49 protein-coding genes and 2 pseudogenes (2 of these 51 running past the window's edge) are annotated in these 57,671 nt (G+C 64.7%); 26 read left to right on the forward strand and 25 right to left on the reverse strand.

The features are described from left to right. Positions 1-574, forward strand: partial view of an acetyl-CoA C-acyltransferase gene (locus tag AU381_RS18690; RefSeq protein WP_064243454.1) — the 3' end only. It extends 608 nt beyond the left edge of the window; only the last 574 of its 1,182 coding nucleotides appear in the window; its start codon lies off the left edge, out of view; the stop codon is at positions 572-574. 180 nt (positions 575-754) lie between these two features. Here AU381_RS18690 and lpdA read toward each other — a convergent pair whose 3' ends face one another. The 5 genes and pseudogenes from lpdA to AU381_RS18715 form a co-directional block, all read right to left on the reverse strand. Beyond that, positions 755-2,149 (reverse strand): dihydrolipoyl dehydrogenase, encoded by a 1,395-nt coding sequence (lpdA, locus tag AU381_RS18695; RefSeq protein ID WP_064243247.1) that lies wholly within the window; start codon positions 2,147-2,149, stop codon positions 755-757. A 7-nt stretch (positions 2,150-2,156) separates the two neighbouring features. After that, entirely contained in the window at positions 2,157-3,437 is a 1,281-nt protein-coding gene (locus AU381_RS18700) for a dihydrolipoamide acetyltransferase family protein (RefSeq protein ID WP_064243248.1), read from the reverse strand. Positions 3,438-3,440: 3 nt separating this feature from the next. Continuing rightward, the gene (locus tag AU381_RS18705; protein WP_064243249.1) at positions 3,441-4,454 is read right to left on the reverse strand and encodes an alpha-ketoacid dehydrogenase subunit beta; all 1,014 of its coding nucleotides are present in this window, start codon (positions 4,452-4,454) and stop codon (positions 3,441-3,443) included. 1 nt (position 4,455) lies between these two features. Continuing rightward, a complete protein-coding gene (locus tag AU381_RS18710; RefSeq protein ID WP_064243250.1) occupies positions 4,456-5,688 on the reverse strand; it encodes a 3-methyl-2-oxobutanoate dehydrogenase (2-methylpropanoyl-transferring) subunit alpha in 1,233 nt (410 codons plus the stop codon). A 350-nt stretch (positions 5,689-6,038) separates the two neighbouring features. Continuing rightward, positions 6,039-7,369, reverse strand: a pseudogene (locus tag AU381_RS18715) (NAD(P)/FAD-dependent oxidoreductase). A 251-nt stretch (positions 7,370-7,620) separates the two neighbouring features. Here AU381_RS18715 and AU381_RS18720 point away from each other — a divergent pair. Beyond that, the gene (locus AU381_RS18720; RefSeq protein WP_064243251.1) at positions 7,621-8,358 is read left to right on the forward strand and encodes an SDR family oxidoreductase; all 738 of its coding nucleotides are present in this window, start codon (positions 7,621-7,623) and stop codon (positions 8,356-8,358) included. A gap of 45 nt (positions 8,359-8,403) precedes the next feature. Continuing rightward, positions 8,404-8,799 carry a winged helix-turn-helix domain-containing protein gene (locus AU381_RS18725; RefSeq protein WP_064243455.1) on the forward strand — a complete coding sequence of 132 codons (396 nt, stop codon included), beginning with the start codon at positions 8,404-8,406 and terminating at the stop codon, positions 8,797-8,799. Between the two features lie 162 nt (positions 8,800-8,961). Here the strand turns inward: AU381_RS18725 and modC are convergent, their stop codons facing one another. The 3 genes from modC to modA all read right to left on the reverse strand — a co-directional run bounded on the left by modC (position 8,962) and on the right by modA (position 11,610). After that, entirely contained in the window at positions 8,962-10,029 is a 1,068-nt protein-coding gene (gene modC, locus AU381_RS18730) for a molybdenum ABC transporter ATP-binding protein (protein ID WP_064243252.1), read from the reverse strand. Continuing rightward, entirely contained in the window at positions 10,026-10,718 is a 693-nt protein-coding gene (gene modB, locus AU381_RS18735; RefSeq protein WP_162273440.1) for a molybdate ABC transporter permease subunit, read from the reverse strand. The genes modC and modB overlap by 4 nt, the downstream gene beginning before the upstream one ends. Positions 10,719-10,809: 91 nt before the next feature. Then, entirely contained in the window at positions 10,810-11,610 is an 801-nt protein-coding gene (gene modA / locus AU381_RS18740) for a molybdate ABC transporter substrate-binding protein (protein ID WP_064243456.1), read from the reverse strand. Between the two features lie 203 nt (positions 11,611-11,813). Here modA and ung point away from each other — a divergent pair, with 203 nt between their 5' ends. The 6 genes from ung (at position 11,814) to AU381_RS18770 (ending at position 17,134) form a co-directional block, all read left to right on the forward strand. Further along, positions 11,814-12,539, forward strand: coding sequence for a uracil-DNA glycosylase (gene ung / locus AU381_RS18745; protein WP_064243254.1), 726 nt, complete (start codon positions 11,814-11,816; stop codon positions 12,537-12,539). 189 nt (positions 12,540-12,728) lie between these two features. After that, entirely contained in the window at positions 12,729-13,499 is a 771-nt protein-coding gene (cobF, locus tag AU381_RS18750; protein ID WP_064243255.1) for a precorrin-6A synthase (deacetylating), read from the forward strand. A gap of 128 nt (positions 13,500-13,627) precedes the next feature. Further along, on the forward strand, positions 13,628-14,992 hold the full coding sequence (cobG, locus tag AU381_RS18755) for a precorrin-3B synthase (protein ID WP_064243256.1): 1,365 nt from the start codon (positions 13,628-13,630) through the stop codon (positions 14,990-14,992). A gap of 2 nt (positions 14,993-14,994) precedes the next feature. Continuing rightward, positions 14,995-15,627 (forward strand): precorrin-8X methylmutase, encoded by a 633-nt coding sequence (locus tag AU381_RS18760; protein WP_064243257.1) that lies wholly within the window; start codon positions 14,995-14,997, stop codon positions 15,625-15,627. Beyond that, positions 15,624-16,373 (forward strand): precorrin-2 C(20)-methyltransferase, encoded by a 750-nt coding sequence (locus AU381_RS18765; protein WP_064243258.1) that lies wholly within the window; start codon positions 15,624-15,626, stop codon positions 16,371-16,373. Before AU381_RS18760 ends, AU381_RS18765 begins: the two co-directional genes overlap by 4 nt. Next, positions 16,370-17,134: a precorrin-3B C(17)-methyltransferase gene (locus tag AU381_RS18770; RefSeq protein ID WP_064243259.1), complete on the forward strand. Its 765-nt coding sequence runs from the start codon at positions 16,370-16,372 to the stop codon at positions 17,132-17,134. Before AU381_RS18765 ends, AU381_RS18770 begins: the two co-directional genes overlap by 4 nt. On the opposite strand, the gene AU381_RS18775 is transcribed toward AU381_RS18770, so the two are convergent. After that, positions 17,098-17,898 (reverse strand): cobalt-precorrin-6A reductase, encoded by an 801-nt coding sequence (locus AU381_RS18775; protein ID WP_064243457.1) that lies wholly within the window; start codon positions 17,896-17,898, stop codon positions 17,098-17,100. The genes AU381_RS18770 and AU381_RS18775 overlap by 37 nt on opposite strands. Between AU381_RS18775 and AU381_RS18780 the strand changes: the two genes are divergently transcribed. Both AU381_RS18780 and cobM read left to right on the forward strand, forming a co-directional pair. Next, positions 17,852-19,108, forward strand: a complete 1,257-nt coding sequence (locus AU381_RS18780) for a bifunctional cobalt-precorrin-7 (C(5))-methyltransferase/cobalt-precorrin-6B (C(15))-methyltransferase (RefSeq protein ID WP_064243260.1) — start codon at positions 17,852-17,854, stop codon at positions 19,106-19,108. The genes AU381_RS18775 and AU381_RS18780 overlap by 47 nt on opposite strands. A 19-nt stretch (positions 19,109-19,127) precedes the next feature. Continuing rightward, entirely contained in the window at positions 19,128-19,886 is a 759-nt protein-coding gene (gene cobM, locus AU381_RS18785) for a precorrin-4 C(11)-methyltransferase (RefSeq protein ID WP_064243261.1), read from the forward strand. Between the two features lie 7 nt (positions 19,887-19,893). On the opposite strand, the gene mnhG is transcribed toward cobM, so the two are convergent. The 11 genes from mnhG to AU381_RS18840 all read right to left on the reverse strand — a co-directional run bounded on the left by mnhG (position 19,894) and on the right by AU381_RS18840 (position 34,089). Continuing rightward, a complete protein-coding gene (mnhG, locus tag AU381_RS18790) occupies positions 19,894-20,265 on the reverse strand; it encodes a monovalent cation/H(+) antiporter subunit G (protein ID WP_064243262.1) in 372 nt (123 codons plus the stop codon). Next, positions 20,262-20,543: a K+/H+ antiporter subunit F gene (locus tag AU381_RS18795; protein WP_064243263.1), complete on the reverse strand. Its 282-nt coding sequence runs from the start codon at positions 20,541-20,543 to the stop codon at positions 20,262-20,264. The genes mnhG and AU381_RS18795 overlap by 4 nt, the downstream gene beginning before the upstream one ends. Beyond that, complete coding sequence (locus AU381_RS18800) at positions 20,540-21,025, reverse strand: Na+/H+ antiporter subunit E (RefSeq protein WP_064243264.1); 486 nt, start codon at positions 21,023-21,025, stop codon at positions 20,540-20,542. Before AU381_RS18800 ends, AU381_RS18795 begins: the two co-directional genes overlap by 4 nt. Positions 21,026-21,027: 2 nt before the next feature. Further along, the gene (locus AU381_RS18805) at positions 21,028-22,674 is read right to left on the reverse strand and encodes a monovalent cation/H+ antiporter subunit D (protein WP_064243265.1); all 1,647 of its coding nucleotides are present in this window, start codon (positions 22,672-22,674) and stop codon (positions 21,028-21,030) included. Then, the gene (locus AU381_RS18810; protein ID WP_064243266.1) at positions 22,640-22,990 is read right to left on the reverse strand and encodes a Na+/H+ antiporter subunit C; all 351 of its coding nucleotides are present in this window, start codon (positions 22,988-22,990) and stop codon (positions 22,640-22,642) included. Before AU381_RS18810 ends, AU381_RS18805 begins: the two co-directional genes overlap by 35 nt. Further along, positions 22,990-25,902 carry a monovalent cation/H+ antiporter subunit A gene (locus AU381_RS18815; protein ID WP_064243267.1) on the reverse strand — a complete coding sequence of 971 codons (2,913 nt, stop codon included), beginning with the start codon at positions 25,900-25,902 and terminating at the stop codon, positions 22,990-22,992. The genes AU381_RS18810 and AU381_RS18815 overlap by 1 nt, the downstream gene beginning before the upstream one ends. Before the next feature lie 249 nt (positions 25,903-26,151). Next, complete coding sequence (locus AU381_RS18820) at positions 26,152-28,818, reverse strand: bifunctional diguanylate cyclase/phosphodiesterase (protein ID WP_064243458.1); 2,667 nt, start codon at positions 28,816-28,818, stop codon at positions 26,152-26,154. 114 nt (positions 28,819-28,932) lie between these two features. Then, on the reverse strand, positions 28,933-30,546 hold the full coding sequence (locus tag AU381_RS18825; protein WP_064243268.1) for a cisplatin damage response ATP-dependent DNA ligase: 1,614 nt from the start codon (positions 30,544-30,546) through the stop codon (positions 28,933-28,935). Positions 30,547-30,549: 3 nt separating this feature from the next. Beyond that, on the reverse strand, positions 30,550-31,560 hold the full coding sequence (locus AU381_RS18830) for a ligase-associated DNA damage response exonuclease (protein WP_064243459.1): 1,011 nt from the start codon (positions 31,558-31,560) through the stop codon (positions 30,550-30,552). 187 nt (positions 31,561-31,747) lie between these two features. Further along, the gene (locus AU381_RS18835) at positions 31,748-32,752 is read right to left on the reverse strand and encodes a nucleoside hydrolase (RefSeq protein ID WP_064243269.1); all 1,005 of its coding nucleotides are present in this window, start codon (positions 32,750-32,752) and stop codon (positions 31,748-31,750) included. Positions 32,753-32,853: 101 nt separating this feature from the next. After that, entirely contained in the window at positions 32,854-34,089 is a 1,236-nt protein-coding gene (locus AU381_RS18840; protein WP_064243270.1) for an NAD(P)/FAD-dependent oxidoreductase, read from the reverse strand. A 165-nt stretch (positions 34,090-34,254) separates the two neighbouring features. Here AU381_RS18840 and AU381_RS18845 point away from each other — a divergent pair, with 165 nt between their 5' ends. Continuing rightward, a complete protein-coding gene (locus AU381_RS18845) occupies positions 34,255-34,902 on the forward strand; it encodes a hypothetical protein (protein ID WP_064243271.1) in 648 nt (215 codons plus the stop codon). Positions 34,903-35,222: 320 nt separating this feature from the next. Here AU381_RS18845 and lysS read toward each other — a convergent pair whose 3' ends face one another. The 4 genes from lysS to AU381_RS18865 all read right to left on the reverse strand — a co-directional run bounded on the left by lysS (position 35,223) and on the right by AU381_RS18865 (position 40,190). Beyond that, positions 35,223-36,719: a lysine--tRNA ligase gene (lysS, locus tag AU381_RS18850; RefSeq protein ID WP_064243272.1), complete on the reverse strand. Its 1,497-nt coding sequence runs from the start codon at positions 36,717-36,719 to the stop codon at positions 35,223-35,225. An 11-nt stretch (positions 36,720-36,730) separates the two neighbouring features. Continuing rightward, positions 36,731-38,188 carry a glutamate--tRNA ligase gene (gltX, locus tag AU381_RS18855; RefSeq protein WP_064243273.1) on the reverse strand — a complete coding sequence of 486 codons (1,458 nt, stop codon included), beginning with the start codon at positions 38,186-38,188 and terminating at the stop codon, positions 36,731-36,733. Positions 38,189-38,414: 226 nt separating this feature from the next. Further along, positions 38,415-39,170, reverse strand: coding sequence for a TerC family protein (locus tag AU381_RS18860; protein WP_064243274.1), 756 nt, complete (start codon positions 39,168-39,170; stop codon positions 38,415-38,417). Positions 39,171-39,350: 180 nt separating this feature from the next. Further along, the gene (locus AU381_RS18865) at positions 39,351-40,190 is read right to left on the reverse strand and encodes an AraC family transcriptional regulator (protein ID WP_064243275.1); all 840 of its coding nucleotides are present in this window, start codon (positions 40,188-40,190) and stop codon (positions 39,351-39,353) included. Between the two features lie 179 nt (positions 40,191-40,369). Between AU381_RS18865 and AU381_RS18870 the strand changes: the two genes are divergently transcribed. Next, positions 40,370-40,747, forward strand: a complete 378-nt coding sequence (locus tag AU381_RS18870) for a VOC family protein (protein ID WP_064243276.1) — start codon at positions 40,370-40,372, stop codon at positions 40,745-40,747. Between the two features lie 20 nt (positions 40,748-40,767). Here AU381_RS18870 and AU381_RS18875 read toward each other — a convergent pair whose 3' ends face one another. Then, positions 40,768-41,457, reverse strand: a complete 690-nt coding sequence (locus AU381_RS18875; protein ID WP_064243277.1) for a TetR/AcrR family transcriptional regulator — start codon at positions 41,455-41,457, stop codon at positions 40,768-40,770. A gap of 248 nt (positions 41,458-41,705) precedes the next feature. On the opposite strand from AU381_RS18875, the gene AU381_RS18880 reads away from it, so the two are divergent. From AU381_RS18880 to AU381_RS18940, 13 genes and pseudogenes are all read left to right on the forward strand, one after another. Further along, a complete protein-coding gene (locus tag AU381_RS18880) occupies positions 41,706-42,920 on the forward strand; it encodes an HlyD family secretion protein (RefSeq protein ID WP_064243278.1) in 1,215 nt (404 codons plus the stop codon). A gap of 21 nt (positions 42,921-42,941) precedes the next feature. Then, positions 42,942-44,530 (forward strand): annotated as a pseudogene (locus tag AU381_RS18885) (DHA2 family efflux MFS transporter permease subunit). Positions 44,531-44,847: 317 nt separating this feature from the next. Further along, positions 44,848-45,930: a metallophosphoesterase gene (locus AU381_RS18890; RefSeq protein WP_064243279.1), complete on the forward strand. Its 1,083-nt coding sequence runs from the start codon at positions 44,848-44,850 to the stop codon at positions 45,928-45,930. Between the two features lie 96 nt (positions 45,931-46,026). Continuing rightward, positions 46,027-47,064 carry a LacI family DNA-binding transcriptional regulator gene (locus tag AU381_RS18895; RefSeq protein WP_064243280.1) on the forward strand — a complete coding sequence of 346 codons (1,038 nt, stop codon included), beginning with the start codon at positions 46,027-46,029 and terminating at the stop codon, positions 47,062-47,064. 9 nt (positions 47,065-47,073) lie between these two features. Next, entirely contained in the window at positions 47,074-48,528 is a 1,455-nt protein-coding gene (gene xylB / locus AU381_RS18900; protein WP_064243281.1) for a xylulokinase, read from the forward strand. A 120-nt stretch (positions 48,529-48,648) separates the two neighbouring features. Continuing rightward, complete coding sequence (gene xylA / locus AU381_RS18905) at positions 48,649-49,959, forward strand: xylose isomerase (RefSeq protein WP_064243460.1); 1,311 nt, start codon at positions 48,649-48,651, stop codon at positions 49,957-49,959. A 287-nt stretch (positions 49,960-50,246) separates the two neighbouring features. Further along, complete coding sequence (locus tag AU381_RS18910) at positions 50,247-51,299, forward strand: sugar phosphate isomerase/epimerase family protein (RefSeq protein ID WP_064243282.1); 1,053 nt, start codon at positions 50,247-50,249, stop codon at positions 51,297-51,299. 191 nt (positions 51,300-51,490) lie between these two features. Continuing rightward, positions 51,491-52,675: a Gfo/Idh/MocA family protein gene (locus AU381_RS18915; protein ID WP_064243283.1), complete on the forward strand. Its 1,185-nt coding sequence runs from the start codon at positions 51,491-51,493 to the stop codon at positions 52,673-52,675. Between the two features lie 139 nt (positions 52,676-52,814). Beyond that, the gene (locus AU381_RS18920) at positions 52,815-54,218 is read left to right on the forward strand and encodes a GH1 family beta-glucosidase (protein WP_064243284.1); all 1,404 of its coding nucleotides are present in this window, start codon (positions 52,815-52,817) and stop codon (positions 54,216-54,218) included. Between the two features lie 313 nt (positions 54,219-54,531). Then, positions 54,532-55,611 carry a methionine ABC transporter ATP-binding protein gene (locus AU381_RS18925; protein WP_064243285.1) on the forward strand — a complete coding sequence of 360 codons (1,080 nt, stop codon included), beginning with the start codon at positions 54,532-54,534 and terminating at the stop codon, positions 55,609-55,611. Then, a complete protein-coding gene (locus AU381_RS18930; protein ID WP_064243286.1) occupies positions 55,601-56,266 on the forward strand; it encodes a methionine ABC transporter permease in 666 nt (221 codons plus the stop codon). The genes AU381_RS18925 and AU381_RS18930 overlap by 11 nt, the downstream gene beginning before the upstream one ends. Positions 56,267-56,312: 46 nt before the next feature. After that, positions 56,313-57,092, forward strand: coding sequence for a MetQ/NlpA family ABC transporter substrate-binding protein (locus AU381_RS18935; RefSeq protein ID WP_064243287.1), 780 nt, complete (start codon positions 56,313-56,315; stop codon positions 57,090-57,092). Positions 57,093-57,410: 318 nt separating this feature from the next. Next, positions 57,411-57,671, forward strand: partial view of a GFA family protein gene (locus AU381_RS18940; RefSeq protein ID WP_064243288.1) — the 5' portion only. It continues 138 nt past the right edge of the window; only the first 261 of its 399 coding nucleotides appear in the window; the start codon lies at positions 57,411-57,413; the stop codon falls past the right edge of the window.

Genomic DNA, 57,671 nt, shown 5'->3' on the forward strand with positions numbered 1-57,671 from the left:
CGTGGATGGCGGCAAACGCGGAACCGCCAATCTCGACCGGGACGAGCAGCCCTTGAAGGCCGATCCGGCGAAGATTCCGAAGCTGAAGCCGGCCTTCCGCGACGGCGGCAGCGTCACGGCGGCGAATTCCTCCTCGATCTCAGACGGCGCCGCGGCGCTGATCCTGATGCGCGCGAGCGAGGCGGAGAAGCGCGGACTGACGCCGCTGGCGATCGTTGCCGGCCATGCCGGCCATGCGCAGGAACCCGCCTGGTTCACGACGGCGCCGATCGGCGCGATCGACAAGCTCTTCGAAAAACTCGGCTGGGAAAAGGGAAGCGTCGGCCTCTACGAGATCAACGAGGCCTTCGCCGTCGTCGCCATGGCGGCGATCCGCGATCTCGGCCTTTCCGACGACATCGTCAACATCCACGGCGGCGCCTGTGCCCTCGGTCACCCGATCGGCGCCTCCGGCGCCCGCATCGTCGTCACTCTTCTCCATGCGATGCGGGCGAACGGCGTCAAACGCGGCATCGCCTCGCTCTGCATCGGCGGCGGCGAGGCGACGGCAGTGGGGTTGGAGTTGATGCAGTAGGTCCGAAAGAACCCCTCCCCAACCCCTCCCCACAAGGGGGAGGGGCTTCCCAGCCGCATCGTCTCCGCGTCGCTGGACCGTTGCAGAAACCTCGAGTTTCTTGAAAAGGGCGGTAAGGGCAGCGGCACTGTAGCCCCTCCCCCTTGTGGGGAGGGGTTGGGGAGGGGTCTTTTATGATCCTCAGATATGCAGCGCGTGCCCCAGCCCCTTCAACGCCGCCTCCTGGAACGCCTCCGATTGGGTCGGGTGCGCGTGGATCGTGCCGGCGATATCCTCCAGGCGGGCGCCCATCTCGATCGCCAGGGCGAAGGTGGCCGAAAGCTCCGAAACGTGGTGGCCGATCGCCTGGACGCCGAGCACGAGGTGGTTGTCGGCGCGCGCGACGATGCGTATGAAACCATCCTCGGCAAGCGTCGTCATGGCGCGGCCGTTCGCCTGGAAGGGGAACTGGCCGATCCTGATCTCGATGCCGGCCGCTCGCGCCTCCTCCGGCGAGTGGCCGGCGCTGACGATCTCCGGATCGGTGAAGCAGGCGGCCGGAATGCAGCGCTTGTCCCAGCTGCGCTTCTGGCCGGCGATGATTTCGGCGACCATTTCGCCTTGCGCCATCGCGCGATGGGCGAGCATCGGTTCGCCGGTGACGTCGCCGATCGCATAGACGCCGCGCATCGAGGTGCGGCACTGATCGTCGATGCGGATGAACCGGCCCGAGCGATCGAGATCGATCTCCTCCAGCCCCCAGCCCTCGACCACGGGCCGGCGGCCGACGGTGACGAGGACCTTTTCCGCCGGCACTTCGAAGGGGCGGCCGTTTTCTTCGGCAAGCAGGCCGCTTCGATCGGCCGTCAGGCGTTTGGCTGCAGTGCGGGTGAAGACTTCGATGCCCAGGTCGCCAAGCCGCTTCATCACCGGCCTCGACAGCTCGGCGTCATATTGCGGCAGGATGCGGTCCATCGCCTCGAGCACCGTCACCTTCGAGCCCAATTTTGCGAAGGCGGTGCCGAGTTCGAGGCCGATATAGCCGCCGCCGATGACGGCGAGCGTCTGCGGAACCTCTTTCAATGACAGCGCCTCGGTGGAGGAGATGACACTGTCGGCGAAAGGCAGGTCGGGGAGCTCGACCGGGGCCGAGCCGGTGGCGATGACGATCGCTTCGGCGCGAATGCGCTGGACGCCGGTTTCCGTTTCCACGTCCACCGTCTTGCCATCGACAAAGCGCGCCTCGCCGAGGACGGCCTTGACGCCGGCCTTCTTGAGGAGACCCGTCACGCCGCTGTTCAGACGGCCGACGATCCCGTCCTTCCAGGCGACCGTGCGCTTCAGATCGATCGCGGGGGCGTCGAGCGAAAGGCCGAGCGGGCTCCTGCCGGAGGCCGCCGCGCGAAGCTTGTGAAATTCCTCGGCCGCATGGATCAGCGCCTTGGACGGGATGCAGCCGACATTAAGACAGGTGCCGCCCGCCTTCTCCTTCTCGACAATTACGGTGTTGACGCCGAGCTGTCCGGCCCGGATGGCGCAGACATAGCCGCCGGGGCCGGCGCCGAGCACCAGGAGCTTGCAGGAGATTTCCTTCATCGTTGCCTCACCCCTCGACGAAAATCAGCGCCGGCGTTTCGAGCAGCGTCTTCAGGCGCTGCACGAAGGTGGCGGCATCCCAGCCGTCGACGACGCGGTGATCGAAGCTCGACGACAGATTCATGATCTTGCGCGGCACGAACTGCGTCCCGTCCCAGACCGGCCGGATGGCGATCTTGTTGACGCCGACGATCGCCACCTCCGGGTGATTGATGACCGGCGTCGAGGCGATGCCGCCGAGCGCGCCGAGCGAAGAGATGGTGATCGTCGAGCCGATCAGCTCGTCGCGCGTCGCGGTGCCGGTGCGGGCCGCCTCGGCCAATCGGTTCAATTCCGCAGCGCAATCCCAGATCCGCCGTGCTTCCGCATGGCGAACGACCGGCACGGTCAGGCCGGCGGGCGTCTGGGTGGCGATGCCGATATGGACGGCGGCGTGGCGGTGGATGATGCCGGCATGATCGTCGAAGATGGCGTTGACGCCCGGCTGTTCGGCGACGGTCCTGACGAGCGCCCGCATCAGGAAGGGGAGGACCGTCAGCTTCGGCTGGTCGGGCTTGCGGTCGCGGTTCATCGTCGCCCGCAAATCCTCGAGCGCCGTCACGTCCACCTCCTCCACATAGGTGATATGGGGGATGCGCGAGGTCGAGAGCGACATTTTCTCGGCGATCCGCCGTCTCAATCCGGCGATCTTCACCTCCTCCACCGCTGTCTTGCGGACGAGGCCGATCTGGGCCGGCAGCGGTTCGGCGCCGCGGCTGGTGAAGAGATCGAGATCCTCATGGGTGATGCGCCCGGCAGGTCCCGTGCCGGTCACTTGCCTGAGGTCGACGCCGCTCTCTTTGGCGCGCAGCCGCACCGCCGGCGAAGCCAGCGGCTTCATCGCGATCTCCGGTGCCTCGCGGGGCGCCGGTGCCGGCCGGGGCTCGGCCTTCTCAGGTTTGGGCGGCGCCTTGGCTGTCGGCGGGGCGGAGACGGCGACGGGCTCCTCCAGCACGGCTTCGGCGAGCGCCTCCGGGACACTGTCCGGGGCCGGCTCGCCATCTGCGCCGGCGGTTTCGATCCTGACCAGCGGCGCCTTCACCGCGACCGTGTCGCCGATTTCGGCGCCGAGCCAGAGCACCTTGCCGGACACCGGCGAGGGAATTTCGACTGTCGCCTTGTCGGTCATCACGGCGGCGAGCACCATGTCTTCGCGGACAGGATCGCCTGGCTTGACGTGCCATTCGACGAGCTCGGCCTCGGCGACCCCTTCGCCGACATCCGGCATCTTGAGGATGAATTCGCCCATCCCTTACGCCTCCATCGCTTCGGTAAGCGCGCGGCCGACGCGCGCCGGACCCGGGAAATAGTCCCATTCCTGGGCATGCGGATAGGGCGTATCCCAGCCGGTCACCCGAATGACCGGGGCTTCCAGCTGGTAGAAGCAGTGCTCCTGAACGAGAGCGACGAGCTCGCCCCCGAAGCCCGAGGTCAGCGTCGCCTCATGCACGACGACGCAGCGGCCGGTCTTTCCGACCGACTGCACGATCGTTTCGAGGTCGAGCGGCAGGAGGCTGCGCAGATCGATGATTTCCGCGTCGATGCCGGTTTCCTCGGCGGCCGCGAGCGCCACATGCACCATGGTTCCATAGGCGATCACGGTCACCGCCGAACCCTTGCGGCGTATCTCCGCCTTGCCGATCGGGATCGCATAGTGCCCCTCCGGCACGTCGCCGAGCTCGTGCTTCGACCACGGGGTCACCGGGCGCTCGTGATGGCCGTCGAAAGGGCCGTTGTAGAGCCGCTTCGGCTCCAGGAACATCACCGGGTCCGGATCCTCGATCGCCGAGATCAGCAGCCCCTTGGCGTCATAGGGGTTCGACGGCACGATGACCTTCAGGCCGCAGACATGGGTGAACAGCGCTTCCGGGCTCTGGCTGTGGGTCTGGCCGCCGAAGATGCCGCCGCCGGTCGGCATGCGCACCACGATCGGACAGGTGAAGTCGCCGTTCGAGCGGTAGCGGATGCGGGCCGCCTCCTGGGTGAGCTGGTCATAGGCCGGATACATGTAGTCGGCGAACTGGATTTCGACGCAGGGCTTCAGTCCATAGGCTGCCATGCCGATGGCGGTGCCGACGATGCCGGATTCGCTGATCGGCGCGTCGAAACAGCGGGTCTTGCCGTATTTCGCCTGCAGTCCCTGGGTGCAGCGGAAGACGCCGCCGAAATAGCCGACATCCTCGCCGAAGACGACGACATCCTCGTCGCGCCCCATCGAGACGTCCATGGCGCTGCGCACCGCTTCGATCATTGTCATTCTGGCCATCTCAGTACCCTGCCTTCTGCCGCTGGCGGCGGATATGCGGCGGCATCTCGGCATAGACGCCCTCGAAAATGTCGCGCACCGACGGCCTGCCGCCGGCATGCAGCGTCCCGTGGCTCTCGGCTTCCTTCTGCGCCTGGATGACCTGGTCCATGATCTCCGCCTCGGCCTGGGCGTGGCGCTCCTCCGACCAGGCGCCGCGCACGATCAGGTGCTTCTTCAGCCTGAGCACCGGATCGCCGAGCGGCCAGGCCTCCGATTCCGTCTTCGGCCGGTAGGCGCTCGGATCGTCGGAGGTCGAATGGGCGCCGACGCGATAGGTCACGTATTCGATCAGCGTCGGACCGAGATTGCGCCGCGCCCGCTCGGCCGCCCAGCGGGCGACCGCGTAGACGGCGAGATAGTCGTTGCCGTCGACGCGCAGCGCCGGAATGCCGAAGCCGAGGCCGCGGGCCGCGAAGGTGCCGGAGCCGCCGCGGGCGATGCCCTGGAAGGTGGAGATCGCCCACTGGTTGTTGACGATGTTGAGGATGACCGGCGCCTTATAGGTGGAGGCGAAGACCAGCGCCGAATGGAAATCCGATTCGGCCGTCGAACCGTCGCCGATCCAGCCGGCGGCGATCCTTGTGTCGTTCTTGATGGCCGAGGCCATCGCCCAGCCGACCGCCTGGACATATTGCGTGGCGAGATTGCCGGAAATGGTGAAGAAGCCGTGCTCCTTGGAGGTGTACATGACCGGCAACTGCCGCCCGTGGCAGGGATCCAGCTCGTTCGAGAAGATCTGGTTCATCATGTCGACCATCGGATAGTCGTCGGCGATCAGCAGCCCCGCCTGGCGATAGGTCGGAAAATTCATGTCGCCCTTGCGAAGCGCTCTTCTGAAGGCGCAGCTCACTGCCTCCTCGCCAAGATGCTGCATGTAGAAGGATGTCTTGCCCTGACGCTGGGCCATCAGCATGCGGGCGTCGAAGGCCCTGAGCAGCATCATGTGCCGAAGACCGGTCAGCAATTCCTCGTCCGAGAGGAGCCCGGCCCAGGCACCGACAGCCTCGCCCTCGCGGTTCAGCACCCGGATGATCGAGTAGGCAAGATCGCGGATCGCTTCCGGTTCCACGTCGACCTCCGGCCGCGGCACGGAACCAGCCTTCGGAATCTTGACATTGGAGAAATCGGGCTGATCGCCCGGCCGGACGGCCGGTTCGGGGACATGCAGACTGAGGCGGCTGAATTCATCCATGCGGGTTCCGGCCTCCCTTCCGGATTGCGCATCGCACACTTGTCAACCGCTGAGCGAATGGTCTCGCGGTCGTGCGACGTCGATGACCATCGGAAATTGCCCGGGGCGCCTCTACGCCTCGGGCCGTGCAGGTCCTCGACAACCCTCATTCTCCCAAAGGGTTACAGCCACAGACTGCCACGAGTTCGGGGTTTGATGAAGGATTTTCGGCGGTCGGACGGGCGTCCGGACGAAGAAAGACAGATTCGTGCCGGTGCCTGCGCCGGACAGATCGCGGAGCCGTGACGGTGCCCCGGCGGCGCGTAATTTTCTTGCGCAATCGGCCTGAGGCAGTGGACTGAAAACCGCGCTTAGACGGGCGGTGCTATCTCGATCGGCGTGCCGTCCGAGAATCGCGACAGGCGAAATTCGGTGGGATCGACGAGCGGCCTGTCACCCGTGACAAGGTCGGCCACGAGATGTCCGGCACCAGGCCCGATACCGAAGCCGTGGCCGGAGAAGCCGGTAGCGATCAGGAGGCCAGGCACAGCTTCCGCATGGGAAATGACCGGCACCGCATCGGGCGTGACATCGATCAGCCCGGCCCAGATCTGCACCGGTCCGACCTGCCGCAGCGCCGGCAGCGCGCGTCTTGCTGCTTCAAGGGCGGCCAGAACGGAGCGGGGGTCCGGTTTCGGATCGAGGATACGCTGCCGCTCGAAGGCACCCGGGCGGTCGAGCGGAACGGGCGTGATCTCGAACAGTTCGCGCCAGCTCTGGGCACTGAGGCCCACCTGGACCGAGTCCGGGTCGGCCTTCCGCACCGGCCGGAAGTCGCGAAAAAAAGCCAGCTGTCGGGGACGAGCGGATGCAGGTTCACACCGGCGGTGGCGATCGTATAGCCGCCGTCGAGGCGCTCCCGATAGGCATAGCTTCCCGTTGCGCCGGCGCCGTCCGGCCCACCGTCGACCGGCGCGGTCCTGAGCACCGTGTTGCGCACCTTCAGTTGCGGGAGGCGGATGCCGAGCCCCTTGCAGAAGAGGCGCGACCAGGCGCCGCCGGCGAGCACCACCGTCGCCGTTTCGATGCGGCCGTTCTCGGTGACGACGGCGCTCAACCGCCCACCGCTTTTTTCGATGCCGCGCACGGCGCAACCGGTGACGATCGTCGCACCGGCGCGGCGCGCGCCGGCCGCGATCGCCGGAACCGCCTTCTGCGGCTCGGCCCGGCCGTCGCTCGGTGTATAAAGCGCCCCCTTGTAGCGGATTGCGGCGCCGGCCATCACCGCCTGGGTCTCCTCCGCACCGATCTGCCGACTATCGACACCATGCGGTTTGGCAAGCGCCAGCCAGGCATCGCGGTTGGCGATATCCTGCTCGGTCTCGGAGACATAGAGGATGCCGCTGCGGCGAAATCCGGTCTCGCCGCCGACGCGGGCATCGAGCGTGTCCCAGATATTCAGCGAGGCCATCGCCAGCGGGATCTCGCGGCGATCGCGGCCCATGACCCGCACCCAGCCCCAGTTGCGGCTCGATTGCTCGCCGGCAAGCACGCCTTTTTCGCAGAGCACGACACGGACGCCGCGCTCGGCCAGAAAAAGCGCCGTGCTGACGCCGATGATACCGCCCCCGACGATGACGACATCCGCTTTGCGCGGCAGCGATGGGTCGGTGGTGACGAGATCGAGGGCGGGGCCGGGCATCGCGTTTCTCGCAGAAGGGCGGGGGCAGTCATTTATCGCTGCATTTTTCGGCCGCCGGGATCAAGCCAGCACGAGACCGCTCCGGCCCGTCATGCACAGCTCTATCGTCGTGCAGGTGATCTGTCTTTTTCCGATAAAAATACGATCTACCTGCTTGACAGGCCGGCAGGCTTCGATGTCTGTTGAGAACGAGTGCGGGGCCGCAGAGCAGGCGAACGCCAACAAATCATACCGGATCGATGAGGCAGAAAATGAGCGGACTTCTTGCAGGCAAGCGTGCTGTGATCACGGCCGCAGCACAGGGTATCGGCCGCGCGGCGGCCGAGGCGTTCAGCCGGGAAGGGGCGTCTGTCGTCGCGACCGACATCAACGAGGAGAAGCTCGCCGAACTGGCAGCCGTTGGCATGGAGGTGGCAAAGCTCGACGTCTTGAGCGAAGCGGCAATCGCCGAGTTTGGGGCGCGCACCGGTGCGGTCGACGTCCTTTTCAACTGCGCCGGGTTCGTCCATGCCGGTACGATCCTGGAAGCGAGCGAGAAGGACTATGATTTCGCCTTCGACCTCAACGTCAAATCGATGTTCCGGATGATCCGCGCCTTCCTGCCGGGCATGCTCGAAAGGGGCGGCGGCTCGATCATCAACATGTCGTCGGTCGCAGGCGTGCCGATGGGCGTGCCGAACCGCTTCGCCTACTCCGCCAGCAAGGCGGCTGTCATCGGCCTCACCAAGTCGGTGGCGATCGATTACATCGGCAAAGGCATTCGCTGCAATGCGATTGCTCCGGGCACCGTGCAATCGCCATCGCTCGAGGAGCGAATGCGGGCGCAGGGCAATTACGAGGAGGCGCGCGCCGCCTTCATCGCCCGCCAGCCGATGGGCCGGCTCGGCACGCCGGAGGAAATCGCCGCGCTCGCCGTCTACCTCGCCAGCGACGTCTCGGCCTATACAACCGGCCATGTGCATGTCGTCGATGGCGGCATGAGCCTCTGAGCGAAGGTCTTTCCGACATCCGCTTGCGCCTCTATGTTCAGGTGCATGCCCAAAGCCGACACCAAGCTTCGTCCCGTCCTGCGCATCGACTTCCCGCCCGAGGATCGCCTCGGGCGCGGCAAGATCCTGCTGCTTGAGCTGATCCGCGAAACCGGGTCGATCTCGGCGGCCGGTCGCGCCATGGACATGTCCTACCGGCGCGCCTGGCTGCTGGTCGATGCGCTCAATCGCATGTTCAGTGAGCCTGCGGTCGAGTCGCAGCGCGGCGGCAGGCAGGGCGGCGGCGCCGCGCTCACCGCTTTCGGGGAGGCGCTGATCGAGCGCTTTCGGACGATGGAGGAAAAGGCCCGCGCCGCGATCTCCGACGACCTCGGCTGGCTCGAGGCGGCCCGTGCAGATGTCACCCCTCGCCAACCCCTCCCCACAAGGGGGAGGGGCTAAGAGCGTGCGGCGATGGCCCGCGCTATTTCCGACCCTTGTGCCTGATGAAAAGGATCAAGATGGCGCGAGCCGGGAGCGGCGGGTTAAGTCCCTCCCCCTTGTGGGGAGGGGTTGGGGAGGGGCAAGTCCCTCAAGGGTGATGCCGTGCGATTTCATCCCGATCTAATAATCCAGCGCCACGGTCTTGATGATCGCGTGAACGGGCTTGCCCGGCTCGAGTCCGAGCACCTCGCAGGAGAGGCCGGTGATGCGGGCGACGATGATGTTGCCGCCGCAATCGATGCGCACGTCGACGCTGCCTTCCTGGGCCTTCGAAAGATCGACGATCGTTCCCGGAAGAATGTTGAGGGCGCTGATCCCTTCCGGCTTCGCGGTGGCGAGCATTACGTCGCGCCCGGCAATGTAGAGGCGGAGCCGCTGGCCCGGCGCCGTCACCAGATGCGGTATGCGGATCAGGCATTCGCCGGCACGCACCACCGTCAGGTTGTGGTCGGCATCGTGGCCGTCGACCACGCCCTCGACCAACGATCCTGCCTCCCGCCGCTCGAGCGCGGCCGCCGGCCGGCTGAGAATGGCGGCGGCCGCGCCGGACGCCTTGACCCGGCCGTTATCGATCACCACCACGCGCTCCGCCAGCCGAGCCACCTCCGCGACGGAATGGCTGACATAGACGATCGGGATCTTCGTCTCGTCGCGAAGCCGCTCCAGATAGGGAAGGATCTCCGCCTTTCTCGCCTCATCGAGCGCGGCGAGCGGTTCGTCCATAAGGAGCAGCCGCGGTGCGGCAAGCAGCGCCCGGCCGACGGCGACGCGCTGGCGCTCGCCGCCCGAGAGTGTCGAGGGGCGCCGCTCGAGCAGATCGCCGATGCCGAGCATATCGACGACCTTGGCGAATTCGGAGGCGGATTTTCCCGCTGCGGCGAACCAGCGCCCATAGGCGAGGTTCTTGCGGACGCTCAAATGGGGAAAGAGCCGGGCCTCCTGGAAGACGTAGCCGAAGCGGCGGCGGTGGACGGGGGTGAAGAGCCGCTTTTCGCTGTCGGCGATCACGTCTCCGTCGAGCACGACGCGGCCGGCATCGGGCCTCAGAAGCCCGGCGACGATGTTGATCAACGAGGTCTTGCCAGAGCCGGATCGGCCGAAAAGCGCCGTCACGCCGCCCTCCGAGCGGAACGCGGCGTCGATCTCGAAGGAGCCGATCCGGTGACGCGTTTCGACCTCGAGGCTCATGCGGCGACCGTCCGTCGCGCGGCGGCTGCGGCGAGAAACTCAGACAGCATCAGCGCCGCCATCGAGATAACGATCGAAATGAGAGCGAGGCGCATGGCGCCCGCGTCGCCGCCGGGAACCTGGGTGAAGCTGTAGATCGCCGCCGAAAGCGTCTGCGTTTCGCCCGGGATGTTGGAGACGAAGGTGATCGTCGCGCCGAACTCGCCCATCGCCTTGGCGAAGGAAAGGATCATGCCGGCGACGATTCCGGGCAGAATCAGCGGTAGGGTCACGGTCAGGAACACCCAGGCAGGACTTGCTCCGAGCGTCGCGGCGGCATCCTCGAGCTTGCGGTCGACCGCTTCGATCGACAGCCGGATGCTGCGGACCATCAGCGGAAAGCCCATCACGGCGCAGGCGAGTGCCGCGCCCGTCCAGCGAAAGGAAAAGACAAGCCCGAAGTTCTCGGCGAGAAAAGCGCCGATTGGCCCGCGCCGCCCAAACAGGATGAGCAGCACGAAGCCGGTAACCACCGGTGGCAGGATAAGCGGCATGTGGACGAGGCCGTTCAGGATCGACCTGCCCCAGAAGCGACCGCGTGCCAATGCCATGGCGGCGAGAAGTGCAACCGGCAGGCTCGAAAGCATCGCGACAGTCGCCACCCGCAGGCTCAACCGAACGGCCGTCCACTCCGCGTCGCTGAGCGCCATCCAGTCCAAGTTCTTGCTCCCGCATTTACAGCGTCGCTCGGACTAAGCGAACGACGCGAACACGTTGTGCCCGCTCGACGGCCGGCGGCGCCTATTCGAGGGCGATGAAGCCTTGTGCCTCGAAAAGCGCCGCGGCCTTGGGCGACTTGACGAATTCGAGATAGGCGGTCGCGTCCGGGTTCTTGCTGTCTGTGATGATCGCGATCGGGTAGATGATCGGCGGATGGCTGTCCTCGGGGAAGGTCCCGACCACCTTCACGCCCGGATCGGCGGCCGCGTCGGTCCGGTAGACGATGCCATAAGGTGCTTCGCCGCGCGAAACGAGAAGCAGGGCGGCGCGTACGCTTTCGGCGCCTGCGACCTTCTCGGCGACCGTCGCCCATATGCCGAGTTTCTCGAGTGCCGCCTTGCCGTATTTGCCGGCGGGAACGGAGTCGACAGCACCCATCGCCAGGCGCCCGTCGCCGATGAGGCTGGCGAGGTCCAGGCCCGGCTTGACCTCGACAGGACCGGCATCCGCCTTGGCGGAAACGAGGACGATGCGGTTGCCGAGCAGGTTGGAGCGGGTGCCGGCCTTGATCAGCTTCTTGTCGGCAAGGTGGTCCATCCAGGCGAGATCGGCCGAGATGAAAATATCGGCCGGGGCGCCTTGTTCGATCTGCTTTGCAAGCGCCGAGCTGGCGGCGTAGGAGGCGGTCGTCTCCTTGCCGGTTTCCTCTTTCCAGTTGGCGTTGATCGCGTCGAGCGCGTTTTTCAGGCTTGCCGCAGCGAATACCGTTACCTTTTCCGCGGCTTTAGCCGGCGCGAAAGCCATGCCAGCCAAAGCCACGCCGAGCGCCAGCGTCAGGCCCGAAAGCCCTAAACGCTTCAGCCACTCCCTCCGTCCTTTCATCACGCCTGCCTCCATCTCTCTCGTGATATCTTTCAGAATATAACGGTTCCTTGTCTTGGTTAGCGCTATATCCAAAGAAATACAATGCTCTGCAAGAGGGGTAATCAAAGCGGTGAATGAAAGCGGCAGACCCGGCGCGGGTGCTTGCGACGATCGCGCAAGGGTCTAAATTTCCGGAGCGGAACGAAGCGAGGTAAATATCCATGGATGCGACGATCAGGCTGGAGGAAAGCTGGAAGACCGTTCTGACGCCGGAGTTCCGTCATGCCTACATGGCCGATCTCAAGCGCTTTCTCCGGGACGAGAAGCATCAGGGCAGGCAGATCTTTCCGAAAGGCAGCGAGTATTTCCGGGCGCTCGATCTGACGCCGCTCGACAAGGTCCGGGTCGTGATCCTCGGCCAGGATCCCTATCACGGCGACGGCCAGGCGCACGGGCTTTGCTTCAGCGTGCAGCCGGGCGTGCGCACGCCGCCGTCGCTTGTCAACATCTACAAGGAACTTCGCGACGACCTCGGCATTCCGCCGGCCCGGCACGGCTTCCTCGAAAGCTGGGCTCGCCAGGGGGTGCTGCTCCTGAACAGCGTGCTGACGGTCGAACGGGGCCGGGCGGCCTCGCATCAGGGCAAGGGCTGGGAACGCTTTACTGATGCGGTTATCCGCGTCGTCAACGAACAGCCGCAGCCGGTCGTCTTCATGCTCTGGGGCTCCTATGCGCAGAAGAAGGCGGCCTTCGTCGACCGTTCCCGGCATCTGGTTCTGACCGCGCCGCATCCGTCGCCGCTCTCGGCGCATTCCGGCTTCCTCGGCTGCAAGCATTTCTCGAAAGCCAATGCCTTCCTGCAGTCGACCGGGCTCGATCCGATCGATTGGCGGCTGCCGGACGATCCGCCTCTCGCCGTCGACCGGCAGGCCGCGGCGCCCTGCTGACGCCGTCGTCGCGCCTCCTGTCGTCATTGGACCTTGCGCCGCCGGTCCCGATTCGCCAAAGACTGGCGTCTAATGCGCGTCGCACTCAAACATGCGACGCGCTTTAGGGATTTGTTTTGTGCATGTCGGTGCCCCAAAACCGCTGCACACTTTTGGGCGACATGCACTGCGCGTAGCGGGAGAGACGGCATGCGACATATCCTCGTCATCGGTATCGGAGCGGGCAACCCCGAACACATCACGGTTCAGGCGATCAATGCGCTGAACCGGGCCGACGTGCTGTTCATCCCGACCAAGGGAGCAAAGAAGACAGAGCTTGCCGAGGTGCGCCGGGATATCTGTAGCCGCTACGTGAGGAGCAGCGACAGCCGGACCGTCGAATTTGCCGTGCCGGTCCGCCGCACCGAGGGGCGCAGCTACGTTGAAAGCGTCGATGACTGGCATGCCGGCATTTCCGAGACTTACGAGGCGATGCTCGAGGACGAGCTTGCGGAGGGAAAGACCGGCGCCTTCCTGGTCTGGGGCGATCCGATGCTCTACGACAGCACGATCCGCATCGTCGAAAGGGTTCGCGCACGGGGCCGCGTAGCGTTCGACTTCGAGGTGATCCCCGGCATCACCAGCCTCCAGGCTCTCTGCGCCAGCCATCGCATCCCGCTCAACCTCGTCGGCAAGCCCGTGGAGATCACCACCGGCCGCCGGCTTGCCGAGAACTTTCCGCACAACAGCGAGACCTCGGTCGTGATGCTCGACGGTGAGCAGGCCTTCCAGAAGATCGACGATCCGGAGGCGGAAATCTATTGGGGCGCCTATCTCGGCACGCCGGACGAGATCGTCATCTCCGGGCGCCTCGCCGACGTAAGGGAAGAAATCCTGAGGGCGAGGGCCGAGGCGCGCGAGCGGATGGGCTGGATCATGGACATCTATCTTCTGCGCAAGGGCGCGGATTTCGACGAGTAAGCGCACAAATCCGCAGGCGACGACTTGGCCAGGCTTTGATCTCTCTCAAGGAAGGCGGCTGTGATATAGGCTCTATCACGGATACCAAGTGTGAGGCCGCAAATGCTGCCCAAGGAAAATGGAAGTCGATGACGAGCTGCGCTGCGCCTAAGCCTCAGAAGGAGACCGGCACATCGATGCGCCGCGGCACCTGTCCGTCGCTCGCAGCGCCGATGCAGACGGGAGACGGTCTGCTCGTGCGGCTGCGTCCGGCGGCCGATGGTTTGACGCCCGCCGAGCTGAGAGCGCTGGCCGAAGCGGCCGCCGCCGTCGGCAATGGCATCATCGAGGTGACCGCCCGGGGGAACCTTCAGATCCGCGGCCTGACTGCATCCAGCGTTCCGGCCCTTGCAGCCGCGATCGGAGAGGCGGGAATTGCCGTTGCCGAGGGGGTCGCTATCGAAACACCGCCGCTTGCCGGAGTTGATCCCAGCGAAATCGCCGACCCTCGGCCCTTGGCCACGGCCTTGCGCGCCGCGATTGCCGATCGGCGTCCGGCGCTGACGCTCGCGCCGAAACTGTCGATCGTTATTGATGGGCGTGGCCGCTTTCACCTGCGGGATGTTGCGGCCGACCTGCGTGTTGAAGCGTTGAACAGCGAGGATGGTCTACGCTGGCTGTTGTCGCTCGGCGGCACGGCGCGTCCGGAACGGCCCGTTGTGCTGCTGGAGACGGAACGGGTTGTCCCCGCGGTGATGGAACTTCTCGCGGAACTCGATGCCCTAGGCGCGGCCGCGCGCGGCCGCGACCTCGATGCGGATCGCATCCGGCAGCGCTTGTCGGCCGATCGCGATGCGCTGCCGACGGCCGGCGGGGGCTCGCCCTTCTTGCCGGCGGGCATTCACGATTTCGGCGATGGGCGCATCGTGCTCGGTATCGCTCTTGCTTTTGCACAGACCGACAGTGCCGATCTCATTGCCTTTCTGCACCGCGCCGAGGAACTTGGCGCGACGGAAATTCGCTTGGCGCCGCGCCATGGCATCCTTGTCCTCGGCCTGTCGAGCGCGGCGGCCGCTATCGCGCAGCGGCTCGCACTTTCCCAAGGCTTCCTGGTCGCCCCCGACGATCCGCGCAATCATATCGCGACCTGCGCCGGCCTTGCCTGCGCATCGGCGCTGATGGACACCAAGGCGGCGGCCAGATCATTGGTCGAAGTCGGCGCCGACCTCCTCGACGGCTCGCTCGCAGTCCATCTCTCGGGCTGCGCCAAGGGATGCGCCAGGCCCAGCGCTTCTCCCCTGACGCTTGTCGGTGCGCCATCAGGATATGCGCTTGTCGTAAATGGCACTGCTTCCGTCGCGCCGAGCGCCTACAGGGAGGAACACGGAATAAGAAACGCGCTGGCCGGCCTCAACGCGCTGGTGCGGGAGAACAAAGACGCTGGCGAATCGGCGCGCGCCTGTCTTACACGGCTCGGGACCGCGCGCATCGTCGCCGCGTTTGAACAGGGATAGACATGCCTGACTACGATTATATCCGCGATGGCAACGCCATCTACGAGCGTTCCTTCGCGATCATCCGGACGGAAGCCGACCTTTCGGGCTTCTCGGAGGAAGAGGCCGATCTTGCGGTGCGCATGGTGCATGCCTGCGGTTCCGTGGAGGCGGCGCGTCAGTTCGTGTTCTCCCCCGATTTCGTCTCTGCCGCACGCAATGCTCTGAAAAGCGGTGCCCCGATCTTCTGCGATGCGGAAATGGTCGCCCATGGCGTCACCCGGGCGCGGTTGCCGGCCGGCAACGAGGTGATCTGCACGCTTCGCGATCCGCGCACGGCGGAGATCGCGGCCGAGATCGGCAATACGCGCTCGGCGGCGGCATTGAAGCTTTGGGGCAAGCGAATGGCCGGCTCGGTCGTTGCGATCGGCAATGCGCCGACGGCGCTCTTCTTTCTTCTCGAAATGCTGCGCGACGGCGCGCCGAAGCCGGCGGCGATCCTTGGCATGGCCGTCGGCTTCGTCGGCGCGGCGGAATCGAAGGATGCGCTCGCCGAGAATTCCTATGGGGTGCCCTTTGCCATCGTCCGGGGCCGGCTTGGCGGCAGCGCCATGACGGCGGCGGCGTTGAACTCGCTCGCGAGGCCTGGCCTGTGAGCGGGCGGGGCAGGCTGATCGGCGTCGGGACCGGCCCCGGCGACCCGGAGCTTTTGACCGTGAAGGCGGTCAGGGCGCTCGGCGAGGCGGATGTCGTCGCCTATTTCGCCAAGGCGGGGCGCAACGGCAACGGCCGCGCCGTCGTCGAAGGTATTCTCAGGCAGGATCTGGTGGAACTGCCGCTCTACTATCCGGTGACCACCGAGATCGACAAGGACGACGAAGCCTATAAACGGCAGATCACCGACTTCTACGATGCCTCCGCAGAAGCCGTGGCCTTGCATCTCAAGGCGGGGCGCACGGTTGCCGTATTGAGCGAGGGTGACCCGCTCTTCTACGGCTCTTACATGCACCTGCATGTGCGGCTCGCGGGCCGGTTTCCGGTCGAGGTCATTCCCGGTATTACGGCGATGTCCGGCTGCTGGTCGGCTGCCGGCCTGCCGCTGGTGCAAGGGGACGACGTGCTTTCGGTGCTTCCCGGCACGATGGGCGAGGGCGAGCTACAGCGCCGCCTCGCCGATACCGAAGCCGCCGTTATCATGAAAGTCGGCCGCAACCTGCCGAAGATCCGCCGTGCGCTCGCGGCAGCAGGCAGGCTGGATGCTGCCGTCTATGTCGAACGCGGCACGATGAAGAACGCGGCGATGGTACCGCTTGGCGAGAAGCCGGACGACGACGCCCCCTATTTCTCGCTCGTCCTTGTTCCCGGCTGGAAGGACAGGCCCGGCCCGAAGGACAGAGCATGACCGGAAAACTCTTCATCGTCGGCACCGGCCCCGGCAATCCAGCGCAGATGACGCCGGAGGCACAGGATGCGATCGCGGTTGCGAGCGAATTCTTCGGTTATGGTCCCTATCTCGACCGCCTGCACCTGAGGGCCGATCAACGGCGCATCGCCTCCGACAACCGCGAGGAACTGGACCGGGCGAGAGCCGCGCTGATGCGCGCGAGCGCCGGCGTCGATGTCTGCGTGGTCTCCGGCGGCGACCCGGGCATCTTTGCGATGGCAGCAGCCGTCTGCGAGGCGATCGACAAGGGTCCGGAGGAATGGCGCCTAGTCGATCTTGTGATCACGCCCGGCGTCACGGCCATGCTCGCGGTGGCGGCGCGCATCGGCGCGCCGCTCGGCCACGATTTTTGCGCCATGTCGCTCTCGGATAACCTGAAGCCGTGGGACGTGATCACCAGGCGGCTACGGCTGGCTGCGCAAGCGGGGCTGGTCATCGCCCTTTACAACCCGATCAGCAAGGCGCGGCCGTGGCAGCTCGGGAAGGCCTTTGAGGTCCTGCGCGACGTCCTGCCGGGCGGCGTGCCGGTGATCTTCGGCCGGGCGGCCGGGCGACCGGACGAGCGCATCGCGGTCATGCCGCTCGGCGAAGCCGATCCGGACCGCGCCGATATGGCGACCTGCGTGATCATCGGTTCGCCGGAGACGCGCATCGTTGCCCGCGACGGCAAGCCGGATCTCGTCTACACGCCGCGGTCCTTTACCGGGGAAAGCCATTGATGGATGCGTTCGAGCGCCTCATCGCAGTTGCTGACCGACGGCACGTCGACGGGCTTGTGGCGCTCGACCATCACCACATCGAGGCCGAGCTTCCGGGCCGCGGCGATCTTGCCGTAGGTAGCAGTGCCGCCGCTGTTCTTGGCAACGATGACATCGATATGATGTTCTCCGAGGAGCGTCGCCTCGTCTGCCTCGGCGAACGGGCCGTGCGCCAGGATCGCGGTGGCATCGGGAAGGTTCAGCGGCGGCGTCACGGGGTCGACGCTGCGGACGATGTAGCTGTGCTGCGGCGCCTTCTCGAAGTGGAAGGCCTCCTGTCGGCCGATGGCCAGGAAGACGCGGCGCGGCGCCGCGCCAAGGGCGGAGACCGCCTCGGCCACGCTTGCGACGCGCGTCCAGCGGTCGCCCGGCCGGGCGTCCCAGGCGGGCCGTCGCAGGGCGAAGAGCGGCGTTCCCGTTGCAGCCGCGGCGGCTGCCGCGTTGTGGGAAATACGCGCGGCGAAGGGATGCGTCGCATCGACGAGCAGGGAAACCTTCTCGAGTTCCAGGAAAACGGCCAGCCCTTCGGCACCCCCGAAGCCGCCGGCGCGGGTCGGCAATGGCTGCGGCCGCGGATCGGCGGTGCGGCCGGCCAGCGAGATCGCCGCATCGTAGCGCCCATCGGCCGCGAGGCTTCCGGCAAGCTGCCGCGCCTCCGTCGTGCCGCCGAGGATCAGGATGCGAGGTCTGCCCGTGGCTGACTTGTCGAACGGCGTCTCGGCCATTGTCGCTCCCTGGTTGACCATTGTCGGTATCGGGGAAGATGGTGTAGCCGGTCTTGGCGACGAGGCCAAGCGCCTCATTGCGGCAGCGCCTGTCATCTTTGGCGGCGTCCGCCACATCGAACTCGCGGCGTCCTTGATTAATGGCGAGAGCGAGGTCTGGCAGAGCCCCTTCGAAAAATCGGTCGAGGCAATCGTTTCAAGGCGAGGGAGTCCCGTCGTGGTGCTCGCCTCCGGCGATCCGTTCCTCTACGGTGTCGGCGCCACGCTGGCGCGCCGTATCGACGCCGGCGAGATGCGGACGATCCCTGCGCCTTCGGCCTTCAGCCTGGCGGCCTCGCGGCTCGGATGGCCGCTGCAGGAGTTGGCGACCGTCTCGCTGCACGGCCGCCCGCTCGATCTCATTCGGCCGCTGCTGCAGCCGGGCGCCCGCGTTCTGGCACTGACCTCCGATGAGACCGGTCCCAAGGCGCTTGCCGAGCTGCTGTGTGAAAGCGGTTTCGGTCAGTCGCGGCTTACCGTTCTCGAAGCGCTTGGCGGCGAGGGCGAGCGCGTCTCGCGGCACGTGGCAGCGAGCTTCGCACTGGAGGAGGTCCATTCCCTGAACGTCTGCGCCATCGAAGTCGTTGCCGATGCAGCCGCGCGCGTCCTGCCACTTGCCGGCGGCCTCGACGATGCGCTCTTCGAGCATGACGGCCAGATCACCAAGCGCGAGGTCAGGGCGCTGACGCTCTCGGCGCTGGCACCGCGCAAGGGCGAGCTTCTCTGGGACGTCGGCTCCGGCTCCGGCTCGATCGCCATCGAATGGCTGCTCGCCGATCCGGCGATGCGGGCGATCGCCATCGAAGCATCGCCCGAGCGGGCGGCGCGGATCGGTCGCAATGCCGGCCGCTTCGGCGTGCCCGGCCTGACGGTTGTGGACGGGCAGGCGCCGGACGCGCTCTCGGGACTCGGTCGCCCGGATGCGATCTTCATCGGCGGCGGCGGCAGCGATGCCGGTGTCATGGAGGCGGCGATCGCAGCACTTCCCTGCGGCGGCCGGTTGGTCGCGAACGCCGTGACGACGGAGATGGAAGCAGTGCTGCTTGCCCACCATGCCCGACTCGGCGGTTCGCTGATCCGGATCGACATCGCCCGGGCGTCCCCGGTCGGCACGATGACGGGCTGGCGGCCGGCCATGCCGGTGACGCAATGGTCCTGGGTCAAGGCCTGAATTCTCAAGAGGATAGACTATGACGGTTCATTTCATCGGCGCAGGACCAGGCGCAGCAGACCTCATCACGGTCAGGGGCAGGGACCTGATCGGCCGTTGCCCGGTCTGCCTCTATGCCGGGTCGATCGTCTCGCCGGAGCTCCTCCAATATTGCCCGGCCGGCGCCCGCATCATCGACACGGCGCCGATGTCGCTCGACGAGATCGAGGCGGAATATCTCCGGGCGGCTGAAGCCGGGGAGGATGTCGCGCGGCTGCATTCCGGCGACCTTTCCGTCTGGAGTGCGGTTGCCGAGCAGATCCGACGTCTGGAGAAGCACGGTATCGGCTACACGATGACGCCGGGCGTGCCGGCCTTCGCTGCCGCGGCGGCAACGCTCGGCCGCGAATTGACCATTCCGGCGGTGGCGCAAAGCCTGGTGCTGACGCGGGTCTCCGGTCGCGCCTCACCGATGCCGTACAGCGAGACGCTTGCGGCATTCGGCGCCACCGGCTCGACGCTGGCGATCCATCTTGCGATTCATGCGCTCGACCGCGTGGTCGAGGAACTGACGCCGCTCTACGGTGCCGATTGCCCGGTGGCGATCGTCGTCAAGGCCTCCTGGCCGGACGAACGCGTCGTGCGCGGAACGCTCGGCGACATCGCCGCCAGGGTTGCGGTCGATCCGATCGAGCGCACGGCGCTGATCTTCGTCGGACCGGGGCTGGAAGCATCGGACTTCCGGGAGAGCTCTCTCTACGACCCGGCCTATCAGCGCCGCTTCCGCGGCCGCGAATAGAGCGAATTCATTCCGACCCCGGTTCCGCCGCCGGCTTCGGCTTGCGCGGAACGTCGCTCCGCTCCTTGACGCGGTCGCGATAAAGAGCCGCCTGGCCGAGCAGCATCAGCGTCACCGGCGTCGTCACGGTGACGAAGAAGATGATCAGCAGTTCGTGGAAGATCCAGCGGCTCTGCAGCACCGCGAAGCAGAGCATCGAGGCCAGGCAGATGAGGATCGTGCCGCCGCTCGTCGCGATCGTCGGGGCGTGCAGGCGGTCGTAGAAGCTCGGAAGACGCAGCAGGCCCAGAGAGCCGATGAGCGTCATCGCCGCTCCGAGAAGCAGCAAGCCGCAAACCAAGATCGCCGCCCACGGCGGCAGGTCGGTCAGATGGTTCATTCGATCACCTCGCCGCGCATGAGGAATTTCGCGAAGGCGATGGAGGAGGCGAAGCCGATCAGGGCGATGATCAGCGCCGTCTCGAAATAGATCGTGTTGGCGGTGCGAATGCCGAAGGCGAGCAGCATCAGCATCGCGTTGATGTAGAGCGTATCGAGCCCGAGGATGCGGTCCTGGGCGCGCGGCCCCTTGATGATCCGATAGAGTGCGAAGGCCATCGCCAAGGCGAGCATGACCTGCGCAAGCAGGATCGACCAGACGATTGCAAGCGCGGTCATTCAAGTATCTCCTTCAGTCCCGCTTCGTAGCGCTTGACCGTTCGCCGCCAGAGATCCTCGTTGTCGATATCGAGCACATGCAGAAGCAAGCTCTTCTGGCGCCGGTCGTATTCGAGCCAGGCGGTGCCGGGGGTCGCGGTCAGGATGCAGGCGAGCAGGGCCAGCGCGTTCTCATTCTCAAGATCGACATCGACGGTCATGAAACCGGTGTTTGCCGGCTTGCCTCGGGGCCGCAGGATGATCCGCGCGACCGCGACATTGGAGCGAATGATGTCGGCGGCGACGGCAAGTGCGAAGCCTGCCATAAGCCCCAGACGGCGGAGGCGCGATTGGCTCGGCTGCAGCTTCACCATTACCCAGCCGAGCAGCGTGCTCAGAAAGAGACTGAGGACGATCGAGCCGGGCGCCACCGACTGGTTGAGCAACAACCACATGAGGAAGAGGGCGATCGAGAACAGCGGATAAGGATACCACGCGCGCATCGCTACTCGCCCCCCGCCCTGGGTGCGGAAAGAACCCGCTCGCTGAGGACGAGGGGCGCGAGCAGATCGTCGGCGGTCGCCTGCATGTATCGCATCGCCGGCCGGGCCTGGAAGCTCAGGAAGATGCAGGCGGCGAGCAGGACGGCAACGGGCGTGATCTCGATGACGACGACGCGTGGTATAGTCCCCTCGATCGAAGCCCAGAAGGTCCGGATGCCGACCCGATTCATGGCGATCATGGCGGCGAGACCCGAAAGGATGACGAGCGCCACATAGATCCAGTCGGCGGCGGAAATGGCGCTGGCAGGGTTTGCCTCCGGCAGGTCGAAGAGCCCGCGCAGCAGCGCGAATTTGGCGATGAAGCCCGAAAGCGGCGGCAGGCCGGAAAGCAGGATGGCGCACAGGCAGAAACAGAGCCCGAGAATGGCCATCGTGCCTGGAATGGCGACGCCCACTTCCTCCTCTTCTTCATCATCGTCGAAGTCGCCATAGGCTTCCATGGTCACCGCCAGAACGTCGGCGCCGGCATCGCGGCCGCGCTCGACAAGCTCGATGAGCAGGAAGAAGGCGGCAATCGTCAGCGTCGAGCTGACGAGATAGAGGAGGGCGCCCGCGAGCATTTCCGGTCGTCCGAGGCCGATCGCCGCGAGCAGCGTCCCGGAGGAGACGAGCACCGAATAGGCGGCGAGCCGTCCCATCGCCTGAGAAGCAAGCACGCCGATGGTGCCGAAGGCGATCGTCAGCATGCCGCCGGTCAGAAGCCACTCCTGACCGAATCCGGCCGACGCGCCCGCCGCGGTGCCGAAGACGAGCATATGCAGGCGGAGGATGACGTAGATCCCCACCTTCGTGAGGATGGCGGAGACGGCGGCGACGGGGGGCGTTGCCGCCGCATAGGCCGCCGGCAGCCAGAAGCTCAACGGCCACATGCCCGCCTTGACGAGAAAGGCGACGCCCAGCACGGCGGCGCCGGTTTCTACGAGCCGCCGGCTTTCCGGCGCGAGCGTGGCGAGCTTCGTGGCGAGATCCGCCATGCTGAGCGTGCCGGTGGCGCCGTAGATCAGGCTGACGCCGATCAGGAACAGCGACGAGGCGGCGAGATTGATGGCGACGTAGTGGAGTCCGGCTTTGACGCGCAGGGGGCCGGAGCCATGCAGCAGCAAGCCGTAGGACGCGGCGAGCATCATCTCGAAGAAGACGAAGAGGTTGAACAGGTCGCCGGTCAGGAAGGCGCCGTTGAGACCGGCGACGAGCAGTTGGAACAGCGAATGGAAATGGTGTCCGGCGGTGTGCCAGCGGGCCATCGAATAGACCTGCGCGGCAAGCGCCAGGCCGCTTGCGAGGCAGAGCATCAGCGCCGACAGCCGGTCGAGGACGAGGACGATGCCGAACGGCGCGGGCCAGTTGCCAAGCTGGTAGACGCCGCCGGCGGGCAGGCTGCCTTCGCCTGCCGCGGCAAGCCGCATCAGGATCATCGTGACGATGAAGACGACGAGCGTCGAGGCGAAGCCGATCGCTCCCTTCATCGTGCGTTCGCGCTCGTCGATCGGGATCAACACCGCCGCGACGGCGAGCGGCAGCAGGACCGGCAGGATCAGGAGGTGGTGCAGCCAATCAGTCACCGCGCGGTGGCTCCCTTCCGTCGACATGGTCGGTGCCGGTGAAGCCGCGCGAGGCGAGCAGCACGACGAGAAAGAGCGCGGTCATGGCGAAGCCGATGACGATCGCCGTCAGGACGAGGGCTTGTGGAACGGGGTCGGTGTAGCGCCAGAGGTCGCCCGCGCCGCCCGGATCGAGCACCGGCGGGGCGTTTACCCTGAGCCGTCCCATGCTGAAGATGAAGAGATTGACCGCATAGGAGAGCAGCGAAAGCCCGATGATCACCTGATAGGTTCGCGGTCTCAGGAGAAGATAGACGCCAGATGCGGCGAGCGCCCCGATGCCGGCGGAGAGAATGAGTTCCATTACTGTGCCGCCTCCCTTTCGGGGCGCGCGGCTCGCATATGCGCGCGTGCTGCGCGGCGGACCGACTGGTGCGCCAGCGCGATCAGCATCAGTACCGTGGCGCCGAGCACGAGCGAGAAGACGCCGAGGTCGAAGAGGATGGCGCTTGCGAGCGGCACCTTGCCGATGATCGGCAGGCTGGCATATTCGGCGCGCGATGTCAGGAACGGATAGCCGAACAGCCAGGATCCGACGCCCGTCGCCAAAGCGATCAGGAGACCGATGCTCATCCAGCGAAGCGGGTGAATGCGCAGCCGCTCCTCCACCCAGCGGGTGCCGCCCGACATATATTGCAGGATGAAGCCGATCGACATGGCAATCCCCGCGGCAAAGCCGCCGCCCGGCAGATCGTGGCCGCGCAGGAACAGATAGGCGGCGAGCATGCCCGTGACGGGGAACATCCAGCGCATGATCACCGAAGGGATGTGAAGATATTCGGCGACGCTGTCGCCCTCCGCCCTTTCGGGATGATCGTCGTCATAGGCGTTCTGCACCCTTTGCTGCTCCGGCGTTTCCAGGCTGTCCGGATGCGGGCGGAAGCGCAGCAAGAGCGCGAAGACCGTCAGCGCGACGATGCAGAGGACGGCGATTTCGCCGAGCGTGTCGAAGCCGCGGAAATCGACGAGGATGACATTGACCACATTCGTTCCGCCGCCCTCGTGGTAGGCCTGGGCGAGGAAGTAGCTGGCGATGGTCTCTGGCACCAACGGCCGCGTCATCACCGTGTAGGCGACGAGCGCGACCCCGCCGCCCGCCAGGGTCGCGAGCAGGAAGTCACGCAAGCGCCGGAAGCGGATCTTGAGCGGAATGTCCGCCGTCTCGGGTTCCTCGATGCGCTTCGGCAACCAGCGCAGCCCAAGCAGGATCAGCACCGTTGTGACGATCTCGACGAGAAGCTGTGTAACGGCAAGGTCTGGAGCGGACAGCCAGACGAAGGTGAGGCAGGTGACGAGCCCGGCGCCGCCGAGGAGCACGAGCGATGCCAGGCGGTGGAATTTCGCCAGGAGGGCCGAGCCAACAGCGCAGGCGATGCCGGTCCCCCAGAGCAGGGCGAAGGCCGGGTCGATGCCGCGGATGAGGAGCGGAGGTAGCTGATAGCCGCCCACGGCAAGGGGCAGGGCGCCGGCGGCGAGCGCCAGGAAAATCAGGAGCCGCATCTGCGGCTGCAGACGGCGCGTGCCGAGGCTTTGTTCCAGCGAACGGGCCCACTTCCACGACAGCGTCACCAGCACGCGCTCGAAGATGCGCTGTCCCTGGAGCAGCCGGAACACCGGCGGCCCCTCGATGCCGGTCGCGAGATACGAACGCATGAGGAAATAGAGACCGATGCCGCCCGAGAGCGCCACAAAGCTCATGATCAGCGGGATGTTCAAGCCGTGCCAGACAGCGAGGCTGTAGCTGGGCGTGTCCTCGCGCAGGATCGAGACGACGGCGGTGTGCAGGAAAGGACCGATCGTCTGAGCGGGAATAATGCCGACGACCAGGCAGGCGAGCACCAGGAAGTCGACGGGAGCCCGCATCCAGCGCGGCGGCTCATGCGGCTTCTTCGGCAGATCGAACGGCAGCGGCCCGTAGAAGACGCTGTGGATGAAGCGCAACGAGTATGTGACCGCAAACATGCTTGCAATCGTCGCGACGTATGGCGTCGTCGTATCGAGTGCATTGACGAGATGCGTTTCGATCGCCTCCGCGAAGAACATTTCCTTCGAAAGGAAGCCATTGAGGAGCGGTACGCCGGCCATGGCGGCACTCGCGACCATGGCGAGCGTCGCGGTGATCGGCATGTAACGGAAAAGGCCGCTCAGCCTGCGCATGTCGCGCGTGCCGGTTTCATGGTCGATGATGCCGGCGGCCATGAACAGTGAGGCCTTGAAGGTCGCATGGTTGACGATATGGAAGACCGCGGCGACGGCGGCCAGCGGGCTGCCGAGACTCAAGAGAACGGTGATCAGCCCGAGATGGCTGATCGTCGAATAGGCGAGCAACCCCTTCAGGTCCTGCTGGAAGATCGCGAAATAGGCGCCGAGCAGCAGCGTCGTCAGGCCTGCCAGGCCGACGATCCAGAACCAGGCTTCCGTACCGGCCATCACCGGCCACAGCCGCGCCAGCAGAAAGACGCCGGCCTTCACCATGGTCGCCGAGTGCAGATAGGCAGAAACCGGCGTCGGCGCTGCCATGGCATGCGGCAGCCAGAAGTGAAAGGGAAACTGGGCGCTTTTGGTCAGGGCGCCGAGCAGGACGAGAACGAGGATAACGTTGTAGAGCGGATCGCTGCGGATCGCGTCGCCCGAGGCGAGCACGGCGTCGAGATCGTAGCTGCCGACGGCCCGGCCGATCAGCAGCAATCCGACGAGCATCGCAAGACCGCCCATGCCGGTCATCGTCAGCGCGATGCGCGCGCCGTCGCGAGCATGCGCGTTGTGATGCCAGTAGCCGATCAGCAGGAAGGAAACGATGCTCGTCAGTTCCCAGAAGACCGCGAGCAGGATGAGATTGCCGGACAGCACCACGCCGAGCATCGACCCCATGAAGGCGAGGAAAAGTGCGAAGAAGCGCGGCACGGGGTCTTCATCGGCCATGTAGTAGCGCGCGTAGAGGACGACCAGAAATCCGATCGCCGTGATCAGCGCCGAAAACAGCCATGCGAAGCCGTCCAGACGCAAGGTGAAGTTCAACCCGAGTTCGGGGACCCAGTCGAGCTCAAAGCGGAGCACGCCGCCGGTGGCGACGAAGGGATAGAGGCCGGCGGTGAGCAGGAAGCAGACGAGGGCGATCGCGCCTGCGAACCAGGCCGTGGCGCCGCGTTGATCGGACGGAAAGAAGATTGCGATGAGGCTTCCCCCGAACGGGGCGACAATGAAGACGGACAGCAATTTTTCCGCGTATTCGATCGTTCAGCCCTTTCGGTCTGGGTGTCTGGGTGGGGGAACTGATGGTTCCCGAGGGCCAGCCGCCGAAGCAACCGTCGCCGACAATGCCAGGATTATCCGCGAAGCGGCAGAGGCATATGTTTTTATGACTTTTTTGCGTTCTACTGCCAAGCCTTCCGGCAGAGAAAAACGCGCCGATCCGCCGTGATACAGGAACCCCGGAGCCAGAGCGCCGCGTTTCCCGAGGCAATCTCAGGCGGCGCGCCATTTCCGCTCGAAGACGAAGGCGGCGAGATCATTGGCGCTCATCGGCCGGGCGAATGCATAGCCCTGCAACCCATGGCAGCCGAGCTGCTTGAGAATGGCGGCGTGCTCGCGCGTCTCCACGCCCTCGGCGATCACTTCGATGCCGAGCGAGGTGCCGATGTCGATGATCGATTCGACGAGCCGGCGTTGCTGGGAGGACTGGAGAATCGGCAGCACCAGTTGCCGGTCGATCTTCAGGCGCCGCGGCGTCAGCTTCAAGAGGCTGAGGATGGAGGCGTAGCCGGTGCCGAAGTCGTCGATCTCGATGTCGATGCCGAGTTCCTTGATGCGTCTGATGTTCGACAGCAGCGTCGTATCGTTTTCGTCGAAGGAGATCGATTCGAGCAGTTCGAAGGAAAGCCGCCCTTCGGGTATCCGCATCTGCTCGAGGCGTTCGATCAGCCCCTCGTCGCGCAGGCGCGAATAGGAGAGATTGACCGACACCTTGGGTATGCGGATGCCGTTTGCCTCCCAGCGGCAGATCTGGAAGAGCGCCTGTTCCAGGATCGCCTGGTCGATGGCTGCGACGACGTTGATGTCCTCGGCTGTCTTCAGGAAGGCATGCGGTCCGATGAGCCCTTTGGTGGGATGATCCCATCGCGCCAGGGCTTCGACGCCGATGACGTCCAGCGTCGCCGGACAAAATTGCGGCTGGAAATGGGCGACGAACTCGTTCTGCTCGAGACCGCGCAGAATCTCGTCGGCCGTCTGCTTCGTCTGGAACACGGCCGTCTTGAGCGCGCCGGTAAAGGTTTCGTGCCTGTTGCGGCCGCGCCTTTTCGCCTCGTAAAGGGCGATATCCGCGTTGACGAGGATCTGGGCGAGCTCGTCGGCTGGCGCGGCCTGGGCGGCAATGCCGATGCTGACGCCGATGCGGCATTCCTGGTCCTTGTAGCGGACCGGCGTGCTCATCGCCTCGATGATGCTCGAGGCCAGCGCCGCATCGTCCTCGGCGTTGCCGCCGGCCCGGATGATGACGAACTCGTCGCCGCCGATCCGCGCGACGAAGTCGCTCTCGCCCGCGCTTGAGCGCAGCAGTCCGGCGGCGTGTCTGAGTATCTCGTCGCCCGCCGCATGGCCCATCGTGTCGTTGATCTGCTTGAAGCGGTCCAGGTCGATATGAAAGATGCTGACCCTGTCCTCGGAGGCGAATTGCCGGGCACGGTCGCCAAGCATCTGGTCGAGGAAGCGGCGGTTCGGCAGACCTGTCAGCGGGTCGTGCAGCGCGTTGAATTCCATCCGGTGACGCGCCGCCTCCAGCTCGGCGCTGTGTGCCTCGGCGAGACGCTTGGCCTCCGAAAGTCGTGCCCGCGTTTCGACGTCGGCCGTCACGTCCCAGTTGACGCCAATGATCTTCCGGCTGCCGCCGGCGCCGATGTGGACGGAGCCGCTGGCGCGGATGTAGCGGATATCGCCGCCGGGCAAACGAATGCGGAACTCGGAATTATAGGCGCCGCCGCTTGCGACCGTATCGGCATATTCCGCCTTGGCTCGGGGGAGATCGTCGGGATGCAGCGCCTCCTTCCAGTCGTCGAAGGTTTCACGGACGGAGGGGCCGACGCCGTAAAGCTCCTTCATGCGGTTGTCCCACAGCAGCTTGCCGGTGTCGATATCGAGTTCCCAGATGCCGATCTTGGACGTGTCGAGCGCAATCTTCAGGCGATGCGAAAGCTCGAGCAGCTGATCCTTGCTCTGCCGCAGGGCGCGGATGTTTTGCTGGCGTTCCGTCGTCAGGTACCCGGTGACGATCACCGGAACGACGATCATCAGGCCGCCGAGCAGGATCAGGAGGCGGACCTGCAAGGCATTGTCCGGCGTCGCCGCCCATCCACCTTTCGGTATCGCCGCCATCCGCCAGGAGCCGCCCGGTAGCGTCACGGCCACCTCCACGGGCGCCTTTTCGAAGATCGCCGGATCGCCAAAGAAAATCGCGCCATCGCGTCCCTGGCCGTCGCGGCCGGCGATGGCAATGTCGATCCGCGAGCTCGAGGAGACGAGGCCACTGTCGCGGTAGAGCTGGTCGATGTCGATGACCGCCGACACCAGGCCCCAGAAGCGCTTGCTGCCGCCGGCACTGGTCGTCACCGGAAAGCGGCCGATCAATCCGCGCCCGCCCTGGACGAGATCGACCGGGCCGGCAAGCACCATCTTTCCGCTCGCCACCACGCGCATGACGGATTCACGTTGCTTGTCGTTGTTGCGGTAATTTAGGCCGATAGCCTTCGCGTTGCCCGCCAGCGGGTAGACCATCGAGACGACCAGGTTGGGCGCTGCGGCGAGGTTGCGGAGTTGCGAGCGCTCGCTGAAGATGCTCTGCGCAAGTTCGCTGAAGCGCTGCTGATGCATGTCTGGCTCGGTCGCGATCGTGCCGATCAGCCCGCGGACGAGTTGGATATTGCCGTTGACGCTGCTCTCCAGGCGGGAGCGTATCGGATTGAGTTCGTCCGTCACCTCGGAGCGCAGGCGCGCTTCGAAAACAACCCGGTTCTGATTGTCGGCGAGAATCCCGGCTATCAGAACAACGAGGGTCGCGATGAGCGCCGGGACGTAATTGAGCGTCAGAATCCGCGAGAGCCGGTATTTCCCAAAATATTGACCGTGTAGTTTTGGCACGAGACGACCCTGCGGATGCGGACGGCGAGACAGACGGCCCGAATATTCCAAACTCTCCTTAACAATTCTTCATTCGGAACCGCTGAAATAGGCGAGGGCGGGAAACCGTGGGAACTAACCCTTCATCCCGATCATCGCCTGCAGGGTCTCCAGCCTGTCGGCCTCCCGCGGCAGCTTGTCCTGCCTCAGCCGGGCGATGCGCGGGAAGCGCATGGCGACGCCCGACTTGTGGCGGGTCGAACGATTCAGGCCTTCGAACGCCACCTCGACGACAAAACCGGCGTCCGGTTCGGCCCGCACGGCGCGCACCGGGCCGAAGCGCTCCACCGTGTTGTCGCGCACAAACCGGTCGAGTATCTCCAGCTCGGCATCAGTGAAGCCGAAATAGGCCTTGCCGACGGGAACAAGCGTCGTGCCGCCTTCTGCCTCGGTCCAGACGCCGAAAGTGAAGTCTGAATAGTAGCTCGAGCGCTTGCCGTGGCCGCGCTGGGCATACATCAGCACCGCGTCGATGTTGAACGGCGCGCGCTTCCACTTGAACCATGGGCCCTTCATCCGCCCGGCCAGATAGGGCGAGTCGAGCCGCTTCAGCATGATGCCCTCGATGACCGGATCCGGTGGATCCGAGCGCAGGCGGTCCAGTTCCTCCCAGGTCGAGAAAGGAACGAGCGGCGAGAGGTCGAAATGATGCGGTGAAGCGGCGTCGATGAGGGCGGCCAGGGCTTCACGGCGGGCGTGGAAAGGTTCGGGCCGCATGTCACGCTCGCCCGTAAAGAGGATGTCGTAACCGCGAATGAAGGCCGGATAGTCGTCCAGCAGCTTGCGGTTGACGGTCTTTCGATTGAGACGCTGCTGCAGGTCGCCGAATGTGGCGGTCGAGCGATTGGTGCGCGTCGTTCCGCCGACCAGCAACTCGCCGTCGATCACGCCGGCGATGCCGGCTGCCTCGACGATTTCCGGAAAGGCCCCCGAGATCTCGTCGCCACTGCGGGAGTAGAGCCGCCGCACACCGCCGATGTTGGCGAGTTGGACGCGGATGCCGTCCCACTTCCATTCGGCGGCGAAGTCGGCCGGATCCAGTCCTTCAAGATCACCCTCGCCGATCGGGGTCGCCAGCATCACCGAATGGAAGACGGCCGGCGTAGTGAGGACAGGCATCTCCGCTTCGCCGGAAAGCCAGAGAAAAAGCGGCAGATAGGGCGGCGAAAGCCCGTGCCACAGCGTTTCGATCTCGCCGATGTCCTTGCCGCCCAGATCGGCGAGCGCCTGCTTGGCGAGCCGCGCCGAGACACCGATCCGCAACCCCCCGGTCACCAGCTTCAGAAAGGCGAAACGGCCGGCGGTGTCGAGCCGGTCGAGCATGTCGCGGACGAGCGACCGGACCTCCGAACGCCCCGCCCTCTGAAGCCGCTCGACGACCTCTCCGAGTGGAACGTCCACGGGAACGGTGCCCTCCGGTGGCTCCCAGGCCAGCGAAACCGTCTCGGCGAGATCGCCAACGTAATCATAGGAGTAATGGAAGAGCACCTCGTCCATGCGCTCGAGCAGCAGGTCGCGGATCAATGCCGGCTTCACCGTATTGAGCGAGAGCGTCCCGGCAATCGCCGCGAGCGCATAGCCGCGGCTCGGGTCGGGGCTGCTGCGGAAGTAGTCGGTAAGCAGCCTGATCTTGGCGTTGCGCTGGGGCGTCAGGACGAGGCGGCCGAGCAGTTCGGCAAAGGCTTTCATCCGTCACTCTCCCTCGTCGTCGTAACCGACGAGATGCAGCGGACGGGCCGGGATGCCCTCCAACTCGCACCAGCGCACCAGCGCCTCCTCGCGGCCATGCGTCACCCAGACCTCCGCCGGCGCGATCTCGCGTATGGTGCCGGTCAGTTCGGCCCAGTCGCAATGGTCGGAGATGACGAGCGGCAGTTCGACGCCGCGCTGCTTGGCGCGCTGGCGAATGAGCATCCATCCGGAGGCGAAGACGGCAACCGGTTCGGCGAAGCGCCGCGCCCAGCGGTCGGCAAAGGCCGAAGGCGGGCCGATCACGATGCCGCCGGCGAAATCCGGCCTCTTCTCGCCGGCAAGGGTAGCCGATTGGATATCGCCGAGGTCGATGCCCTCGGCCTGATAGTACTCACAGAGCTTGGCGAGCGCGCCGTGGATATGGATCGGCTCGTCATAGCCATGCTGGCGCAGCAGCGCGATGACCCGCTGCGCCTTGCCGAGCGCGTAGGCGCCGACGACATGGGCGCGTTCGGGAAATTGCTTCAGCGATGCGAGAAGCCGGGCTGTCTCCAACCGGTCGTCCGGATGATGGAACACCGGCAGGCCGAACGTCGCCTCGGTAATGAAGACATCGCAGGGGACCGGCTCGAACGGGCGGCAGGTCGGGTCGGAGCGCCGCTTGTAGTCACCGGAGACGACGATCCGCTTCCCGCCGGCCTCGACCGAGATCTGGGCGGAGCCGAGGACATGGCCGGCCGGATGGAATGAGACGCGCACGCCGTTGATCGCCATCGTTTCGCCGAGGCTGGCCACCTGGCTTTCACCACAAAATCCCTCGCCGTAGCGGATGCGCATGATGTCCAGCGTTTCGCGTGTCGCGAGAACGCGGCCATGTCCGGCGCGGGCATGATCGGCATGGCCATGCGTGATGAGCGCCCTTTCGACCGGCTGGACCGGGTCGATGTAGAAGTCTCCCTTCGCGCAATAGAGCCCTCTCGGGGCAGGATAGAGCAAGCTGTCCGGCTTCATGCGCATAAAGATAGCCGGCGAACGCGCCTCTGCCAGCTATCCGGGCAGGTTTTTCGTCAGCTGAAAAAGACCCCTCCCCAACCCCTCCCCACAAGGGGGAGGGACTTACTTGGCCGCGCTCGCTTCCCCATCTCATCGTTGTCGTCAGACGCAAAGGCTGAATATGGCAGGCGGTTGCGGCGGGCTCCTAGCCCCTCCCACCTGTGGGGAGGGGTTGGGGAGGGGTTCTTTTCTCGATTCGATCGCCGTTCGCCAGCGTCTCGCCGATTAGCTTCAATACCGCATCGGCATCGATGCCGATGCAGGCCTGCTGGCTCGGCGCCCCGTCCCAGGCATTCGGCGGGAAAAGCCGGCCGTCCGGCTTCTGGATCGTCTGGCCGTCGGCGATGCCGCCGCTGAGCACGCGGATCGCGCCGCTGCGGGTCCGGAACAATTCCGGTGCGACGACATAGGCGCAGGCGCAGCTGTCGTGGATGACCATGCCGTCGTCGACGTGCTGCTCGTAGAAGACGATGTAGAACTGCGAAATGTCGGCGAGGAGCCGCGCCGCCTTGCCGCCGCGTTCGGCAATGTCGGCGAGCATGGCGCGCGTCATCACCGTTTGCGAGGTCACGTCGAGGCCGATCACCGTCACCGGCCATGGGGCAGTCATCACCGCGTCGGCGGCCTCAGGGTCGCCATGGATATTGGCCTCGGCGGCCGGCGTGATGTTGCCGGGCACGTCGAAGGCGCCGCCCATGATCACCACGGCCTTCACAAGGCCGGCGATCTCCGGGTCTTCTTGCAATGCGCGCGCCAGATTGGTCATGCGGCCGACGGCGACGAGCGTCACCTCGCCAGGATTGGCGCGCACCGTGTCGATGATGAAGCGATGGGCAGGTCGGTGGTCGAGCGGCAGGTCGATCTCGTCCGGCACATCGATATTGCCGAGCCCGTCATGGCCGTGGATCCCGGTCGGCCAGTCGATGTGCGGCCGGTCGGGATTGAACATCTCGCCGAGGCCCTTGGCGACCGGTGCGGGAATACCCCAGGCCTGCTTGAGAAAGAGCGCGTTGCGCGTCGTCGTCTCGATGGAAGCGTTGCCGAACACCGAGGTGATGCCGATAAGGTCGATCTCCGGATGGCGGTGCAGGAAGAGAAGTGCCATGGCGTCGTCGACGCCAGGATCCGTATCGAAAATAACCTTATGCATGTCGTCTTCCTTCTCCGGGATCTCGGCCCCATGCCTTGTCGTGTGCGTGGGCGGCAATGGACAAGGCCGGAGCGAAAGTCAATCAGTGGGTATCGTTCGTGCTACTGGAAACGGCCGATGCCGAAGGGTTCGAGGTCGGGACTGGGCCGCTTCGAGAGGAGAGCGGCGACCTTTGCGCCGGTGATCGCCGAAAGGGTCAGGCCGAGATGGCCGTGGCCAAACGCCATTGCAATACGCGGATCCGACGGATGCAGGCTGATGACCGGAACCGAATCCGGTGTCGAAGGGCGCCTGCCCATCCATTCCTTGCCGCCGGTTTCCGGCAGGGCCGGAACATAGCGCCGCATCTTCCGACGCATCGCGGCGGCTCGCGCATAGTTTGGCGGCGCCTCCGGCCGCGCCAGTTCCACGGCACCGCCGATGCGCAGCGCGTTGGCGAGCGGCGTCGCCACGAAGCCGTGCTCGGCGAAGAAGATCGGCATTTCCAGCTTCACCGCGGGGTCGGCGAAGGTGGTGTTGTAACCGCGCTCCGTTTCCAAGAGAACCTTCAGTCCAAGCTGGCGGACCAGTGTGCGCGACCATACGCCGGCTGCGATCAGCACCTTGTCGAAGACGTGCCGTTCGCCGCTGTCGGCGACCACGGTGATCCCCTCGGCGCCCGGCTGCACGGCCTCGACGCCGGTTTCGACGAGCGTGCCGCATTGCCGGACGTGGATCTGCAGCTCGCGCAGCAGTTTGAGCGGATCGACAAACGTCTGGTATCCGCTGCTGAAGACGCCGCCGGCGAAGACGCCCTCGAGTGCGGGAACGCGGTCGCGGGCAGCGCGGGTGTCAAGCCGCTCGACGGAGAAGCCGAGAAGCCGGGCGGTTGCCTGCTCGTGCCGGAACGCGGCGTCGAGGGCGGCCTCGTTGTCGAAGATCGTAAGCGCTCCGGTCGGCCTCATATGGCCCGAAACGCCGCAGAGCCTCGCCATTGCCTCATGCGCGGCGAGAGCGTCGCGCATCAGGCCGAGCAGGGCCTGGCGGGAGCGCCCCACTTGGGCGGGTCGCGCCGCATGAAGGAAACGGAAGAGCCATGGGGTCAGCGCCGGCAGATCCTGCCAACGAAGCGTCAGCGGCCCGAGCGGATCGATAAGCCATTTCGGCGCCGCAAAGAGCATTTCGGGGCGGGCGACGGGGTCGATCTCCGGAACCGCGAGAATGCCGGCATTGCCGACCGAAGCAGGCAGGCCGTCGACGTCCTTCTCGAAAACGGTGACGGCGTGACCCTCGGCGACGAGATGGACGGCCGACGCGCAGCCGATGATACCCGCTCCAACTATTCCGATACGCGCCATGCTCCCCCGGTCCCTCAATCGAGAAATGACGCTTCGTTTTTATTGATGACGGGCAGGAGAGCAAGGGTGTTGCGTCCGTCCGCTTAAACTTTCCGAAAGGGTGTTTCGCCTATCTTCAATGCCGTTCTGGCTTTTCTTGTATTTGCGTCCGCAGCGGAGCCGCCTGTGAAGGCTATCTTGAGTAAATTGCGCCCTTCGAAGCGGCTCGTGGTCATCCTTGCCGCGGCCTTTGCCGTTTCGGCCGCATCCGGCGGCGCCGCGGTTTATGTGGGGCGCGACAGGCTCGTGGCGCGGCTCTCGGAGCCATCCGCCTCCGGCCTCGAATGCACGACGCTCAGGACGCTCAAGCTCGACCACCGTGGGCAGCGCTGGATCCGCATGCATGTGAAGACGGACAGGGCCGGCGGGCCGGACCGGGTCCGTACCGCGCTGCGAGTCGTCGGCGCACTTGCCGGCAAGGAGCCGGCGGACCTCTTTCAGGTCATCGTGCTCGACGAGGCAGGTCCCGAGGATCGCGCCGCGGTGCGCGGCGCCGCGATCGGTGCCGAAGTGCTTTTCGCGCCCGGCCCGCGGAGCGTCAAGGGCATGAACGAGCCGTTTCGTGCTTCCTACAATGACGGCACGGCCAATCCGGACGGCATGTTCCATGGCAAAGCGGTGAGCCTCGGGCTCGACGAGATCCGGGCCATCATGGCCAGGATGGACGATCACTCGCTCTGCGTCGATCCGGCTGCGGTGGAAGTGGAAGGAGCCGAGGCTCCGGAATCAAGCGAGCATCCGGCCGAGAGTGCTGAAGCAAACAGCGGACATTAGAGCGGCCGTTAGACGGGAGCATCCCAGGACTACTCAAAGCAGCCCCCCTCTGCCCTGCCGGGCATCTCCCCGAAAAGGGGGAGATCAGCAAGGTGTGGGCTCCCTGCTCCCTCTCCTCGACATGGTCAATCTCGATGCCGTAGCTTTGGTGCGCGGCGGTCCTCCTCAATCTCCCCCTTGGGGGAGATGCCCGGCAGGGCAGAGGGGGTATCAACATCCGCATATCCTCGATCGTGTCAGCCCAGCTCCAGTATTTCCCTCCCGAGAAACAAAAAGCCCACCGCTGGCGCGATGGGCTAATCTACGGGCTTTCCTCCGGCTCAGTCGCCCTTGTGGCGGCGGGCCGGGAAGAGGATGATGTCGCGGATCGACGGCGAATTGGTGAGCAGCATGATCAGCCGGTCGACGCCGATGCCGAGGCCCCCGGCGGGCGGCATGCCCTGGTCCATGGCGTCGAGGAAGTCCTCGTCCAGCGTCTTTTCCTTTTCGCCGCGGGCGTGGGCCTGTTCCATCTGCTCGACCATGCGGGCGCGCTGCTCGACCGGGTCGTTGAGCTCGGAGAAGGCGTTGCCGATCTCCCAGCCGTTGCAATAGGTCTCGAAGCGCTCGACCAGTCGCGGTTCGCCCGGCACTTCCTTGGCGAAGGGCGAGATGTCCTTCGGGAAGTGGATGACATGGGCCGGCTGGATCAGAGTCGCTTCGACCTTCTCTTCGAAGATGAAGGCGAGGACCTCGCCCCAGGTGGCGTCCTTCTCGACCTCTAGACCGGCGTTCCTCGCCGCCTCGCGGGCTTCCTCGTCGGTCTTGATCGCGAGGAAGTCGACGCCGATCGCATCCTTGACGGCAGCCGGCATCGAGACGCGCGGGAACGGTCCCTTGAAGGAGAGCTGCTTGTCGCCGAACTCGAACTCGGTCTTGCCATGCACCGCCAGCGCCAGGCTCTCGAACATGCGTTCGACGAGGCCCATCATGTCCTCGTAGTCCGCATAGGCCCAGTAGCACTCCATCATCGTGAATTCCGGATTGTGCCGGGTGGAGACGCCTTCGTTGCGGAAGTTGCGGTTGATCTCGAACACCTTGTCGGTGAGCCCGGAAACCAGCACGCGCTTCAGGTAAAGCTCGGGCGCGATGCGCAGGTACATGTCGAGCTTCAGCGTGTTGTGATGCGTCTTGAAGGGCTCGGCCGTGGCGCCGCCATAGATCGGCTGCAGCATCGGCGTCTCGACTTCCATGAAGCCTTCCTCCTCGAGGAAGCGGCGGATGCCGGAGACGATGCGGCTCCGCTGCTGGAAGCGCAGCTTCGATTCCTCGTTGACCATGATGTCGAGATAGCGCTTGCGGTAGCGCGTCTCGATGTCGGCAAGCCCGTGATACTTCTCCGGCATCGGCAGGAGCGACTTGCAGAGCATGGTGATTTCCTTGGCGTTCACCGTCAGCTCGCCGCGTTTGGTGCGGCGCACCTCGCCGGTAACGCCGATGATGTCGCCGAGGTCGACCATCGGCAGCAGCGCGCGCGCCTCTTCCGGCGTCGTGTCCTTGTGCGAGAAGACCTGGATCTTGCCGGAGGCGTCATGGATATCCATGAACATGCCGGAATTGCGCGAGGAAAAGACGCGGCCGGCGACCGTCACCGTGTCGCCGCTTTCCGTATCGGGCTCGAGACCGGCATATTTTTCGGCAAGTTCCGCATTGGTGAGCGTGCGGTGGAAATGCGCCGGGTAGACGTCGCCGATCTGCTCGCGCAGGAGATCGAGCTTCTGGGCGCGCACTTCGGTGGCGTCGGAGGAAAGGCCGGCGGTTTCTGTCTTCTCGTTCATGGGTGTCGTCCTTACTTTCCGCTGCCCACCATGGAGGCGACGACCTGGGCCGCCACCTTGAGGCGCTGGCGCACCACGGCGCGGCCGAGCAGCTCCATCGAATCGAAGAGCGGCAGCGAACGCTGCGAACCGGATACGGCGACGAAGAGCGGCGCGACGACGGCCTTCAGCTTCTTGCCCATCCGCTCGGCACTGGCGCGCAGTTCCGCCTCGATCGACTCCTTGTTCCACTCAAGGATCTTTTCGAGATCCGGCTGAACGGCGCTCAGGACTTCCAGCATTTCCTCCGGCGAGGCCTTCACGCCGGCGAAGGCGGCAGGCTGCAGGCCGAGATCCGACTTGAAGAGGAAGGCCGCGAGGTCCGGCAATTCGCCGAGTTTCGAGATACGCGACTGCGAGAGCTTCAGGCCTTCCTTGAGGCGATCGTTCTCCGATGCCCAGGCGAAGACACGCGCTGCAAACTCCTCCTCGGAAAGCTTCTCGCGGATCCAGCGGGCGTTCAGCCAGTCGAGCTTCTGGATATCGAAGATCGCGCCGGCCTTCGACAGGTTTTCCGGATCGAACTTTTCAGCCAGTTCCTCGATCGTCAGCAGTTCCTCGCCCTCGGCGATCTGGATGAAGAACAGCCCGAGGAAGTTCATCAGCGCTTCCGGCAGGTAGCCGAGCGCCGTGTAATAGGAGATCGAGGTCGGGTTCTTGCGCTTCGACAGCTTCGACTTGTCGGCATTGCGCATCAGCGACAGGTGCATGAACTTCGGCGGCTCGAGGCCGAGATACCGATAGATCAGGATGTGCTTCGGCACCGAGGCGAGCCATTCCTCGCCGCGTGCGACATGGGTGATCTTCATCAGGTGGTCGTCGACGACGTTCGCCATGTGGTAGGTCGGCATGCCGTCGGCCTTCAAAAGCACCTGCATGTCGACCGCGTCCCACGGAATTTCGACATCGCCATAGACGCCGTCGTGGAACTTGCACGTACCCTCGGTCGGGATTTTCATGCGCACCACATGGGGTTCGCCAGCGGCAACGCGCGAGGTCACTTCCTCGGCAGAAAGGCCCAGGCACAGACCGTCATATTTCGGCGGCTTGCCGGCGGCGCGCTGCGCTTCGCGCATTTCTTCCAGCCGCTCGGGCGTGCAGAAGCAGCGGAAGCCGTGGCCGCTTGCCACGATCTTCTCGACAAACGGCTTGTAGATGTCCTTGCGGTCGCTCTGGCGGTACGGGCCATAGGGGCCGCCAATATCCGGACCCTCCGACCACTCGAGCCCGCACCATTTCAGCGCGTCGAGCACCTTCTTCTCGAATTCCGGCGTCGAGCGCGTCGCGTCGGTGTCCTCGATGCGCAGGATGAATTCGCCACCGTGCTTCTTGGCGAAGAGATAGTTGAACAGCGCAATATAGGCGGTGCCGACATGCGGTTCGCCGGTGGGGGAGGGTGCGATGCGTACCCGGACTGCAGAATCTGCCATGGTGTTTGCCCGTCTTGACGTGCTCTTGAGCCCTTGCCGGAATGCCTACCAGCTTGCGGGCGCGCATTTTATGGGAAGGAAGGCCCGCAAGGGTGCCGCTTGAGCGGCATCGGCGGGCTATTCCAGTCGGCAGGGGTGAGACCATAGAAAGTCCCGCATGTCAACGGAAAGAGGCCCGCATTCGCGTGAATGCGGGCCTCTTCGCAATGCGTCGCTGTTGCGGCTCTTATTGCAGCTTCGTGGCCTGCTGCTTTCTCAGGCGCGCGTTGCGGGCGATCATGTTGAGGATTTCGACGAGGGCCGAGAAGGCCATCGCGGCGTAGACGTACCCTTTCGGCACGTGGAAGCCCATGCCTTCGGCAATCAGCGTCGTGCCGATCATCAGGAGGAAGGCGAGCGCCAGCATGACGATCGTCGGGTTCCGTTCGATGAAGTTCGCAAGCGGGTTGGCGGCAACCAGCATCACGGTTACCGCGACAACGACGGCGATGACCATGATCGGCAGATGCGGGGTCATGCCGACGGCTGTGATGATGCTGTCGACGGAGAAGACGAGGTCGAGCAGCAGGATCTGGCCGATCGCCGCCGTGAAGCTGTTGATCGCCGAACTGGCGATGAAGTCTTCGTCATGGTCGCTCGGGTCGACATTGTGGTGGATTTCCTTGGTCGCCTTCCAGACGAGGAAGAGGCCGCCGGCGATCAGGATCATATCCTTCCAGGAGAACCCATGGCCAAAGGCTTCGAAGACCGGCTGGGTGAGCTGCACGATCCAGGCGATCGTGCCGAGCAGGCCCAGTCGCATGACCAGCGCCAGCCCGATACCGATACGCCGGGCGCTGACACGGTTCTCGGCGGGCAACTTGTTGGTGAGGATGGAGATGAAGATGAGGTTGTCGATGCCAAGGACGACCTCCATCACAATGAGCGTAATGAGCGCGACCCAAGCCTCGGGGCTTTGAGCGAGCGTGAGGATTTCCTGCATCGGCGAACTGTTCCTTTCTGACGAACGTGACCGGTTCCAACAAACCAGAGCGGAATGCGGGCGAAAACCGCACACGCTTTTCCCTCCAGGGCGCGTCGCCGCGCCAAGCTCGCCGCAGTATTTAAGGAGTAGCGCCGAAGTAGCAAGCGCTGCCGCGGCTTTGCGGCAGCGTTTTACCGTTTACTGCTTTATCGGAACCCACATCTCGACGACGCCGATGCCGGAATCCGGATCGAACCGCTCGTCGTAGCGTTCGATGAGATCGGGGGCGTCTCCATGCTCGAGACCGGATTGCGGAAACCACGATCCGAAGATCTCGTGGGCCGTGGTCGAGATGGCCGAGATGTGGCCGCGATGCAGGAACACCGCATAGCGCTGCTTGGGCAGCCTCAAGGTGGAGAACCCGTTCGGCAGCGCGTCCACGTCCTCGACTTCGACGGCCGCCATGTAGCGGAAGCTTCCGGCTTCCGCATCCGCATGGGTGCAGACGCCATAGGCGACATTGCCGCGCTGGCCGGGAATGTGACCGAAATGGGCATTGAAGCGTTGCCAGAGCGAAGGAATTCCTTCCGTGCGATTGTAAGCATAGGTTTCTTCAAGGCCGGCGAGCAGCAAGGGAAGGCCTTCCTCAAAGCGCGGCGGTTCGATTTTCAGATTGCGCGTATCGTCCATCCTGATGGGCTCCGTCAATTCGATGTTGCGAACGTGCCCTTGCTTGCGGATCGATTCAGGCGTCATGCCGAACTGCTCGCGAAAGGCACGGGTGAATGCCTCGTGCGAGCCGTAGCCCGCATCGAGGGCCACCTCGAGAATGGTCGAGTGGCCGTTCGCCAGCAGAAGTGCCGCCGAACTCAGGCGGCGCCCGCGGATATAGGCGCTGATCGAGCGGCCGGTCGACAGACCGAAGACGCGCGATAAGTGATAGCGCGACAGGCCGGCGGCGTCGGCGATCTGATCCAGCGTTATATCCTTCGCGAAATGGCTCTCGATGAACCAGATCGCCCGTCCGATGGCACTCATGTTCACTCCCGTGGTAGCGACCCAGCTCTACGGACTTGTGCGAGGACGTGTTTGATCACGGTTGCTCGATTTAGTGGGCGCGGCCGGTCGACGGCAAATTCAGTTCACTGGCCCTTTGTGCTTCCCGATAAAAACTGTAGCAGCTCGACGAATGGATTTCGCCGCCTACATTCGGAGCCATGGCAGCGACCGGCCCTCTCTTTCGCGGCATCAATGTGGTCTCGATATCAGTGACGGACCTTGACCGCGCCCGCTGGTTTTACGGCGACGTGCTCGGATTCGGACCGCCGCTCTATGACCTGCCCGAGGCCGGCTGGATCGAGTTCTCCGCCGGCGGCGCGGATGGCAATGTTTCGGTGACTTTGGCCGAGAGCGGCTGGGTACCGTCGGCGGGGACGACCCTTGTCTTGAATGTCGAGGATTGCCATGCGGCCGTCGACGAACTGCGCCGCCGCGGTGTCCAGTGCGAGGACGCACAGGTATTTCCCGGCTTCGTCACCTTTGCGAGCTTCTACGACCCATTCGGCAACCGCCTGCAAATGTGCAGCCCGGCTTAGGCAGTGCCTGCGTGTTGCCATTAGCGCGCGTCGCGCCGGCCGTAGGCGGCCATGAAGACGCGGATGGCCGAGGCGACGTTCTTTTCGATTACTTCGGCCGGGACGGCGTCGCACATGCCGAACAGGCGACCCTTGAAGAGGCCGGCCATGCAAAGTTCGATGAACTGCTTGGCGGCCAGTTCCGTATCGTCGATCGACAGCGTGCCTGCCGCCACTTGCTGCTCGAGATAGGCCTTCAGCACCGTATAGCCGTTTTCCGGCGTGGCGGTGAAAAAGCGCTGGGCGAGCCGCGGCATGCGGTCGATCACGCCGAGCACGGTCCTCATTGCACGGATCGTGTAATCGGACGTTATGCTGGTCACCAGCGTCACGGCGAAATCGTGCAGCGCTTCCTCGATCGGCTCGATGTCGTTCAGCGACTGCTTGATGCTGCTGACGATACGGCTGCGCTCCCGGGCGATCAGCGCCTCGAAGAGGTCTTCCTTGTTCTCGAAATAGACGTAGAGCGTGCCCTTCGAGACGCCCGCCTCGCGGGTGATGTCGTTCATGCTGGCTGCGTCGAAATTGCTGCGCATGAAAACGCGTTTGGCGCCTTCGAGAATCTGCTCGCGTTTGACCGGATCCTCGCCGGCGGCGCGCCGCCCGCTCGAAGGCTGTTGCTCCTGGTGCTGCAGGGGCTTTTCCTGCTGTGCGCTTTTCGCTGACGTCATGATCGCCGGACGTTTATCTCGTGTAGATCACGATGATCTGGAACCAACTCCAAAACCATAAACGTGATCGATTCCGATAAAAAGCAAGGGCGCGGGGAGCGCCCCCGCAGGTTTTTCTCGCTTTGATAGCCAATTCGAACCGCTTGGTTCGATTTTCTCTTGATATGCGGCGTGAAAGCCATTACGTCAAGAGTAATCGAACCGAACGGTTCAGTTCAATTTAGCTAATTTAGCCGAAACGGTGTCCCATGTCCGCTTCCAGTACCTCCAGCGTTGCGCGAGTCCGTCCTGTCGGCGACGATTTCGAAGTCGTCGATGTTCCTAGCACAGAGGCCAAGGCGCCGACCGGTGAAGCGCCACCGGCGACGGAGCGGCCGGCTGCAGAGGCTGCCGTGCCTGCCAAGAAGCGCCGCAAGCCGATCCTGCCTGCCATCGGGCTGGCTTTGCTCGCGGCCGGGGCCTGGTACGGCTACGACTGGTGGACCAACGGCCGCTTCATGGTTTCGACCGACGACGCCTATATCGAGGGCGACATCGCGACGATCTCTCCGAAGGTCTCCGGCTATGTTGCCAAGGTCGATGTGGTCGCCAACCAGCACGTGAAGGCAGGCGATCCGCTCGTCACGCTCGAAGATGGCGACTACCGGATTGCGGCGGAACAGGCCGAGGCGCAGATCGCGACGCAGAAGCTGGCGCTGAGCCGTTTCGATGCGCAGATTGCCGGCGCCAAGGCGAGCCTCAGCCAGGCCGAGGCGCAGAAGAAAGCCTTCGAAGCGACCGTTAGAGGCGCTGAGCTCACGCAGAAGCGCGCCAGCGACCTGCAGTCGAAGGCCTTTGGAACGGATGCGTCGCGCGACAGCGCCCAGGTCGCGCTCGATCAGGCGCGGGCAAATTTCGTCGGCGCCGAAGCCAATATCGCCGCGGCCAAGGCGAATATCACCGTGCTCGAGGCGCAGCGCGCGGAATCGGAAAGCACGATCCGTTCGCTGGAACTTGCTCGTGACAAGGCGAACCGCGACCTCGGCTTCACCGTGCTCAAGGCGCCCTATGACGGCGTCATCGGCAATGTCTCCGTCCAGGTCGGCGACCTGGTCTCCGCCGGGCAGCGCCTTGCCGCGCTGGTGCCGGTGGACCAGCTCTACATCGACGCGAATTTCAAGGAAACGCAGATCGCCCATCTGGTCCCGGGCTCCAAGGTCCAGGTCCATGTCGATGCCTATGACGAGCACCCGATCGAGGGCACCGTCGCATCGATTTCCCCGGCCTCCGGCTCGGTCTTCTCGCTGCTGCCGGCCGAGAACGCCACCGGCAACTTCACCAAGGTCATCCAGCGCGTGCCGGTTCGGATCACGCTTCCGGCCGACGAGCTTGCCAAAGGCAACCTCAGGGCGGGCCTGAGCGTCGTGGTCGACGTCGATACCCGCACGGCGCCGGAAGCCGCGAAGGTCGCCGAGGCGAAGTAGGCGCGCGAAGGAGTAGCGGAGATGGCTGCGACGGCAACAGCGAGCCCGGCGGCGACAAGCGGCGCCGGGGCGGAGGAACGCATGGATCCGCGGCGGCTCATCGCCTTCTTCGCGATGGTCGTCGGCATGTTCATGGCGATCCTCGATATCCAGATCGTCTCGGCCTCGCTCGCCGAGATCCAGGCGGGACTTTCCGCCGGATCGGACGAGATCGGCTGGGTTCAGACCTCCTACCTGATCGCCGAAGTCATCATGATCCCGCTGTCGGGGACGCTCGCCCGCATCGTCTCGACGCGCGTGCTCTTTTCCGTCGCCGCCGCCGGCTTCACCGCCTCCAGCGCGCTCGCCGCAACCGCCACCAATATCGACCAGATGATCGTCTACCGGGCGATCCAGGGCTTCATCGGCGGCGGCATGATTCCCTCGGTCTTCGCGGCCGCCTTCACGATCTTCCCGCCGTCCAAGCGCAACATCGTCTCGCCGATCATCGCCTCATCGCCACTCTCGCTCCGACCATCGGTCCGACGGTCGGCGGCTATCTGAGCCATGCCTTTTCCTGGCACTGGCTGTTCCTCGTCAACGTCATTCCCGGCATCGTCGTCGCGACGCTGACCTGGATCTTCATCGACTTCGACGAGCCGGAGCTGGGGCTGATGAAGAAGTTCGACTGGTGGGGGCTGTTCTCCATGGCGGTCTTCCTCGGCTCGCTCGAATATGTGCTGGAGGAGGGAAATGCCAACGACTGGTTCAATGACGATCACATCGTCATCGGGGCGGTCGCCACGACGATTGCCGCCGCCATTTTCTTCTACAGGGCCTTCAAGGTCGAGTTTCCGGTGGTCGATCTCAGGGCCTTCGCCAATCGCAATTTTGCCTTCGGCTCGCTGTTCTCCTTCGTGATGGGCATCGGCCTCTACGGGCTCACCTACCTCTATCCGCTCTATCTCGGGCGTATCCGCGGCTATGATTCGCTGATGATCGGCGAGACGATGTTCGTCTCCGGCCTCGCCATGTTCCTCACGGCCCCTGTCGCGGGTTTCCTGGCCGGTCGACTCGACCCGCGCGTATTGATGACCATCGGCTTTGCCGGGTTTGCGGCGGGCACCTGGACGATGAGCCAGTTGACCGCCGACTGGGACTTCTGGGAACTGCTCGTCCCGCAGATCCTGCGCGGATGCTCGCTGATGCTCTGCATGGTGCCGATCAACAATATCGCGCTCGGCACGCTGCCGCCGGCACGCATCCGCAACGCTTCCGGCCTCTTCAACCTGACCCGCAATCTCGGCGGCGCCGTCGGCCTCGCGATCATCAATACGATCCTCACGCAGCGCCAGGATCTCCACTACGCCCGCCTCGCCGAGCATATCCAGTGGGGCAAGCCGGAGGCGGTCGATCGATTGAACAACATGGCGTCGAACTTCAACGCCTACGGCCTCGACGGCGCGACCGCTGCCGTCAAGCAACTGGCCCAGATGGTTCAGCAACAGGCGGTGATCCTGTCCTTCATCGACGTGTTCCTGATCCTGACCGCGCTGTTCCTGGCGATGGTGCTCGGCGTGCTGATGATCAAGAAGCCGGAGGGCGCCGGGCCAGGCGGGGGCGGGCACTAGCGGCACGGGGAAAGCCGGCTTTGCCCCTCATCCGGCTGCCGCCACCTTCTCCCCGCGAGCGGGGAGAAGGGAAATGCCGCGCCGCCCCAAGTCCCCTCTCCCCGCGCGCGGGGAGAGGGCTAGTCCTCGGGTTAAACCCTGGGTTAAACCCGAGGAGAGGGGCAAAGTGCGCACCGCGGATGCGAATTGCTTTACGGACGACCAGCCTCTCTACAGAATTCCATTTATCCGCCTTTTCGATATGTTGTCGAGCAAGACGGCTGGGTGGGAGCGCAAACACCGTGAACGACAATGCATTCCTTCAGCCGTCCAGGCGGATGTTTCTTGCCGGTGCGGCGGGGTTCGGTCTCTCGCTGGTCGCAGGCAATGGACGTACGGCAACCCGGTCCCCGGTCGACACCACATTCCTCTTTTCCAATGACATCCATGCCTGCCTCGTTTCGACGGAAGGCCTTGCGCCGAATTGCGAACAGGAGGGCAAGACGGACGCCAATCTGTTGCGCCACATTGCGGCGCTCAACGGCCTTCCGGGGCAGCTTTGGCCGGAAACGATCGACGGAAAAACGAGCGGTCTTGCCAGCGCCGGAACGAAGATCGCCCGGCCGTCCGGCCTGGTGCTCGGCGGCGATATCACCGACGACGGCGGCGGCCAGGTTCGCGAGCCGCGCGAAGGGCGGCAGCTGCAGCAGTTCCAGAGCCGATACGAGCACGGTGTCGGGCCGCATCATATCCACTATCCCGTCTATGTCGGGCTTGGAAACCATGATCTCGATCAGGATGGCGCACCACCGAATGTCGATTGGTACCGCCGCGAATTGCGCGACTATGTGGAACTCACCCATCGCCAGTCGGTGTTCTACAGGCCGCCGGTGCCCGTCACCAACTACGATCCGCTATCGGACAATTATTCCTGGGACTGGGGCGGCCTCCATCTGGTGCAATTGCAGCGCTTCGGCGGTGACGAGAACAAGGGCGCGGTGAGCGGCCTGCCATGGCTGAAGCGCGATCTCGCTACCTATGCTGCCGACGGACGCCCGGTCGTCTTATTCCAGCATTATGGTTGGGATGCGTTCTCGACCGAGGTCTGGGACGCCGCGGCGAGAACTTTCGACGATCAGGGCGATGGCGAGCCGCATTGGTGGAGCCCGGCCGAGCGCGATGCGCTGCTCGCGACGCTGAAGGGCTCCAACGTCGTCGGGCTCTTCCACGGTCACGAACATGACCGGGTGATGGCCTATCGGGCCGGCGAAATCGACGTCTTCAAGCCAAAGGCGGCCTATCTCGGCGGCTTTGCGTTGGTTCGGGCCACCGAGAAGTTCCTGGATGTCGCTTTCGGAGAAGCGCGTGGGGAGGCGGGCCACGCTATTTTCACCCATGCATTCAGCAAGCGATTCGACTGAGGTTGGACGCCTATTTCCATGGCCTTCCAGTCACGCGCGATATTTTGATTTACGTACATCAAAACTTCCTCTAAGGGGTGTCGCGAGGAGGAAGAAATGCGACCGACCGTTCACGATATCGCCGCCGAGGCGGGCGTCAGCCTGGCGACCGTCGACCGGGTGTTGAACAATCGCCCCGGTGTCCGTGCCGTGACGCGCGGCAAGGTCGAGCAGGCGATCGCGACGCTTGGCTATGTGCGTGACGTTGCCGCCGCCAATCTTGCCAAAGGCCGCGGCTATTCGCTGAATTTCATCCTGCCCGCCGGCGAAAATTCCTTCATGCGCGGGCTGGAGGCCGAGGTGAGGGCCGCCAAGGCGCACTTGGCGTCGGAGCGGACCGAAATCACCATTCGCTGCGTTCCCGCTTTTGACGCGTCCGCCCTGGCGGATGCACTGGCGGAGGCGCGACGGCAACGGCCCGCCGGCGTCGCCGTGGTTGCGGTCGATGCGCCTGAGGTGGTGCGCGCCGTGGAAGAGCTGCGCCAGGAGGGGATTGCCGTCGTCACCCTCGTTTCCGACCTGCCGGGATCGACGCGCGATCACTTCGCCGGCGTCGACAATATCGCCGCAGGGCGCACCGCCGGAAACCTGATGGGCCGCTTCCTCGGCGATCGTGCCGGGCCGGTCGCGGTGGTGGCGGGCTCGATGCTCGTGCGCGACCACAGGGAGCGGCTGGAAGGCTTTCAGGCGGTCATGCACGAATGCTTCGAAACCCGCTTGCTGCTGCCCGTCGTCGAGGGGCAGGACGATGCGGCTCTCGTCGAGAAACTCGTCGGCGGACTCATCGAGCGCCATCCGGATCTTGCCGGCATCTACAGCCTCGGTGCGGGCAATCGCGGTCTCGTTGCCGCGCTCGAGAAGGCCGGCAAGGCCGAAGCGGTTTGTGCGATTGCGCACGAACTGACGCCCCATAGCCGCGCGGCCCTTCTTTCCGGAACGATCGACGTCCTGCTCAACCAGGACGCAGGCCACGAAATCCGCAGTGCCATCCGAGTGCTGAAGGCCAAGGCGGACGGGCTGCCGGTGATCGAGGCGCAGGAACGCATTCGCATCGACATATTCCTGAAAGACAACCTGCCGAACGGGCAGGCATAGGAGGACCAAATGTATCTCGGACTGGATCTCGGCACGTCCGGCGTCAAGGCCATGCTGATCGACGGCGAGCAGAAGATCATCGGCTCCGCCTCGGCCGCGCTCGACGTGTCGCGGCCGCAGCCCGGCTGGTCGGAGCAGGACCCTGCCGACTGGCTGCGGGCGACGGAAGAGGCGGTCGCCGGGCTGAAGGCGGCGCATCCGCAGGCGCTTGCGGCGGTGCGCGGCATCGGCCTCTCCGGTCAGATGCATGGCGCGACGCTCCTCGACGAAAACGACGCGGTCCTTCGACCCTGCATTCTCTGGAACGATACGCGCAGCTTCCGTGAGGCGGCGGCCCTCGACAGTGATCCGCAGTTCCGCGCCCTGACCGGCAATATCGTCTTCCCCGGCTTCACGGCGCCGAAGCTTGCCTGGGTGCGCGAAAACGAGCCGGAGATCTTCGCCAGGGTGCGCTGGGTGCTCCTGCCCAAGGACTATCTCCGCCTGTGGCTGACCGGCGAGCATATTTCGGAGATGTCGGACTCCGCCGGCACATCCTGGCTCGACACGGGCAAGCGGAAGTGGTCTGAGAGCCTGCTTGCCGCCACCCGTCTTGAGAAGCGGCAGATGCCGGAGCTGGTCGAGGGAACGGACAGTGCCGGCACGCTTCGGCCGGAACTTGCGAACCGGTGGGGCATGGGGTCCGGTGTGGTCGTGGCCGGAGGCGCCGGCGACAATGCGGCGTCGGCCTGCGGAATGGGCACGGTCGGCGAGGCCCACGCCTTTGTTTCGCTCGGCACATCGGGCGTGCTGTTCGCCGCCAATGCCAGCTATCTTCCCAATCCTGAGAGCGCCGTCCACGCCTTCTGCCATGCGCTGCCGAACACCTGGCACCAGATGGGGGTGATCCTCTCGGCAACCGATGCGCTCAACTGGCATTCGGGCGTTACGGGCAGAAGCGCTGCGGACCTCACCGGCGAACTCGGTGACACGCTCAGGACGCCGGGTCCCGTGACATTCCTTCCCTATCTTTCCGGCGAGCGAACGCCCCACAACGACGCGGCGATCCGCGGCGCCTTTGCCGGTCTCGGCCATGAGAGCTCCCGGGCCACACTGACGCAAGCGGTGCTGGAGGGCGTGTCTTTCGCCATCCGCGACAGTCTGGAGGCGTTGCGGGCCGCCGGTACGACGCTCAACCGCGTCACGGCGATCGGCGGCGGCTCGAGGTCGCGCTACTGGCTGAAGTCGATCGCAACGGCGCTCGATTTGCCGGTCGACTTGCCGGCCGACGGCGATTTCGGCGCGGCCTTCGGTGCGGCTCGGCTCGGGCTGATCGCTGCGACCGGCGCCGACCCGGTCGCCACCTGCTTCGCCCCGGCAACGGCGGCGACGATCGCGCCGGATGCCTCGCTGGTGGCGGCCTATGAGGACGCCTACCAGCGCTACCGCCGGCTTTACCCTGCCATCAAGGGAGCGACGGCCTAATCAATCCCGGTCGGCAGGACTGCCGGTCGCACCGAACCTGAAATGAAAACGATTACTTTCCACCAGATGGCCGCGTTCCGCACAAAACGGCCGGCAACAGTCCAGGACAAGGAGACAGCCGTGAGCACCGGATTTTTCGGCGATATCGCCAAGATCAAATATGAAGGGCCGGAGAGCACCAATCCGCTCGCCTTCCGCCACTACAATGCGGACGAGATCGTCCTCGGCAAGCGGATGGAAGACCATCTGCGCTTTGCCGTAGCCTACTGGCACACCTTCGTCTGGCCGGGCGGCGACCCGTTTGGCGGCCAGACCTTCGAACGTCCGTGGTTCAAGGACTCGATGGACGCTGCGAAGCTGAAGGCCGATGTTGCCTTCGAGTTCTTCCAGCTTCTCGGGGTGCCCTTCTATTGCTTCCATGACGCCGACGTTCGTCCCGAAGGCCGGAATTTCGCCGAGAACACCAGCAATCTCAACGAGATCGTCGACTACTTCGCCGAGAAGCAGGCCGCAACCGGCACCAAGCTGCTCTGGGGCACGGCGAACCTCTTTTCGAACCGCCGGTATATGGGCGGTGCGGCGACCAATCCGGATCCGGACGTCTTCGCCTTTGCCGCGGCGACGGTGAAGACCTGCATCGACGCGACGCAGCGGCTCGGCGGCGAGAACTATGTGCTCTGGGGCGGACGCGAAGGCTACGAGACGCTGCTCAACACCGACATGAAGCGCGAGCTCGACCAGCTCGGCCGCTTCGTCAACCTGGTCGTCGAGTACAAGCACAAGATCGGCTTCAAGGGCGCGATCCTGATCGAGCCGAAGCCGCAGGAGCCGACCAAGCACCAATACGATTTCGACGTCGCGACCGTGTACGGCTTCCTGAAGAAGTACGGCCTGGAAAACGAGGTGAAGGTCAATATCGAGCAGGGCCACGCGATCCTCGCCGGCCATTCCTTCGAGCACGAGCTGGCGCTTGCCAATGCGCTCGGCATCTTCGGTTCGATCGATATGAACCGCAACGATTACCAGTCCGGCTGGGACACTGATCAGTTCCCCAACAACGTTCCGGAAATGGCGCTTGCCTATTACCACGTGCTCGCAGGCGGCGGCTTCAAGACCGGCGGCACGAACTTCGACGCGAAGCTGCGCCGCCAGTCGATCGATCCGGAGGATCTGCTGATCGGCCATATCGGCGGCATGGACTGCTGCGCGCGCGGCCTCAAGGCGGCCGCAAAGATGATCGAGGACAAGGCGCTCTCCGCACCGCTCGAAAAGCGCTATGCCGGCTGGAACGTGCCGGAGGCCAAGAAGATGCTCGATGGTGGCTTCTCGCTCGAGGAGATCGAAGCCTGGGTGCGCAAGGCCGACCTCAATCCGCAGCCGAAATCCGGCAGGCAGGAATATCTGGAGAACGTCGTCAACCGCTACGTTTGACGCGGGAGGAGGGTTCGAAGCGGGCTGGCGGGCAGTTGGATTCATCATGCCTGTCAGCCGCTACTTGCGGTTCATCACTGCATTCGTGACGCAGCCGCGGATGTCATCCGATCCTCTTCGCGACAGGACGGAAGCCCATTGCCCCTCGCGAAGAATCTGCTAGTTTCTCGCTCCTGTAACGTTGCAGGTATTTAAGATACCGCGAAAATTGCGGGGCGAAACGCCAAAAATATCACTCGACCGCCAGGCCGATGTCAGAAAACCGATCCACCCAGGAGGAATTTTGCATGAAGACCATCAAGGGACCGGGGCTTTTTCTTGCGCAGTTCGCTGGCGATGCGGCGCCCTTCAACACGTGGGATTCGATCACCAAGTGGGCCGCCGATTGCGGCTACAGGGGCGTGCAGGTTCCGAGCTGGGACGACCGGCTCTTCGACCTGAAGAAGGCGGCGGAATCGAAAACCTATTGCGACGAGATCGCCGGCAAGGCGCGTGACAGCGGCGTCGAGATTACCGAGCTTTCGACGCATCTGCAGGGCCAGCTGGTGGCGGTGCATCCCGCCTATGACGAGGCGTTCGACGGTTTTGCGGCGCCAGAGGTGCGCGGCAAACCGAGCGCGCGCCAGCAATGGGCGGTCGAACAGGTGAAACTGGCGCTGACCGCCTCGAAGAACCTCGGCCTCGATGCGATGGCAAGCTTTTCCGGCGCGCTCGCCTGGCCCTTCGTCTATCCCTGGCCGCAGCGTCCCGCGGGGTTGGTGGAGACCGCCTTCGACGAGCTCGCCCGGCGATGGAAGCCGATCCTCGATCATGCTGAGGATTGCGGCGTCGACGTCTGCTACGAGATCCATCCGGGCGAGGACCTGCATGACGGCATCACCTATGAGATGTTCCTGGAGCGCACCGGCAATCATGCCCGTGCTTGCATGCTCTATGACCCGTCGCACTACGTGCTGCAGTGCCTCGACTATCTCGACAATATCGACATCTACAAGGATCGCATCCGGATGTTCCACGTCAAGGATGCGGAGTTCAATCCGACCGGCCGGCAGGGGGTCTATGGCGGCTACCAGGGCTGGGTGAACCGTGCCGGCCGCTTCCGTTCGCTCGGCGACGGCCAGGTCGACTTCGGCGCGGTCTTCTCGAAAATGGCGGCTAACGATTTCGCGGGCTGGGCGGTGGTCGAGTGGGAATGCTGCCTGAAGCACCCGGAAGACGGCGCGCGCGAGGGGGCGGAGTTCGTCAAGGCACATATCATCCGCGTCACCGAAAAAGCCTTCGACGATTTCGCCGACAGCGGCACGGACGAGGCGGCGAATCGGCGGATGTTGGGGATCTAAATTAAGGGCTCCAAATCGTCTGCCCCTCACCCTAACCCTCTCCCCGCAGGCGGGGAGAGGGGACTTGCCCCACCTTTCGCTGCCGCACGAGGAGGCGTCGCCGCGAGTCCCTTCTCCCCGCCTGCGGGGAGAAGGTGCCGGCAGGCGGATGAGGGGCAATTCCATTGCAAACATTTCAGGAGAGAAGCACGATGGCAATCGAGGGAAGCAACACGGAAACCCGGCAAAAGCGGATCCGGCTCGGCATGGTGGGCGGCGGCTCGGGCGCCTTCATCGGCGCGGTGCATCGGATCGCCGCGAGGCTCGACGACCATTACGAGCTGGTCGCGGGCGCGCTGTCGTCGACGCCCGAGAAGGCCCAGGCCTCGGGGCGCGAGCTTGGGCTCGACTCGTCGCGCGTCTATTCGGATTTCAAGGAGATGGCGATCCGCGAGGCGAAGCTGAAGAACGGCATCGAAGCGGTGGCGATCGTCACGCCGAACCACGTCCACTACGCTGCGGCGAAGGAGTTTCTGAAGCGCGGCATTCACGTGATCTGCGACAAGCCGCTGACCTCGACGCTTGCCGATGCGAAGAAGCTGAAGAGGGCGGCCGAGGAAAGCGACGCGCTCTTCGTGCTGACGCATAACTACACCGGCTATCCGATGGTGCGGCAGGCGCGCGAGATGATCGCGAGTGGCGAGATCGGCGCCGTCCGCCTGGTGCAGATGGAATATCCGCAGGACTGGCTGACCGAGAATATCGAGCAGTCCGGCCAGAAGCAGGCGGCATGGCGGACCGACCCGGCCCGCTCCGGCGCCGGCGGCTCGACCGGCGACATCGGCACGCATGCCTACAATCTCGGCTGCTTCGTGTCCGGGCTCGAGCTCGACGAACTTGCGGCCGATCTCGACAGCTTCGTCGGCGGCCGCCAGCTCGACGACAATGCCCATGTGATGCTGCGCTTCAAGGAGAAGGGCGGCGCGCGGGCCAAGGGCATGCTCTGGTGCAGCCAGGTGGCGCCCGGGCACGAGAACGGCCTGATGGTCCGCGTCTACGGCACCAAGGGCGGTCTCGAATGGACGCAGAAGGATCCGAACTACCTCTGGTACACGCCGTTCGGCGAGCCGAAGCGCCTGCTGACGCGCGCCGGAGCCGGCGCCTCAGCGGCAGGAACCCGCGTCTCGCGCGTTCCCTCGGGTCATCCGGAAGGCTATCTCGAAGGCTTCGCCAATATCTACACGGAGGCCGCCCGTGCCATCTACGCCAAGCGGAATGGCGAGACGGTGGACCCGGCTGTCACATATCCGACGATAGACGATGGCATGAAGGGCATGATCTTCGTCGATGCCTGCGTGCGGTCTTCGCAGCGTAACGGCGCCTGGACCAAGGTTTGAAACGCACGCTCATCGAGGGCGAGGCAGTTCGCCCCTCGGCCGGGTTGACATTTGCCGGCGCCGCGGTAGGCCACGGCCAGAACGGAAATGATGTTGTGGCGCCTGCTCGGCGCCACCCGGCAGACGACGGGACAAAACGATGATCGAAGCCAAGAAACTTGCAGAACGCTTCCCCGGCGACTTTGTCTTCGGCGTGGCCACCGCTTCCTTCCAGATCGAGGGCGCCAGCAAGGCGGACGGGCGCAAGCCGTCGATATGGGACGCCTTCTCCAACATGCCCGGCCGCGTCTTCGAGCGTCACAACGGCGACGTCGCCTGCGATCATTACAATCGCCTCGAACAGGACCTCGATCTCATCAAAAGCCTCGGCGTCGAGGCCTACCGCTTCTCGACCGCCTGGCCGCGGATCATTCCGGAAGGCACCGGGCCGATCAATGAGAAGGGGCTGGACTTCTACGACCGCCTTGTCGACGGACTGAAGGCCCGCGGCATCAAGGCCTTTGCGACGCTCTATCACTGGGACCTGCCGCTGGCGCTGATGGGCGACGGCGGCTGGACAGCGCGCACAACCGCCTATGCCTATCAGCGCTATGCGAAGACGGTGATTGCCCGCCTCGGTGATCGGCTCGATGCGGTGGCGACCTTCAATGAGCCCTGGTGCTCGGTGTGGCTCAGCCACCTCTACGGCATCCACGCGCCGGGCGAACGCAACATGGACGCGGCCCTCGCCGCACTGCATTTCACCAATCTCGCCCACGGCCTCGGCGTCGAGGCGATCCGCTCGGAACGGCCGGACCTGCCGGTCGGCATCGTCATCAATGCCCACTCGGTCTATGCCGGCAGCAATAGCGCAGAGGACAAGGCGGCCGCCGAGCGTGCCTTCGACTTCCACAACGGCGTCTTCTTCGGACCGATCTTCAAGGGCGAGTATCCCGAGGGCTTCCTCTCGGCGCTCGGGCCTCGGATGCCGGCGATCGAGGACGGCGACATGACGACGATCTCGCGGCCGCTCGACTGGTGGGGACTCAACTACTATACGCCGATGCGCGTTTCGCATGATACGGCTGCCGGCGCCGAATATCCAGCGACGGTCAATGCAAAGCCGGTCAGCGACGTGAAGACGGATATCGGCTGGGAAGTCCATGCGCCGGCGCTCGGGGCGTTGGTGGAGACGCTCAACGCTCGCTACAAGCTTCCGGATTGCTACATCACCGAAAACGGCGCCTGCTACAATATGGGCGTCGAGAACGGCGTCGTCGACGACCAGCCCCGGCTCGACTATATCGCCGATCACCTGTCGGTGACCGCCGACCTGATCGGCAAGGGTTATCCGATGCGCGGCTATTTCGCCTGGAGCCTGATGGACAATTTCGAATGGGCGGAAGGCTATAGGATGCGTTTCGGCATCGTCCATGTGGACTATGAGACCCAGATTCGCACCGTCAAGAAGAGCGGTCACTGGTACAAAGACTTGGCCGAACAATTCCCGAAGGGGAACCACAAGTCGGCCAGCGGGATGGAAATCCCTGGCGCGGCGGAGTAGGGGTCTGTTCTACACAAAAAGAGTAGACTGTTGCGCCGAGCCGCGGCGTTCGGAAAAATCGTGCCTGTGAAATGGGAGGGCCGAGGGGCATAACAACCTGAACCATACGGCATGGCTGCCATGCCGCGCCCGACATGAATCGACCGGTTGCCCGATGATAGAAAGTTGCTCTCCGTTTCGAATGCGCTACCGAATGCCGGCCTGAGGCGCATTCACCGCTCCCGGCCTACGGCCGGAGACAAGAATTTCGAACATCCGAGAGCATCATGTATCCTGATATCGCTGTAATCCCTCCACCGGAGGCGACCGGACAATGACCATTCCTGCATCCACGATTGCCAGGGACGATGCCGCCGTCGCCTTCGACGGCGTTTCCAAGCACTTCCCGGCGTCCGGCGAAAGCGTTGCCTTCACGGCGCTCAACAATGTCAGCCTGACGGTCGCGCGCGGCTCGATCACCGGCATCATCGGCCGGTCCGGCGCCGGCAAGTCCACGCTGATCCGGCTGGTCAATGGGCTGGAGAAACCGTCGAGCGGCAAGGTGCGCGTCGACGGTGTCGATGTCGGCGCGCTCGACGAGGGCGGATTGCGCAATCTGCGGCGCTCGGTCGGCATGATCTTCCAGCACTTCAACGTGCTGTCGTCGCGGACCGTCTTCGGCAATGTCGCGCTGCCGCTGGAAATCTCCGGCATGGACCGCCGGGCAATCGAAGCGCGGGTGCGGCCGCTTCTCGACCTCGTTGGCCTCGCCGACAAGCATGGCCGCTACCCCGCCGAGCTTTCCGGCGGTCAGAAGCAGCGGATCGGCATTGCCCGGGCGCTGGCGACCGAGCCGAAGCTGTTGCTCTCCGACGAGGCGACGTCGGCGCTCGACCCCGAAACGACCCAGTCGATCCTCGAGCTCCTGAAGCGCATCAATGCCGAGCTCGGGCTGACAGTGCTGCTCATCACCCATGAGATGGAGGTGGTGAAGGCTGTGACCTCCGATGTGGCGGTGATCGACAAGGGCGAGATCGTCGAACGCGGCCATACCTTCGACGTCTTCACCCATCCGAAGCACGCGACGACGCAGGCACTGCTTTCCGGGCTGCCGGGGTCGAAACTCCCCGAGGCCATTGCCAGGGGGCTGAAACCTGCCGCCGCACCCGGCGACCGCGTCGTCGTGCGGCTGACCTTCTTCGGGGCAGCAGCGGAGCGGCCGCTGATTTCGCAGCTCATCCAGTCGATCGGCGCCGAGGTCAACATCATCGCCGGTACGATCGACGAGATCGGCGGCAAGCCCTACGGGTCGCTCGTCGTCGCTTATGGCGCGGATCCTGAAACCGTAGAGAAGGCCGAACGCTTCTTCTCCGAGAACGGGCTGGTCACGGAGGTGCTCGGCTATGTCGCCTGATCTGCTGCTGCTCATCGGCAAGGCAACGCTCGACACATTGCGGATGGTGGCGATCGCCGGCTTCATCGGCGCGCTGATCGGATTGCCGATCGGCATCTTCCTGGCGACCAGCGGCAAGGGCGAGCTGTTTCCGGCGCCCAATGTCAACCGCGCCACGGGACTTATCGTCAATGCGACGCGATCGACGCCGTTCATCATCCTGGTGGTGGCGATCATCCCGTTCACCAGGCTGGTCACCGGCACCTCGATCGGTACCAAGGCGGCGATCGTGCCGCTGACGATCGCGACCATTCCGTTCTTCGCCCGTCTCGTCGAAGCGGCGATCCGAGACGTCGACAAGGGGCTGATCGAGGCGGCGCGCGCCATGGGTGCCACCCCGATGCAGATCGTCTTCAAGGTGCTGCTTGCCGAGGCGCGGCCGGCGCTGACGCTGGCGCTCACCATGACGATCGTCAGCCTGATCGGCTATTCGGCGATGGTCGGCGCCGTCGGCGGCGGCGGCCTCGGCGATCTCGGCATCCGCTACGGCTACCAGCGCTTCATGCCCGACGTCATGCTGATCGTCGTGATCGTGCTGATCGTGCTCGTGCAACTCGTCCAGAGTGCCGGCGACCGCCTGGCGCGCCGCTTCGACAAGCGCAGCCGCAAGACCTGATTTTCCCTCCCACACGCGACTTCCTTCAGATAACAAGGAGCCTCCCATGAAGAAATTCCTCCTCGCAGCATCGCTCGCCCTTGCCTTCGCGGCCGGGTCAGCAAGCGCCGAAACGATCAAGGTCGGCGTGACACCCGGCCCGCACGCCCAGATTATGGAAAAGGTCAAGGAAGTGGCAGCCGGCAAGGGGCTCGACATCGAGATCCTCGAATTCTCCGACTATGTCGTGCCGAACCAGGCGCTCGCCGATGGCGAGCTCAATGCCAACTCCTTCCAACACAAGCCCTATCTCGACAATCAAGTCGCCGACCGCGGCTACGACATCGTCAGTGTCGCCTATACCGTCAACTTCCCGATGGGCGTCTATTCGAAGAAGGTCAAGAGCCTCGAAGAGCTTGCCGACGGTGCGACGGTCGCGATCCCGAACGATCCCACCAACGGCGGCCGCGCGCTGCTGATCCTTGCCGACAAGGGCTTGATCAAGCTCAAGGACGGTGCAGGCCTCAAGGTCGGCCCGGCCGACGTGGCCGAAAATCCGAAGAACCTCACCTTCGCCGAACTCGATGCCGCGCAGCTGCCGCGCTCGCTCGACGACGTTGATGCTGCCGTCATCAACACCAACTATGCGCTCGAAGCCGGCCTCGACCCCTCCAAGGATCCGATCGCCCGCGAAGGCGAGAAGGCGCCTTATGTCAACATCATCGCCATCAACGGCAAGGACAAGGACGCGCCCTGGGTGAAGACGCTGATCGAGTCCTATCACAACGACACCGTGAAGACGTTCGTCAACGACACCTTCAAGGGTTCGGTCATCGCCGGCTGGTGAATTGAGGCGGATCTCCCCTCGCGTCGATTGCCCCTCTCCTCGGGTTTAACCCGAGGACTACTAACCCTCTCCCCGCAAGCGGGGCGAGGGGACACCGACAGCGCCGCTACTATTGATGTCTGAACTAACCGGGCACGCGGAAAAGAAGGGCTCGAGCGGCGCCGCGAGTCCCGTTCGCCCCGCTTGCGAGGAGAAGGTGGCCGGCAGGCCGGATGAGGGGCGAATCCCAGTATGCAAGGCTGCGAATCCTGACACGCGGCTTCCATTGATCGACGCAGACACAGCGCTATTTCTTCCCGCTTTCGAGGGAGGCAACACATGAAGGGTCAATGTCTGTGCGGCGCGGTGCGCTATGAGGCGAAGCGAGCACCGATCTATTCCGGATTCTGCCATTGCCGCGATTGCCAGCGGACCACCGGGACCGGTCACAGCTGCTATATGATCTTCTCGCGTGTCGATGTCGACTACGCGGGCGAGCTGCGCTCCTTCCAGACCTTGGCCGAAAGCGGCAACGTGTCGACCTGTCATTTCTGCCCTGCCTGCGGCAGCCAGATGTTCGCTTCAGGCCCGGCGGATGAC

The organism is Sinorhizobium glycinis (assembly GCF_001651865.1).
Taxonomy (GTDB): domain Bacteria; phylum Pseudomonadota; class Alphaproteobacteria; order Rhizobiales; family Rhizobiaceae; genus Sinorhizobium; species Sinorhizobium glycinis.

Coding starts and splice junctions, on each gene's coding strand:
- AU381_RS18920 (WP_064243284.1), top strand. CDS start 52,815: ATGATCGAAGCCAAGAAACTTGCAGAACGCTTCCCCGGCGACTTTGTC.
- AU381_RS18720 (WP_064243251.1), top strand. CDS start 7,621: ATGAGCGGACTTCTTGCAGGCAAGCGTGCTGTGATCACGGCCGCAGCA.
- AU381_RS18915 (WP_064243283.1), top strand. CDS start 51,491: ATGGCAATCGAGGGAAGCAACACGGAAACCCGGCAAAAGCGGATCCGG.
- AU381_RS18840 (WP_064243270.1), bottom strand. CDS start 34,089: ATGGCGCGTATCGGAATAGTTGGAGCGGGTATCATCGGCTGCGCGTCG.
- AU381_RS18860 (WP_064243274.1), bottom strand. CDS start 39,170: ATGCAGGAAATCCTCACGCTCGCTCAAAGCCCCGAGGCTTGGGTCGCG.
- AU381_RS18870 (WP_064243276.1), top strand. CDS start 40,370: ATGGCAGCGACCGGCCCTCTCTTTCGCGGCATCAATGTGGTCTCGATA.
- AU381_RS18795 (WP_064243263.1), bottom strand. CDS start 20,543: ATGACCGCGCTTGCAATCGTCTGGTCGATCCTGCTTGCGCAGGTCATG.
- cobM (WP_064243261.1), top strand. CDS start 19,128: ATGACGGTTCATTTCATCGGCGCAGGACCAGGCGCAGCAGACCTCATC.
- AU381_RS18770 (WP_064243259.1), top strand. CDS start 16,370: ATGACCGGAAAACTCTTCATCGTCGGCACCGGCCCCGGCAATCCAGCG.
- AU381_RS18880 (WP_064243278.1), top strand. CDS start 41,706: ATGTCCGCTTCCAGTACCTCCAGCGTTGCGCGAGTCCGTCCTGTCGGC.
- AU381_RS18865 (WP_064243275.1), bottom strand. CDS start 40,190: ATGAGTGCCATCGGACGGGCGATCTGGTTCATCGAGAGCCATTTCGCG.
- AU381_RS18800 (WP_064243264.1), bottom strand. CDS start 21,025: ATGCGCGCGTGGTATCCTTATCCGCTGTTCTCGATCGCCCTCTTCCTC.
- AU381_RS18895 (WP_064243280.1), top strand. CDS start 46,027: ATGCGACCGACCGTTCACGATATCGCCGCCGAGGCGGGCGTCAGCCTG.
- AU381_RS18725 (WP_064243455.1), top strand. CDS start 8,404: ATGCCCAAAGCCGACACCAAGCTTCGTCCCGTCCTGCGCATCGACTTC.
- modC (WP_064243252.1), bottom strand. CDS start 10,029: ATGAGCCTCGAGGTCGAAACGCGTCACCGGATCGGCTCCTTCGAGATC.
- AU381_RS18930 (WP_064243286.1), top strand. CDS start 55,601: ATGTCGCCTGATCTGCTGCTGCTCATCGGCAAGGCAACGCTCGACACA.
- modB (WP_162273440.1), bottom strand. CDS start 10,718: ATGGCGCTCAGCGACGCGGAGTGGACGGCCGTTCGGTTGAGCCTGCGG.
- AU381_RS18805 (WP_064243265.1), bottom strand. CDS start 22,674: ATGTCGACGGAAGGGAGCCACCGCGCGGTGACTGATTGGCTGCACCAC.
- modA (WP_064243456.1), bottom strand. CDS start 11,610: ATGAAAGGACGGAGGGAGTGGCTGAAGCGTTTAGGGCTTTCGGGCCTG.
- xylB (WP_064243281.1), top strand. CDS start 47,074: ATGTATCTCGGACTGGATCTCGGCACGTCCGGCGTCAAGGCCATGCTG.
- AU381_RS18835 (WP_064243269.1), bottom strand. CDS start 32,752: ATGCATAAGGTTATTTTCGATACGGATCCTGGCGTCGACGACGCCATG.
- AU381_RS18825 (WP_064243268.1), bottom strand. CDS start 30,546: ATGAAAGCCTTTGCCGAACTGCTCGGCCGCCTCGTCCTGACGCCCCAG.
- AU381_RS18700 (WP_064243248.1), bottom strand. CDS start 3,437: ATGGGCGAATTCATCCTCAAGATGCCGGATGTCGGCGAAGGGGTCGCC.
- AU381_RS18760 (WP_064243257.1), top strand. CDS start 14,995: ATGCCTGACTACGATTATATCCGCGATGGCAACGCCATCTACGAGCGT.
- lysS (WP_064243272.1), bottom strand. CDS start 36,719: ATGAACGAGAAGACAGAAACCGCCGGCCTTTCCTCCGACGCCACCGAA.
- AU381_RS18780 (WP_064243260.1), top strand. CDS start 17,852: ATGCGAGGTCTGCCCGTGGCTGACTTGTCGAACGGCGTCTCGGCCATT.
- AU381_RS18910 (WP_064243282.1), top strand. CDS start 50,247: ATGAAGACCATCAAGGGACCGGGGCTTTTTCTTGCGCAGTTCGCTGGC.
- cobF (WP_064243255.1), top strand. CDS start 12,729: ATGCGACATATCCTCGTCATCGGTATCGGAGCGGGCAACCCCGAACAC.
- cobG (WP_064243256.1), top strand. CDS start 13,628: ATGACGAGCTGCGCTGCGCCTAAGCCTCAGAAGGAGACCGGCACATCG.
- gltX (WP_064243273.1), bottom strand. CDS start 38,188: ATGGCAGATTCTGCAGTCCGGGTACGCATCGCACCCTCCCCCACCGGC.
- AU381_RS18775 (WP_064243457.1), bottom strand. CDS start 17,898: ATGGCCGAGACGCCGTTCGACAAGTCAGCCACGGGCAGACCTCGCATC.
- AU381_RS18710 (WP_064243250.1), bottom strand. CDS start 5,688: ATGGATGAATTCAGCCGCCTCAGTCTGCATGTCCCCGAACCGGCCGTC.
- AU381_RS18705 (WP_064243249.1), bottom strand. CDS start 4,454: ATGGCCAGAATGACAATGATCGAAGCGGTGCGCAGCGCCATGGACGTC.
- AU381_RS18830 (WP_064243459.1), bottom strand. CDS start 31,560: ATGAAGCCGGACAGCTTGCTCTATCCTGCCCCGAGAGGGCTCTATTGC.
- ung (WP_064243254.1), top strand. CDS start 11,814: ATGGATGCGACGATCAGGCTGGAGGAAAGCTGGAAGACCGTTCTGACG.
- AU381_RS18935 (WP_064243287.1), top strand. CDS start 56,313: ATGAAGAAATTCCTCCTCGCAGCATCGCTCGCCCTTGCCTTCGCGGCC.
- mnhG (WP_064243262.1), bottom strand. CDS start 20,265: ATGAACCATCTGACCGACCTGCCGCCGTGGGCGGCGATCTTGGTTTGC.
- lpdA (WP_064243247.1), bottom strand. CDS start 2,149: ATGAAGGAAATCTCCTGCAAGCTCCTGGTGCTCGGCGCCGGCCCCGGC.
- AU381_RS18925 (WP_064243285.1), top strand. CDS start 54,532: ATGACCATTCCTGCATCCACGATTGCCAGGGACGATGCCGCCGTCGCC.
- AU381_RS18875 (WP_064243277.1), bottom strand. CDS start 41,457: ATGACGTCAGCGAAAAGCGCACAGCAGGAAAAGCCCCTGCAGCACCAG.
- AU381_RS18810 (WP_064243266.1), bottom strand. CDS start 22,990: ATGGAACTCATTCTCTCCGCCGGCATCGGGGCGCTCGCCGCATCTGGC.
- AU381_RS18890 (WP_064243279.1), top strand. CDS start 44,848: ATGTTTCTTGCCGGTGCGGCGGGGTTCGGTCTCTCGCTGGTCGCAGGC.